The 56,659-nt window shown below is 54.2% G+C and carries 51 protein-coding genes, 1 tRNA gene, 1 other RNA gene and 1 pseudogene; 18 read left to right on the top strand and 36 right to left on the bottom strand.

Annotated features, from left to right (window positions below; translation table 11 throughout):
* Positions 1 to 59: 59 nt before the first annotated feature.
* Positions 60 to 668, bottom strand: a complete 609-nt coding sequence (locus J1782_RS06985) for a thymidine kinase (RefSeq protein WP_217152716.1) — start codon at positions 666 to 668, stop codon at positions 60 to 62.
* Between the two features lie 615 nt (positions 669 to 1,283).
* On the opposite strand from J1782_RS06985, the gene hns reads away from it, so the two are divergent.
* A complete protein-coding gene (gene hns / locus J1782_RS06980) occupies positions 1,284 to 1,691 on the top strand; it encodes a histone-like nucleoid-structuring protein H-NS (RefSeq protein WP_013575950.1) in 408 nt (135 codons plus the stop codon).
* Between the two features lie 207 nt (positions 1,692 to 1,898).
* Here the strand turns inward: hns and J1782_RS06975 are convergent, their stop codons facing one another.
* The 4 genes from J1782_RS06975 to rssA all read right to left on the bottom strand — a co-directional run bounded on the left by J1782_RS06975 (position 1,899) and on the right by rssA (position 6,495).
* Positions 1,899 to 2,906 carry an NAD-dependent epimerase gene (locus tag J1782_RS06975; RefSeq protein ID WP_165057115.1) on the bottom strand — a complete coding sequence of 336 codons (1,008 nt, stop codon included), beginning with the start codon at positions 2,904 to 2,906 and terminating at the stop codon, positions 1,899 to 1,901.
* A 9-nt stretch (positions 2,907 to 2,915) separates the two neighbouring features.
* Positions 2,916 to 4,259, bottom strand: coding sequence for a UDP-glucose/GDP-mannose dehydrogenase family protein (locus J1782_RS06970; RefSeq protein WP_152325909.1), 1,344 nt, complete (start codon positions 4,257 to 4,259; stop codon positions 2,916 to 2,918).
* Positions 4,260 to 4,473: 214 nt separating this feature from the next.
* Positions 4,474 to 5,487 carry a two-component system response regulator RssB gene (gene rssB / locus J1782_RS06965; RefSeq protein WP_152325908.1) on the bottom strand — a complete coding sequence of 338 codons (1,014 nt, stop codon included), beginning with the start codon at positions 5,485 to 5,487 and terminating at the stop codon, positions 4,474 to 4,476.
* 96 nt (positions 5,488 to 5,583) lie between these two features.
* Positions 5,584 to 6,495 carry a patatin-like phospholipase RssA gene (rssA, locus tag J1782_RS06960; RefSeq protein WP_152325907.1) on the bottom strand — a complete coding sequence of 304 codons (912 nt, stop codon included), beginning with the start codon at positions 6,493 to 6,495 and terminating at the stop codon, positions 5,584 to 5,586.
* A gap of 138 nt (positions 6,496 to 6,633) precedes the next feature.
* Between rssA and J1782_RS06955 the strand changes: the two genes are divergently transcribed.
* The 4 genes from J1782_RS06955 (at position 6,634) to J1782_RS06940 (ending at position 8,454) form a co-directional block, all read left to right on the top strand.
* On the top strand, positions 6,634 to 7,098 hold the full coding sequence (locus tag J1782_RS06955; protein ID WP_152325906.1) for a YchJ family protein: 465 nt from the start codon (positions 6,634 to 6,636) through the stop codon (positions 7,096 to 7,098).
* 46 nt (positions 7,099 to 7,144) lie between these two features.
* Positions 7,145 to 7,993 carry a formyltetrahydrofolate deformylase gene (gene purU / locus J1782_RS06950; protein ID WP_101076920.1) on the top strand — a complete coding sequence of 283 codons (849 nt, stop codon included), beginning with the start codon at positions 7,145 to 7,147 and terminating at the stop codon, positions 7,991 to 7,993.
* Between the two features lie 202 nt (positions 7,994 to 8,195).
* Positions 8,196 to 8,280 (top strand) — tRNA-Tyr (locus J1782_RS06945).
* 44 nt (positions 8,281 to 8,324) lie between these two features.
* Positions 8,325 to 8,454: non-coding RNA, RtT sRNA (locus J1782_RS06940), on the top strand.
* Between the two features lie 55 nt (positions 8,455 to 8,509).
* Here J1782_RS06940 and J1782_RS06935 read toward each other — a convergent pair.
* The 3 genes from J1782_RS06935 to J1782_RS06925 are packed head-to-tail and all read right to left on the bottom strand — an operon-like array spanning position 8,510 to position 12,917.
* Positions 8,510 to 10,330: an ABC transporter ATP-binding protein gene (locus J1782_RS06935; protein ID WP_217152715.1), complete on the bottom strand. Its 1,821-nt coding sequence runs from the start codon at positions 10,328 to 10,330 to the stop codon at positions 8,510 to 8,512.
* Between the two features lies 1 nt (position 10,331).
* On the bottom strand, positions 10,332 to 11,765 hold the full coding sequence (locus J1782_RS06930) for a M81 family metallopeptidase (RefSeq protein WP_152325904.1): 1,434 nt from the start codon (positions 11,763 to 11,765) through the stop codon (positions 10,332 to 10,334).
* A gap of 12 nt (positions 11,766 to 11,777) precedes the next feature.
* Entirely contained in the window at positions 11,778 to 12,917 is a 1,140-nt protein-coding gene (locus J1782_RS06925; protein ID WP_217152714.1) for an ROK family transcriptional regulator, read from the bottom strand.
* Positions 12,918 to 13,141: 224 nt separating this feature from the next.
* On the opposite strand from J1782_RS06925, the gene J1782_RS06920 reads away from it, so the two are divergent.
* Genes J1782_RS06920 through J1782_RS06905 form a run of 4 tightly spaced genes read left to right on the top strand, consistent with a single transcriptional unit; the run spans position 13,142 to position 17,426 of the window.
* A complete protein-coding gene (locus tag J1782_RS06920; protein WP_217152713.1) occupies positions 13,142 to 14,686 on the top strand; it encodes an ABC transporter substrate-binding protein in 1,545 nt (514 codons plus the stop codon).
* Between the two features lie 27 nt (positions 14,687 to 14,713).
* Positions 14,714 to 15,634, top strand: coding sequence for an ABC transporter permease (locus J1782_RS06915; RefSeq protein WP_152325901.1), 921 nt, complete (start codon positions 14,714 to 14,716; stop codon positions 15,632 to 15,634).
* Positions 15,634 to 16,500 (top strand): ABC transporter permease, encoded by an 867-nt coding sequence (locus tag J1782_RS06910; RefSeq protein WP_101076926.1) that lies wholly within the window; start codon positions 15,634 to 15,636, stop codon positions 16,498 to 16,500. Before J1782_RS06915 ends, J1782_RS06910 begins: the two co-directional genes overlap by 1 nt.
* Complete coding sequence (locus tag J1782_RS06905) at positions 16,497 to 17,426, top strand: ROK family protein (protein WP_217152712.1); 930 nt, start codon at positions 16,497 to 16,499, stop codon at positions 17,424 to 17,426. The genes J1782_RS06910 and J1782_RS06905 overlap by 4 nt, the downstream gene beginning before the upstream one ends.
* Positions 17,427 to 17,684: 258 nt before the next feature.
* On the opposite strand, the gene J1782_RS06900 is transcribed toward J1782_RS06905, so the two are convergent.
* Entirely contained in the window at positions 17,685 to 18,575 is an 891-nt protein-coding gene (locus J1782_RS06900; RefSeq protein WP_217152711.1) for a dihydrodipicolinate synthase family protein, read from the bottom strand.
* Between the two features lie 44 nt (positions 18,576 to 18,619).
* On the bottom strand, positions 18,620 to 19,336 hold the full coding sequence (locus tag J1782_RS06895; RefSeq protein ID WP_254302956.1) for an N-acetylmannosamine-6-phosphate 2-epimerase: 717 nt from the start codon (positions 19,334 to 19,336) through the stop codon (positions 18,620 to 18,622).
* A 142-nt stretch (positions 19,337 to 19,478) separates the two neighbouring features.
* Here J1782_RS06895 and J1782_RS06890 point away from each other — a divergent pair, with 142 nt between their 5' ends.
* From J1782_RS06890 to J1782_RS06880, 3 genes are all read left to right on the top strand, one after another.
* Positions 19,479 to 20,351, top strand: coding sequence for an N-acetylmannosamine kinase (locus J1782_RS06890; protein WP_217152710.1), 873 nt, complete (start codon positions 19,479 to 19,481; stop codon positions 20,349 to 20,351).
* A 102-nt stretch (positions 20,352 to 20,453) separates the two neighbouring features.
* Entirely contained in the window at positions 20,454 to 21,338 is an 885-nt protein-coding gene (locus J1782_RS06885) for a MurR/RpiR family transcriptional regulator (RefSeq protein WP_165057103.1), read from the top strand.
* 300 nt (positions 21,339 to 21,638) lie between these two features.
* The gene (locus J1782_RS06880; protein ID WP_165057102.1) at positions 21,639 to 23,168 is read left to right on the top strand and encodes an MFS transporter; all 1,530 of its coding nucleotides are present in this window, start codon (positions 21,639 to 21,641) and stop codon (positions 23,166 to 23,168) included.
* Between the two features lie 39 nt (positions 23,169 to 23,207).
* On the opposite strand, the gene J1782_RS06875 is transcribed toward J1782_RS06880, so the two are convergent.
* Entirely contained in the window at positions 23,208 to 23,786 is a 579-nt protein-coding gene (locus J1782_RS06875; RefSeq protein ID WP_217152709.1) for a GNAT family N-acetyltransferase, read from the bottom strand.
* 192 nt (positions 23,787 to 23,978) lie between these two features.
* On the opposite strand from J1782_RS06875, the gene dapF reads away from it, so the two are divergent.
* The 5 genes from dapF to aroQ all read left to right on the top strand — a co-directional run bounded on the left by dapF (position 23,979) and on the right by aroQ (position 29,164).
* Entirely contained in the window at positions 23,979 to 24,818 is an 840-nt protein-coding gene (dapF, locus tag J1782_RS06870; protein WP_254302954.1) for a diaminopimelate epimerase, read from the top strand.
* Positions 24,819 to 25,143: 325 nt separating this feature from the next.
* Positions 25,144 to 26,523 (top strand): aromatic acid/H+ symport family MFS transporter, encoded by a 1,380-nt coding sequence (locus J1782_RS06865; RefSeq protein WP_165057100.1) that lies wholly within the window; start codon positions 25,144 to 25,146, stop codon positions 26,521 to 26,523.
* A gap of 92 nt (positions 26,524 to 26,615) precedes the next feature.
* Complete coding sequence (locus J1782_RS06860) at positions 26,616 to 27,878, top strand: gallate dioxygenase (RefSeq protein WP_195812600.1); 1,263 nt, start codon at positions 26,616 to 26,618, stop codon at positions 27,876 to 27,878.
* Complete coding sequence (locus J1782_RS06855; protein WP_165057098.1) at positions 27,875 to 28,708, top strand: amidohydrolase; 834 nt, start codon at positions 27,875 to 27,877, stop codon at positions 28,706 to 28,708. The genes J1782_RS06860 and J1782_RS06855 overlap by 4 nt, the downstream gene beginning before the upstream one ends.
* Positions 28,709 to 28,723: 15 nt before the next feature.
* A complete protein-coding gene (aroQ, locus tag J1782_RS06850) occupies positions 28,724 to 29,164 on the top strand; it encodes a type II 3-dehydroquinate dehydratase (RefSeq protein WP_152325890.1) in 441 nt (146 codons plus the stop codon).
* Positions 29,165 to 29,574: 410 nt separating this feature from the next.
* On the opposite strand, the gene J1782_RS06845 is transcribed toward aroQ, so the two are convergent.
* The 3 genes from J1782_RS06845 to flhB are packed head-to-tail and all read right to left on the bottom strand — an operon-like array spanning position 29,575 to position 33,221.
* Positions 29,575 to 29,991, bottom strand: coding sequence for a flagellar protein FlhE (locus J1782_RS06845; RefSeq protein ID WP_152325889.1), 417 nt, complete (start codon positions 29,989 to 29,991; stop codon positions 29,575 to 29,577).
* Position 29,992: 1 nt separating this feature from the next.
* Positions 29,993 to 32,077 carry a flagellar biosynthesis protein FlhA gene (flhA, locus tag J1782_RS06840; protein WP_152325888.1) on the bottom strand — a complete coding sequence of 695 codons (2,085 nt, stop codon included), beginning with the start codon at positions 32,075 to 32,077 and terminating at the stop codon, positions 29,993 to 29,995.
* Positions 32,070 to 33,221 (bottom strand): flagellar biosynthesis protein FlhB, encoded by a 1,152-nt coding sequence (flhB, locus tag J1782_RS06835; protein WP_152325887.1) that lies wholly within the window; start codon positions 33,219 to 33,221, stop codon positions 32,070 to 32,072. Before flhB ends, flhA begins: the two co-directional genes overlap by 8 nt.
* A gap of 552 nt (positions 33,222 to 33,773) precedes the next feature.
* On the opposite strand from flhB, the gene J1782_RS06830 reads away from it, so the two are divergent.
* Entirely contained in the window at positions 33,774 to 34,343 is a 570-nt protein-coding gene (locus J1782_RS06830; RefSeq protein WP_371819747.1) for a tyrosine-type DNA invertase, read from the top strand.
* A gap of 85 nt (positions 34,344 to 34,428) precedes the next feature.
* Here the strand turns inward: J1782_RS06830 and J1782_RS06825 are convergent, their stop codons facing one another.
* The 22 genes and pseudogenes from J1782_RS06825 to J1782_RS06725 all read right to left on the bottom strand — a co-directional run bounded on the left by J1782_RS06825 (position 34,429) and on the right by J1782_RS06725 (position 56,417).
* Entirely contained in the window at positions 34,429 to 35,079 is a 651-nt protein-coding gene (locus J1782_RS06825; protein ID WP_217152707.1) for a response regulator transcription factor, read from the bottom strand.
* 59 nt (positions 35,080 to 35,138) lie between these two features.
* Positions 35,139 to 35,849 carry a response regulator transcription factor gene (locus J1782_RS06820; RefSeq protein ID WP_235937302.1) on the bottom strand — a complete coding sequence of 237 codons (711 nt, stop codon included), beginning with the start codon at positions 35,847 to 35,849 and terminating at the stop codon, positions 35,139 to 35,141.
* Positions 35,850 to 35,996: 147 nt separating this feature from the next.
* The gene (locus J1782_RS06815; RefSeq protein ID WP_152325884.1) at positions 35,997 to 36,515 is read right to left on the bottom strand and encodes a fimbrial protein; all 519 of its coding nucleotides are present in this window, start codon (positions 36,513 to 36,515) and stop codon (positions 35,997 to 35,999) included.
* A 36-nt stretch (positions 36,516 to 36,551) separates the two neighbouring features.
* Positions 36,552 to 37,070, bottom strand: a complete 519-nt coding sequence (locus J1782_RS06810) for a fimbrial protein (protein ID WP_165057092.1) — start codon at positions 37,068 to 37,070, stop codon at positions 36,552 to 36,554.
* A gap of 69 nt (positions 37,071 to 37,139) precedes the next feature.
* Positions 37,140 to 37,673 carry a fimbrial protein gene (locus J1782_RS06805; protein ID WP_217152706.1) on the bottom strand — a complete coding sequence of 178 codons (534 nt, stop codon included), beginning with the start codon at positions 37,671 to 37,673 and terminating at the stop codon, positions 37,140 to 37,142.
* A gap of 56 nt (positions 37,674 to 37,729) precedes the next feature.
* On the bottom strand, positions 37,730 to 38,836 hold the full coding sequence (locus J1782_RS06800) for a fimbrial protein (protein WP_152325881.1): 1,107 nt from the start codon (positions 38,834 to 38,836) through the stop codon (positions 37,730 to 37,732).
* An 8-nt stretch (positions 38,837 to 38,844) separates the two neighbouring features.
* A complete protein-coding gene (locus J1782_RS06795; protein ID WP_152325880.1) occupies positions 38,845 to 41,403 on the bottom strand; it encodes a fimbria/pilus outer membrane usher protein in 2,559 nt (852 codons plus the stop codon).
* 97 nt (positions 41,404 to 41,500) lie between these two features.
* Entirely contained in the window at positions 41,501 to 42,184 is a 684-nt protein-coding gene (locus J1782_RS06790; protein ID WP_165057086.1) for a molecular chaperone, read from the bottom strand.
* A 107-nt stretch (positions 42,185 to 42,291) separates the two neighbouring features.
* Complete coding sequence (locus J1782_RS06785) at positions 42,292 to 42,813, bottom strand: fimbrial protein (RefSeq protein WP_152325878.1); 522 nt, start codon at positions 42,811 to 42,813, stop codon at positions 42,292 to 42,294.
* Between the two features lie 495 nt (positions 42,814 to 43,308).
* On the bottom strand, positions 43,309 to 43,857 hold the full coding sequence (locus J1782_RS06780) for a tyrosine-type DNA invertase (RefSeq protein ID WP_152325877.1): 549 nt from the start codon (positions 43,855 to 43,857) through the stop codon (positions 43,309 to 43,311).
* 703 nt (positions 43,858 to 44,560) lie between these two features.
* Positions 44,561 to 45,295: an SDR family NAD(P)-dependent oxidoreductase gene (locus J1782_RS06775; protein ID WP_217152705.1), complete on the bottom strand. Its 735-nt coding sequence runs from the start codon at positions 45,293 to 45,295 to the stop codon at positions 44,561 to 44,563.
* Between the two features lie 3 nt (positions 45,296 to 45,298).
* Positions 45,299 to 45,547, bottom strand: a complete 249-nt coding sequence (locus J1782_RS06770; RefSeq protein ID WP_152325875.1) for an acyl carrier protein — start codon at positions 45,545 to 45,547, stop codon at positions 45,299 to 45,301.
* A 69-nt stretch (positions 45,548 to 45,616) separates the two neighbouring features.
* Entirely contained in the window at positions 45,617 to 46,429 is an 813-nt protein-coding gene (locus J1782_RS06765; protein ID WP_217152704.1) for a MaoC/PaaZ C-terminal domain-containing protein, read from the bottom strand.
* Positions 46,429 to 47,700, bottom strand: a complete 1,272-nt coding sequence (locus J1782_RS06760; RefSeq protein ID WP_217152703.1) for a beta-ketoacyl synthase — start codon at positions 47,698 to 47,700, stop codon at positions 46,429 to 46,431. Before J1782_RS06760 ends, J1782_RS06765 begins: the two co-directional genes overlap by 1 nt.
* A 3-nt stretch (positions 47,701 to 47,703) precedes the next feature.
* Positions 47,704 to 49,089: an efflux transporter outer membrane subunit gene (locus J1782_RS06755; protein WP_217152702.1), complete on the bottom strand. Its 1,386-nt coding sequence runs from the start codon at positions 49,087 to 49,089 to the stop codon at positions 47,704 to 47,706.
* The gene (locus J1782_RS26540; protein ID WP_371819746.1) at positions 49,086 to 49,403 is read right to left on the bottom strand and encodes an FtsX-like permease family protein; all 318 of its coding nucleotides are present in this window, start codon (positions 49,401 to 49,403) and stop codon (positions 49,086 to 49,088) included. Before J1782_RS26540 ends, J1782_RS06755 begins: the two co-directional genes overlap by 4 nt.
* Before the next feature lie 168 nt (positions 49,404 to 49,571).
* Positions 49,572 to 51,032, bottom strand: a pseudogene (locus tag J1782_RS06750) (ABC transporter permease); the annotation flags it as partial.
* Complete coding sequence (locus J1782_RS06745; RefSeq protein WP_217152700.1) at positions 51,025 to 52,215, bottom strand: efflux RND transporter periplasmic adaptor subunit; 1,191 nt, start codon at positions 52,213 to 52,215, stop codon at positions 51,025 to 51,027. The pseudogene J1782_RS06750 and the gene J1782_RS06745, both read right to left, overlap by 8 nt.
* Positions 52,215 to 54,362 carry a peptidase domain-containing ABC transporter gene (locus tag J1782_RS06740; protein ID WP_217152699.1) on the bottom strand — a complete coding sequence of 716 codons (2,148 nt, stop codon included), beginning with the start codon at positions 54,360 to 54,362 and terminating at the stop codon, positions 52,215 to 52,217. The genes J1782_RS06745 and J1782_RS06740 overlap by 1 nt, the downstream gene beginning before the upstream one ends.
* A gap of 57 nt (positions 54,363 to 54,419) precedes the next feature.
* Positions 54,420 to 55,367 (bottom strand): ABC transporter, encoded by a 948-nt coding sequence (locus tag J1782_RS06735; protein ID WP_152325868.1) that lies wholly within the window; start codon positions 55,365 to 55,367, stop codon positions 54,420 to 54,422.
* On the bottom strand, positions 55,367 to 56,047 hold the full coding sequence (locus tag J1782_RS06730) for a DsbA family protein (RefSeq protein ID WP_217152698.1): 681 nt from the start codon (positions 56,045 to 56,047) through the stop codon (positions 55,367 to 55,369). The genes J1782_RS06735 and J1782_RS06730 overlap by 1 nt, the downstream gene beginning before the upstream one ends.
* 178 nt (positions 56,048 to 56,225) lie before the next feature.
* Entirely contained in the window at positions 56,226 to 56,417 is a 192-nt protein-coding gene (locus J1782_RS06725) for a DUF4762 family protein (protein WP_104922336.1), read from the bottom strand.
* Positions 56,418 to 56,659: the final 242 nt, after the last annotated feature.

Raw genomic sequence — 56,659 nt, 5'->3', positions numbered from 1 at the left:
GTTGGCTAAACGGTTTACCCTGAGTCATCATCCTTACCAGACGCACTACTGCCATGGCCTCAGACGGACGTTGGGTCAACCTTCGTGTCAATAGCTGCCATCGCCTCTTTATAATGCTTACGGCACACTGAAACGTAACTTTCATCCCCGCCAATAACAACCTGCGCGCCATCGTGCAGCGCGTTGCCATTTTCATCTAAACGCAGATTACGGTTTGCCTTACGGCCACAATGGCAAATCGTTTTGAGCTCAACCAGCTTGTCCGCCCAGGCCAGTAAATATTCACTGCCCTCAAAAAGCTCGCCACGGAAATCCGTCCGCAGCCCATAACAAAGCACAGGAACATCCAGATCATCTACAACGTCTGTGAGCTGCGATACCTGCGACTTGGTAAGGAACTGGCACTCATCTATCAAAACGCAGCTCAGACGCTGTGAGCGGTTCTCCTGCGCTATCAGATTAAAGAGCTCAGTGTCTTTATTATAAAGCTCTGCATCGGACGACAGCCCGATACGGGAGCTGACTTTCCCGACGCCAAAACGATGATCTAATTCAGCAGTCAGTACCAGCGTACGCATACCACGTTCTTGATAATTATATGAAGATTGCAACAACGAGGTAGACTTACCGGCATTCATTGCCGAGTAATAAAAATAAAGCTGAGCCATGAAACAGTGACCCCATATTGTATTGGATGGCATAAAATTTCGGCGGCTATTGTACCACACGCCAGCCAGCCTATAACAATAAGTAGAAAGGGATTCTCCCCTTCCGGTCGATGTGACATTGCATTTGAAAAAAACACAGAAACTTACAAACAGAGATTATAAAAGCATTAGATGATAATTAGTTAACGTTACTCATTACCGGCGGATGTACTCCTTATATGTTACAGGATCGGCATAATTCAATTGTCTATACATTAATGGGTGATCCCATGGAGATCCAATGTATTGATCATTCACCGCGCAGGATCTTCGCGCTCTCTTTTGCCATATCTTTACATTGAATGTCTTCACTTATCCTTTAATTTTGTGAACAATCGCATGCTTATAAAACTCCTTATGAAAAGCAACAATAACCCCTGGCAAAGTATTGAAACGCGGGTTATGACCCCCAGATAAATAGCCGGTCTGGCCCCAACTATATTTTGATACGATAAACATTGTTTGCTTTAAATGCGTAAATTAAGGTCAGGCAAACAAATTGGCTATTGCAGAATAGCAAAGAGCATTCTATTATTAACCAAACGCCCCCCACCAATATAATTCGAGACTAGTATAATGAGCGAAGCATTAAAGATTCTGAACAACATCCGTACTCTGCGTGCGCAAGCAAGAGAATGCACTCTGGAAACTCTGGAAGAGATGCTGGAAAAATTAGAAGTTGTTGTGAACGAGCGTCGCGAAGAAGATTCTCAGGCAGCTGCTGAGATTGAAGAGCGCACACGTAAACTGCAACAATATCGCGAAATGCTGATTGCTGACGGTATTGATCCTAACGAATTGCTGCAAACTATGGCTGCTACTAAAGCAACCGGTAAAGCAAAACGTGCAGCACGTCCTGCTAAATACAAATACGTTGATGAGAACGGCGAAAACAAAACCTGGACCGGCCAGGGCCGTACTCCTGCTGTAATCAAGAAAGCAATCGAAGAGCAAGGTAAATCACTGGACGATTTCCTGCTGTAATTGTCCTTATTAACAGCAATGTTAATACAAAAAGCCCGTCATCACTGACGGGCTTTTTTTTACTTTTAAAATCGCGCGTTTTCTCATTCGCAATTCACGCTTTTAAAACTATGCTAAGCAGTAAATTAGGATGATTAAATAACCATCAGAATAAGCTGAATTCATAAAAAAGGCCGCCCGCGGGCAGCCTTCAGTGAAAAAACATACTCAGACCTGATAGAACCCGCGATACCAGTCAACAAAGTTCTGCACGCCCTGCTCTACCGGTGTTTCAGGCTTAAAGTTAATAGCCTTATACAACGGCGCTGTATCAGCGCTGGTGTCTTTTACATCACCTGGCTGCATTGGCAGCAGGTTTTTATCCGCCGCCGTGCCCAGAGCCTTCTCCAGCGCGCTGATATACGTCATCAGCTTAACCGGATTGTTATTACCGATATTATAAACAGCGTATGGCGCAGAGCTGCTTGCCGGAGAACCGTCTTCTACCGTCCACTCTGCATCAGGCTGCGGGATAACATCCTGCAAGCGCACAATCGATTCGGCGATATCATCGATATAAGTGAAGTCACGGTACATTTCGCCGCGGTTATAAACATCAATACTCTGCCCGGCTATCATGGCTTTGGTAAATTTAAACAATGCCATATCCGGGCGGCCCCATGGACCGTATACGGTAAAGAATCGTAATCCGGTCGTAGGAATGCCATAAAGATGTGAATAAGTATGAGCCATTAATTCGTTGGCTTTTTTGGTCGCGGCATATAATGAAACCGGATGATCTACAGAATCTTCCGTTGAGAAAGGCTGTTTTTTGTTCAGGCCATAAACCGAGCTGGAAGAGGCATACAACAAATGCCCGACGTTATTATGACGACAACCTTCAAGAACGTTAACAAAACCGATGAGGTTAGAATCGGCATACGCTAAAGGGTTTTCGATGGAATATCGGACACCAGCCTGCGCAGCCAAATGAATAACGCGCTCAAAACGCTGTTCTGCAAACAATGCCGCCATACCTTCACGGTCAGCCAAATCCAGCTTAATAAAGGTAAAGCCGTCTTTATTCTCAAGCTGAGCGAGCCGGGCAAGTTTGAGATTGACGTCATAATAGTCATTCAGATTATCAAGACCGACAACTGAATGGCCTGCCGCCAGCAAACGTTGTGACACAAAGAACCCAATAAAGCCCGCTGCGCCGGTTACCAGATATTTCATGAAGTCTCCTTACAAAACGGGATTGATTGATGCACCACGGCCAATGCCATAGTAAGTAAATCCGCGTTTTTCCAAACGTTCCGGATCGTATAAATTACGACCGTCAAAAATGACCGGCTCTTTCAATGCCTTTTTAATGGCATCAAAGTCTGGCGCGCGGAAATTCTGCCACTCGGTACAAATAATCAACGCATCGGCATTTTGTAATGCGGACTCTTTTGTCCCCATCAATTCCAGATCGTCACGCTGACCGTAAATACGCTGAGTTTCATTCATCGCTTCCGGGTCATACGCTTTGATTTTTGCACCGGCAGCCCAGAGCTGTTCCATTAATACACGGCTGGATGCTTCACGCATGTCGTCGGTATTTGGTTTGAATGACAGGCCCCAAAGCGCAAATGTTTTGCCTTTCAGATCATCACCAAAGTGGCGCTGAATGAACGTTGGCAATTTATATTTTTGCTGATAATTGACCTGCTCAACGGCCTGAAGCAGTTTTGGCTGGTAGCCAATGTGTTCAGCTGTACGGATCAGCGCCTGAACGTCTTTCGGGAAACAGGAACCGCCGTAACCGCAGCCAGGATAAATAAAGTGGTAACCAATGCGGGAATCAGAACCAATGCCCTGACGCACTTTTTCGATATCTGCACCCAACATTTCGGCCAGATTGGACATCTCATTCATAAAGCTGATTTTGGTTGCCAGCATACAGTTTGCAGCGTATTTGGTCAGCTCTGCGCTGCGGATATCCATCAGGATCATACGATCGTGATTGCGGTTGAACGGCTCGTACAGCTCGCGGATAGGGTCAATGGCATCCGGATTATCCGTGCCAATAACGATACGCTCAGGTCGCATACAGTCAGCCACTGCCGCGCCTTCTTTGAGGAATTCAGGGTTGGACACCACGTTAAAATCGATATCAACACCGCGTTCTTTCAGTTTCTCCGTCATCACGGCGCGAACTTTATCGGCGGTGCCAACAGGAACGGTGGATTTATCAATGACCACTTTAGGTTCCGTCATGTGCTCGGCAATGGTGCGCGCCACAGCCGTCACATATTTCAAGTCTGCGGAGCCATCTTCATCCGGAGGTGTACCGACAGCAATAAACTGAACCGTTGCGTGCGCCACGCCTTCAGCCGCATTGGTGCTGAACAACAAACGCCCCGCTTCATAGTTCTGCTGAACCAGCGGCGTTAAACCTGGTTCGAAAATTGGGATCTGCCCATTTTTCAGGTTTTCTACCTTTTTAGCATCAACATCGATGCACAATACTTCATGCCCGACTTCAGCAAGAACCGCCGCCTGAACAAGTCCGACGTAACCGATACCAAAAACTGTTACTTTCATCAGCGAATTCCTATTTGTTATTTATAATCAACGCAAAATAGACAGCCAAAATTCCGAACAGGATTATACCAGTTTCAGCCGCGCGTGCCGCTGGAAAGGCATATTTTGCATAAGATAGGTCTTAGAAGAAGGGGATAAAATAGAAAGGCAAAATAACCTGCGGAAAAAATACTCAATATTATGAAGACATTGTTATTAATACGTCAGAATTTGCTCACTCAACTGAGAGCATTAATCTCAGACGTCCACCCGATCCCCACACCTGACACTGCCACGCCTCACAACGCTGACTGATCTGATTGGAATACGTTGCGCCGGTGGTGCCCAGCGGAACGCCATTACTGAGCTGTATCATATTTGTCCCGGTATTTACGTTAGCGTGTAATCCTGCAGACACCAGAATGAGGTTTTTTTGTTCAGCGTGATAATAACCCAGCAATAACGGAAATTGTCCGTCGAGATTGGCTTGTTTGAATACATGATTCACTTGTTTGAGTAACGTCGACATTTGCGGTAAACGCTGATGCTGATTACTCAAATGTTCCCGCAACAAACTGTTGAAAATAGCACGCAGTAATAATGCCGCGAGAACGCCATTTTCATTTGCACGCGTCACATCCAGGCAATAAAAACCCAAATCTTTCGAAGACAGCGCCGCAATATCGAGCACCAGACCCGGTTTATCCGCCGTGGTCAGTTGCCGGTAATTAATCCGGCAATGCGCCAGCGTTTGCTGAACCGGTGGCTGCAGCTCCTGCAATAAACGCTGTGCCTCGTTGGGATTACGGCACAGCGCTTCCCAGTCCTGGACCAGCGAACTCTCCTCCATCGCCTGCGAAGAAAACAGTTTGGGATATAAAGAAGAGAGCAGCGCCTCGCGTAAACGCTGAAGATCGTTAATCGGTTTGAGCAGAACATCTTCGACGCCAAGCCGCAGCATCGACGCCACGTCGGTCATTTTATCGGTCGCGGAGATCACCAGAACGGGGATTTTATTGCCCTGCAATCTTAAGTTTTCGACAAACTCCATGCCACCCATTTCGGGCATCGCTAAATCGCAGAGGATGAGATCAGGGGGATAATCTTCGACCAGAGACAACGCCTCCAGCCCATTTTGCGCTTCTGTAAAGGTGGCACCCAGGGAACTTACATAACCAGCAAGGATAGATCGAAAAACCGCTTCGTCTTCAACGATGAGAATATGCTTGCTTGTAAGTGGCTTGTCCATCAGGGTCCCCCAGAATTTCTTATTCTAATAGTGGCTCATAAAGCCTGTTTCTGCTTGGCAGAATTGTCAGATTCCGGCAATCACATTTTAAACCATTCAGAACTGTCTATTTTTTATCAGGGGCAGCAAATGCTCTCTTTGCTTTTCAACGGCGAGGCGTCCGGCCTCAATCGCTTCTTCAGCGCGGTGAAAATCCAGCGTCGAGATTTGCGGACAATAAGGCTGGATCAGCACATCCGGCGGATCCCCTGCCATACGGTTACGTTTGAGCCGGTTTTCCAGCACCTGAATGGAGGTGGACATAATCTCCATCGCCGACGGGCTGACATTCGGTTTTCGCGCGTTTGGCCGGGTCAGGCGCTGACGAATTCTGTCACGCCAGCTCAGATCTTTCTCAGTATCCAGTGCTTCGCCCGTAGGTTGTACGGTCAGTAAATCTTGCTGCATCAGATGGGCGTCATGCTGCAAATCGACGGCAATCACAATATCCGCCCCCAAAGCGCGGGTCAGCGAGATTGGCACCGGATTCACCACCGCGCCATCGACCAGCCAGTAACCGTTGTGCCATACCGGTGCCAGCAGGCCTGGCATGCTACAGGACGCGCGAACTGCCTCCGGCAAATCCCCTTTGGTCAGCCACAGTTCGCGCCCGGTGCTTAGATTTGTCGCCACCGCTCCGAATTTCTTCGAACACTTTTCAAAATCCGTGATGCGGATAATCTGCCCGACGGCGTTAAACACACGTTCGCCGCGCAACAGGCCACCGCGTTTCCAGGAGAAATCCATCAGCCGCAGTACGTCCCAGTAACTGAACGAACGCACCCAGCTTTCCATCGACGGTAACCGGCCACTGACATACGCCGCGCCCACCAGCGCACCGACGGAACATCCGGCCACCACATCGACTTCGATATCCATGTCTTTAAGGGCATTGATCACACCGATATGTGCCCATCCTTTTGCTGCGCCGGAGCCTAACGCGAGGCCAATGGTGACTTTTCTGCTCATCTGATGACCTTAATATTGCGCAATAGTGAAGAATCGGCCGGGAAGCGCGTTGTCACCCGGCAAGTTTGTTAGGTAACATATCACTTTGGTGCATTCAATAGCGCAACCTGCGCACCGGCAGCCGATTCAGGAGTTCCCGTGTCACAACTTTGCCCTTGTTGCAGCAACCTTTCCTATGAAGAATGCTGCCAGCCATACCTTTCCGAGACAAAAGTGGCGCCCACTCCGTCTGCCTTGATGCGTTCACGGTACACTGCGTATGCAATGCAAAATGCGAGTTATCTGATCGCCACCTGGCATCCGGACTGTCAGCCCGAACAATGGCGCAGCAGTTTACAGGAAGGCTTCGCCAATACGCACTGGCAAGGATTGCAGGTTATTGCGTCGCAGGACGGACGTGATGAAAACGAAGGCTTTGTCGAGTTTGCGGCGCGTTTCACCGAGCCCGATGATGAAAAAGTTCATCTCATCCATGAACGCTCGCGATTTCTTCGTTTGAAAGATCGCTGGTACTATATCGACGGAATCAAACCGCAGACAGGTCGCAATGACGCCTGCCCGTGCGGATCGGGTAAAAAATATAAGAAGTGCTGCGGTAAATAAACCGGCTGCTTAATTAATACGAGAATTCGACAGGATCCACACCCTCATGCCGCAACAGAACGTACAAACTAAGGTGTTACGCACCATTTGCCCTGACGCAAAAGGTCTGATCGCCAAAATCACCAACATTTGCTACAAACACGAACTCAACATCGTGCAAAACAACGAATTTGTGGATCACCGCACAGGACGCTTCTTCATGCGTACCGAGCTGGAAGGGATCTTCAACGACAACACGTTGCTCGCCGATCTGGACAGCGCGCTGCCTGCCGGTTCAGTGCGTGAACTCAACAGCACCGGGCGTCGCCGCATCGTGATTCTGGTCACCAAAGAAGCGCATTGTCTGGGTGACCTGCTGATGAAAGCGGCTTACGGCGGTCTGGATGTGGAAATTGCCGCGGTTATCGGTAACCACGATACGCTGCAAACACTGGTTGAGCGTTTTGATATTCCGTTCCATCTGGTCAGCCACGATGGCCTGACCCGCGAACAACATGACAGCGCCATGATTGCGCAAATCGATCAATACCAGCCTGATTATGTGGTTCTGGCGAAATACATGCGCGTCCTCACGCCAGGTTTCGTCCAGCATTACCCGCATCAGGTGATCAACATTCACCATTCGTTCCTGCCGGCTTTTATCGGTGCACGTCCGTATCATCAGGCTTACGAGCGTGGCGTGAAACTGATTGGTGCCACGGCGCACTACGTTAATGACAATCTGGACGAAGGTCCGATCATCATGCAGGACGTTATCAACGTCGATCACACCTATACCGCTGAAGATATGATGCGTGCTGGCCGGGACGTTGAGAAAAATGTGCTCAGCCGCGCGTTATACCGCGTGCTGGCGCAGCGCGTATTTGTTTACGGTAACCGCACCGTTATTCTGTAATCCGCGCGCCTGACGGTGCTTTTCGCTCAGAGAAGCACCGTTAAGGGCAAAAAAACCGCAAACGAACTTTTTTATCGCTTTCAGCGCTTTACACATCCGTTTCATTTGGTATTATGCGCCCCGTTCGCAGCTAACCGCTGTAACGAGAAATCATCCATGTAGCGCATGATGATTTTAAAAGAGTAAAGACCACGAAAATTGTGGTGGGGTTCCCGAGCGGCCAAAGGGAGCAGACTGTAAATCTGCCGTCATCGACTTCGAAGGTTCGAATCCTTCCCCCACCACCATCTCAAGTAGTTCGCTTTGCCTTCCGGTAAAACCCAAAAATCAAATAAAGCACAAGCCGGGAAGGATAGAGAATCTTCGACCCGAAGGTTCGAGCCGGGCGAAGCGAGACAACGTTGCGCAGCAACGGCCCGAAGGGCGAGGCCGCAGGCCGAGTCATCCTTCCCCCACCACCATCTCAAGACTCATCCCTGAGTCTCTTCTCCCAAAAGCACCTTTCCAGATTCCAATTCAAACCTGAACAAAATGTCCTGCTGATACTTCCTGATACTGCCTTTGCGGCGGAATAAAACCATTATCGCGCACCGGGCTTTTCAGCTCATCGACCTGCATCTGCCGTTTCAACATTCTGCGCGACGGATCCGGCACCGGCACTGACGCCATCAGTTTGCGCGTATACGGATGCTGCGGATTATCGAATATCGCCGCACGCGGGCCGATCTCAACAATTTCCCCCAGATACATGACCGCCACGCGATGACTGACCCGTTCCACCACCGCCATATCGTGCGAAATAAACAGATACGACAGATTCATGCTTTCCTGCAAATCGAGCAGCAGATTAACCACCTGCGCTTTCACCGACACATCCAGCGCGGAAACCGACTCGTCGGCCACAATCACTTTGGGATCCAACGTCAGCGCACGGGCGATACAAATTCGCTGACGCTGACCGCCTGAAAATTCATGCGGAAAGCGACGCAACATATCCGGCGACAACCCGACTTTTTGCATCAGCGACGCCGCTTTTTCCCGCGCATCGCTGCGGTTATGCAGTTTGTGTTGCAGCATTGGTTCGATCAGCGCGTCGCCAATGCGCATACGCGGATTCAGGCTGGCAAACGGATCCTGAAAAATCATCTGGATGCGCTGACGCATTTGCAAAATATCGCGTTTACCCAGATTCATCACATCAAAACCGTCGAAATTAATCGCGCCGCTGTGCGGCTTCAGCAAACGCGTCACGGCGCGGCCGGTCGTCGATTTTCCGCAGCCGGATTCCCCGACCAGTGAAAGCGTTTCGCCCTGGAATAATTCGAAGCTGACGTTTTCAACCGCGTGAACCGCGCCGACCTGACGGCTGAATACGCCCCCATATACGGGAAAACGCGCGCTCAGATTCTTCACCGATAGCAGCGGCGTCAGCCCGGCATCGACCGTTCCGGCCACTTCTTGAGGCGTATTCGCCTCACCGGTTTGCAGATTGATTTGCGGGAAACGCAGCGGCCAGTCGCGGCCGCGCATCGATCCGAGTTTGGGCACGGCGGCCAGCAGCGCACGGGTATAAGGATGTTGCGGGCGATGGAAAATATCCTCCGTCGCCCCGCTTTCCACCGCTTCTCCGCGGTACATCACCAGCGTCCGGTCGGCGATTTCCGCCACCACGCCCATATCGTGCGTGATAAACAAAACGGCCATGCCCTCTTCTTCCTGCAACGTTTTGATCAAGTCCAGAATCTGTCCCTGAATCGTCACGTCCAGCGCCGTTGTCGGTTCATCGGCAATCAGCAGTTTGGGTTTCAGCGCAAGCGCCATGGCAATCATCACGCGCTGACGCATCCCGCCGGAAAACTGATGCGGATACTCATCAAACCGTTTTGCCGCATTGGGAATGCGCACCTTCTCCAGCAGTTTCAGCGTTTCCGCCCGTGCCTGAGAAGAGGACATTCCCCGGTGACGTTTCAGGCTTTCGGCAATTTGCCGCCCGATGCTGAACGTCGGATTGAGCGACGTCATTGGTTCCTGAAAAATCATCGCCATCTCATTGCCGCGAATATCACGCATCTCCTTATCCGATAACGCCAGCAAACTGCGCTGATTCAGCCGTACTTCTCCTTCAATCTGGCTGCTTTGCGCCTTGAGCAAACGCATCACCGACAGCGATGTAACGCTTTTTCCCGAGCCGGATTCGCCGACAATCGCCAGCGTTTCGCCGGGATAGACGTCAAACGACAAATCGCGCACCACCGGCAGCCAGTCGTCTTCCCCGCGAAAGGACGTGGTCAGATGCTTAACGCTCAGCACGGGCTGACGGTTTTGCGGCTCGTTCATCTTATTTGCTCCTTGCCGACAGCTGAACCTGCGGCACATAGCTGAAATCGCGGTCGAACGGGAAAGTTTTACGCGCCTTGCGGTTACGCGGAAGACGTTCGACGAACTGATCGACCACGCCGTTTGACAGCGCCATCAGATTCGGGCTGGCAATCGGCGCCAGCTCCGGCGACAGATAACCGGATTTCACCACCACGATATCCGCGGTATGCGGATCCAGCTCCAGGACTGTGAAATCGCTGATGTTGTGATACGGACGACGGCGCGCCGACACGACCACGTCAATGCCGCCAGTTCGCAATACCGCCTGACGGTCAGCCGGTGCCAGCGCATCGAGCAGGAAAATCACCTCAAACTCGCCTTTCACCTGCGGGCTGGAGTGATCCAGCGAAGCGCCCAGCGTCAGCGTTAATACCGATCCCACACCGGCGTTGAACGCCGCGTCGGTCGCAGGCGCGTCAGCAATCCCGGCTACCACCACATTTTGCGCATACTGTTTGATCAATTCCTGCAACACGTCCGCACGATCACCGACGCCGCCGCCGGTCGGGTTATCGCCGGAATCTGCCAGCACCACCGGACGGGTTTCACAGGCAATCGCTTTGCGCACGCAGGCTTCCACCGTATCGGTTTCACAACCGAACACGAAATCTTCACGCGCATCCCAGTAAGCCTGCGCCAGAGTTGTTGCCTGAACTTCGAGCGCCGCACGGTCAGTACCGGTCATGATCACCGCCGCCGTCGCACGCGGTTCATCGGCCCAGACGTAACCGACCATCAGCGAACTGTCCCACACGCCGTCCACTTCATCCATTTCCGGCAGACGGGCATACAAACTTTTCGCCGGTTCATCTTCTGTGCTGGTACGTTCGCCCGGCAGCACAACCGGCACCGGCACCCACAGCAGCGTCGGTTTTTCGCCGGTTTGCAGATGTTTCACTAACATGGCAACCGAGCGGCGCATGGTTTCTTCCACGTCGATGTGTGGCGCGGTGCGGTACGTCGAAAACATATCAATCGCATCGATAATTCGCTGCGAAACATTGCCGTGCAAATCGTAACTGACGCTGATCGGGCAGTCCGGCCCGACGGCTTTGCGCGCAGCGGCAATCCAGTCGCCTTCCGCATCTTCCAGCCCCTCGACATACATCGCGCCGTGCATCGCCAGATAGAGGCCATCAAACGGTTTTTGCGCTTCCAGCCCGGCCAGCATTTCCGCTTTGAATTTGTCGTAAGTCGCCCGCGCGACCGGCCCGCCGGCAATGGCGCGGGCGTGGATTGTCGGCAAAAACGTCGCCGGATAATCTTGCAGGAAACGAAAACGCGGCGACGCCAGCAGCTGCGCGTCACGAACAACAGTGAAATCCTTTTCCTCGTTGAGAACCGGGTTGTAAGTGCTGCATTCAATATGAATACCGCTGACAGCTATACGCATGTTGATGATTCCTCAGACTGGCTTCAGGCCGACAAGAAAGCGGTGCGCAGCAATGCTTGCCGCCGCGCGCGCCCAGGTGTCGTCGTTTAGGGTGAAAGTGCGAACCGGCGTTTTCCCGGCGTTACCCGGCAACACGTTGGCTTCGATAGATTGCTGAACCACGGTGCCAAACAGGCCGGAAAAATCCGCGTCCTGATGGGCAATCAGGATCATGTCCGGGTCGTTAATCTGAATAAGATGGGATATCGCCAGGCCGAGCGCAGAACCGGCGCGATGCAAAATGCGGATCGCCGCGCTGACGCCCTGCATCGCCTGTTGTTCCAGCCCGCCGATGGTGGTGGCATCCAGCCCTTCGGATCTGGCCATTTCAGCAATCGCATTGAGTGAAGCCAGCGTGTCCAGACAACCGCGCTTTCCACAGCGGCACGGCGAACCGTTGAGCTCCAGCGTGCAGTGGGCAATTTCCCCGGCACCGCCGTGCAGCCCGCGGTGCAGTTTTCCGGCAATGAAATGCGCGCTGCCGATCCCCGCACCGTGGCTGACCAGCGTAAAACTGCTCAGATCACGCGCCTGACCGAAGTTTTTCTCACTCACCGCCAGCGCTTTGGCATCGTTCTCAATCGCCACATCCATGCCGGTGGCCTGCGCAATCAGCTTCGCCAGCGGCACATCGCGCCAGCCCAGCAGCGCCGACTGCACGCAGGTGGACTGATGTTCATCAATCAGGCCCGATAACGTCACCCCGAGCCCGACCATTTTTTTGGCCGCTTCAGGATGCGGTTCAAGCAAGTCCGGCAGCGCCTGTGCGATGTTTTCTGCCAGCCGCTGCGGGTCGGAATCAGCCGCAAATGACACCCGTGAGAGAATTTCGCCGTGCAGATTGATCAGCGCCATCTGCGCCGGATTTTGCAGCAAAGAAACCCCCGCAAACCACGCGCCGTCCGGGTGAACCACAAGGCGCACCGACGGCCTTCCCTGCCCGCTGCCGGGCACCGTTTCGGCTTCATGCAGAAAACCGGCGTCGATCATCTCGCGAACCACGCCGCCTATCGCCGCCTTGCTCATTCCCGAAAGCTGCGCCAGCTCTGTGCGGCTGATGCCGCCGGAGGCATTGACCGCCCCCAATATCTGACGTTGCAAAGTTGTTAGCATATTCGTTTCGCTGCTCTCAGTTTTGGCTCATCTGCATTGACATTAAACGGTAAAAATGGATATATCAATGCCAATTAGTTCACAAAATAAACTAAATGTTTCGATATAAGTATTTCATATGAACTATTTGTTAAAAAATGTCTTGTAATGAGATCTGTCGAATAACGCAATAAAACGACGTAGCCAGAGCCACTTAATCCGATTTTTCACGCAGAGGGCAGAACATGAAGATTACCCGTTACATCCGGCGTCCCGTGCAGTTATCACTGCTGAGCAGCGCCCTTCTCGCCGCGTTTTCGTTGCCGGTTGTCGCCGCCACGCTGAACGTGATGCAAAACGAAGCGCCGCGCAGCATGGACCCGGGCAACCAGACCGCCACGTTTACCGGCACGGTGCTGGATCCGATGTACGAAGGTCTGCTGCGCATGTCGCCTCAGCTGAAACCGGAAGCCGCGCTCGCCACCTCATGGAGCAGCGATGAAAGCGGTCTGGTCTGGACATTCAAACTGCGCAGCGGTGTAACATTCCACGACGGCACGCCGTTTAATGCCGACGCTGTGGTCGCCAACTTCGCCCGCCATCTCGACACCAAACGCGGGCTGGCCGCCAGCGGACGTCTGCGCACCTTCCTCGAGAGCGTGACCAAAACCGACGAATCCACTGTTGTCTTCAAACTCAAAAAACCGTATCCGGCCTTCCTGAATTTACTCACCACCGGCGCGTGTCTGATGGTCAGCCCGGCGGCGGATAAAACCGGCACGCTCGACAGCAAAGCCGTCGGCACCGGCCCGTACAAAATGGTGCAGTACAAAACCGGCGAATTCGTGCTGGAAGAAAAATATCCGGGCTACTGGGGTGATAAAGCCGCCGGGCCGGACGACATCAAATGGACGTGGAGCGCCGAGCCGTCAGTCATGAACATGGCGTTGCAGGCCGGTGAAACCGACGTCATCAACCCGGTGCCGCCGCAGTTCGCCCGCGTACTGAAAAACAATCCGAAATTCAGCCTGCACGAAAGTCCGGGTGCCGCCGTGTTCTGGGTCGCGCTCAACACCGATCTCAAACCGCTTAGCGACGTTCGCGTCCGTCAGGCGCTGAACTACGCCACCGACCGCGACGGGCTGGTGCGCGCCATCATGTCCGGCTTCGCGCAACCGGCGAATTCCCCGCTGGCACCGGTTACCGCCGGTTATGACAAAACGCTGAACCCGTATCCTCTGGATCTCGCCAAAGCCAAAGCGCTGTTAAAAGAAGCCGGTGTCGCTGACGGATTCAGCATGTCGATTGCGGTGCAAGGTCAGGACGCGCGGATCGGCCAGGTGCTGCAAAGCATGTGGGCGAAAATTGGCGTGAAACTGGACGTGCGCATTATGGAAAGCGGCGTGTGGACCAAAGCCGCATTTGCCGATCAGGCCGGAAAAAAAGCCGATAACACCGGCGCAATTCTGGCGTCATGGTCTTCCGGCGCGAACGGCGCAGATCTGCAACTTCGTCCGCTGTATTACAGCAAAAGCTTTGCACCGGGCGGCGCAAATCTCGGCTTCTTTAATGATCCGAAACTCGATGAAATGTTAGATAAAGCCGCGTCAACGCTGGATGAAAATACCCGCAATGCGATTTACGTGGAGGCGCAGAAAGAAATCAACCAGCAGGCGCCGCAGGTCTTGCTGTATTACCAGAATGATTTGTACGCCACCGGCACCGGGATTTCCGGCGTGACGATGATTCCGGGCGGTCAGATCGTGGTCAAAGACGCAGAGAAAAAATAACCGCGTCATTTACGGTGGAAATGAGTGATGAAAGCCTATCTTGCCAAAAAACTTATCGCTTTCCCGATCATTCTGATCGGGGTGTCGATGCTGATTTTTGTGTCCATCCGTGCGCTGCCGGGCGATCCGGCACGCCTGATGGCCGGGCCTGAAGCCACACAGGAAGCGGTGGACGCCATGCGCGTGCGCCTCGGACTGGATCAGCCGCTGGTCGCGCAATATCTGCATTTTGCCGGTAACGTGCTGCACGGCAATCTCGGCGTCTCGTTGCAGTCGCAACAACCGGTGACGCAGGAAATCGGCGAGCGTATGCCGTACACCCTGATGCTCGCCGTGCTGTCATATTTTCTGGCGGTAGCGATTGGCGTTCCGGCGGGCATGATAGGCGCGGTTTACCGCAACCGCTGGCCGGATTTTGGCGTGATGCTGCTGGCGATTGCCGGTGCGTCTGTCGCCAACTTCTGGCTCGGTCTGATGGCAATGAATACCTTTTCGGTGAATCTCGGCTGGCTGCCGCTGCTCGGCGCCACGTCGTGGAAAAGCTATATTTTGCCCTCGGTCACGCTGGCGGTTTTACCAATGGCCGTGATGGCACGCATGACACGTTCGAGCATGCTCGACGTATTGTCGGAAGATTACATCCGCACCGCGCGCGCCAAAGGGTTATCCGCCACCACGGTTTATTGCAGCCACGCCTTTCGCAACGCACTGATCCCGATTGTCACCATTGTGGCGCTCAATTTCGGCAGTCTGATTGGTGGCGCGGTGGTCACGGAATCCGTCTTCAACTGGCCGGGCATAGGCCGTTTGCTGGTCGATTCCGTGCGCTATCGTGATTATCCGGTGATCCAGGGCGTCGCGCTGGTGGCCGTTTGCGGCGTGGTGGTGATGAACCTGCTCGGTGAATTACTGATAGCCTTCCTGAATCCAAAAATAAGGTTCGACTAATGTCTGCCATTATCACGCAATTACCCCGTCGCAAACCGCGCACGCTGCGGTTGTTTCGCTGGTGCTGGCGTCATCCTGCGGTGACGCTCGGCGGCCTGATTGTCGGCCTGATCGTCCTGATGGGGTTATTCGCGCCGCTGATCGCCCGCCACGATCCTTATGCACAGGATCTGATTGATACCCTGCTTGCGCCGAACGCCGATCACTGGTTTGGCACCGACGATTATGGCCGCGATATCTTTGCCCGCGTCATTTACGGCGCGCGGATTTCCATTGTCGAAGTGGTGCTGAGCGTCGGGCTGGCAATGATTATCGGCATTCCGTTAGGGATTATTGCCGGTATGGCCGGTCGTTATACCGACATGATCATCATGTGGTTTATGGACATGCTGTTTGCGTTTCCGGGCATCGTGCTGGCGATTCTGGTGGTCAGCATTCTCGGCGGCGGGCTGGTCAATCTACTGATCGCCATTTCGCTGTTCGCCATTCCGGTCTATGCGCGTCTGAGCCGTAACCTCACGCTCGGTTTAAAGCAGATGGAATACGTCGAAGCTGCGCAGGCGCTGGGGTTGTCGAATTACCGGATTATTGTCCATTACATTCTGCGCAACGCCATCGGCCCGATCATTGTGCAATCGACGCTGACCGCGGGCACCGTCATTCTCGCCGCCGCCAGCCTCTCATTTCTGGGTCTGGGCGTGCAGCCGCCGATGCCGGAATGGGGTACCATGATGAGCGATGGCCGTAACTTCCTCGGCATAAATATTTACCTTTCGCTGTTCCCGGGTCTGGCCATTATGCTGACCGTGCTTGGTTTTAACGTACTGGGCGACGGGCTGCGCGACTTACTGGACACACGCTCATGAGTTCTGCAGTTTTCTGCGCCGATATCGGCGGTTCATTTATTAAGTTTGGCGTTTCACGCACTTCCGGCGAAGTGGAAGAATGCGGCAAAGTGCCGACACCCGTTTCGTCGTGGGATGATTTCGTGACGGCGATGCAAAACTTCATTACGCAGTTTGGCGGTGATTTACCCGCATCAACCCCGCTGGCGATCTCCACTGCCGGGCTGGTTTCTCCGCAAACCGGCGAATTGCTGGCGACCAATATTCCGGCCTTCACCGGACGCTCGCTGGCGAAAGATTTGAGCGCGGCGCTGAACCGCCCGGTCACCGCCGCTAACGACGCCGACTGTTTTGCACTGGCCGAAGCCCACGCCGGAAACGCGCAAAATCATGCGGTGGTTGTGGCCATTATTCTGGGTACCGGCGTCGGCGGCGGCGTGGTGATTAACGGCCATCTGGTTCGCGGCCACGGTGGCGTCACCGGCGAATGGGGACACGGCGCTATCACGCGCACCGAAGTCATGATTGACGGAGAAACCTACGCCGTTCCGCGTCTCAAATGCGGCTGCGGTCAGACCGGTTGCCTCGACATGCTGGGTGCCGCGCGCGGCCTTGAGCGCCTGCATAAGCATTTCCATCAGCAGGATAAAACCAGTCTGGAGATCGTCAGCGGCTGGCAAACCGGTAATGCGTCCTGCGGGCTGACGGTAAACGCCTGGCTGCAAATCGTATCCGAACCGCTGGCGCTGCTGGTGAATATTCTCGGCCCTTCACGGATTGTCGCGGGCGGCGGCCTGGCGTCTGCGACGGCGCTGATTGCGGCGCTGGATCAGGCTGTGCGTAAAGGTGTTTTACATCATTATGCGGAGACACTGCTGGTACCGGGGAAATTTCTGACAGCTGGCGGGCTGGTGGGGGCATCGGTGATGGGGAGGATCGGGTCTTAAGTCAAGACCCCGGGTTGCCACCCAAACTGGCCTAAAGAGGCGCCAGTCGCCGCGCCTCTTTAGAATCTCCGGCTCTTAAACTACGTGCTATCGCCGGGACGACGGACATGTTCTGGCAAATTTGCAGGTGGCGCAAATCCTGGTACTGCGTGCTTCCTTCGCCCGGTCTTCAAGCCACAGGTCTCGAAGCCGCTCGGCTCAGCAGGATTTTGAGCGCGCCATTTTTAGATCGCTGGTGGGTCATGCCTTCCTTATTTTTTATAAACTCAATGCATCACGCATGCGGTTTTCGACGGTTTGTTTTTGTTCCCGGGTCAGTGCGCGCAGCGGAAGGCGCGGGTTGCCGGCGTCGATGCCGTGCAGTTTCATCGCGGCTTTGCCTGCGGCGACACCGCCGAATTCCACCAGTACGCGGATCAGGGCTACAACGCGATCCATGCCCTGACGGACGGCGGTCTGATTTCCGGCGTTAAAGTCATCAATGATTTTATGGAACAGCGGCGCGGCGTAGTTATAGGTGCTGCCGACTGCGCCGATGGCACCGACAGCCAGACCGCCGGGGAGGTGTTCGTCGACGCCAAACGGGATATCGAATTTACCGCCACTCACACGCTGGCAGCGCTGGAATTCATACAAATCTGCGCTGTTGAATTTAATGCCGGACAGGTTCGGGATTTTGGATCCGCCTTTGATCAGGAACTGTTCCATATCCAGATTCACGCCAGACATGCCGGAATGGTAATAATAGAAACCTTTCGACGGTGCCGCCGATGCTATCGCCTGACAGTAATCAATCAGGTCATCCACGTTTGCCGGTTTAAAGAAGCACGGCCCGATAACCGACGTGGCAAAAATGTCCAGCGATTCGGCGTGATGCGATAATTCCACTGCGTCTTTAATACTGAGTGCGCCGGTGTGCAGCGTAATGCTTAATTTTCCCTGCGCCGCTTTTACCCAGCGTTCGGCGATTTTTTTGCGTTCTTCAACTGAACAGTGAATACCTTCACCGGTGGTTCCGCAGACGTAAACGCCCTTCACGCCATCGTTCACCAGATGTTCCGCTATCTGATCGATGACCGGAAAATTCACCTCACCCTGCGCATCAAATGGCGTGTGTGGAGCAGCAATCAGACCTGTTAATTTTTTCATGTGCTTTCTCATCAATGGGAAGTTAAGGGAATCAGTCCGTTTTCTCAGAAACCGGTCAGTTTGTTCTGTTCATTTTGCGCAATGGCTTTACAAAACCAGCCGCAAATATGTTCGATACGCGTCACGGCAGAACCGACGGTAACGGCGTAAGCGCCCGCTGCCATTACTTCAGCGGCCAGCGCGGGGGAGTTATAACGACCTTCGGCAATCACCCGGCATCCGGCCTGCGCCAGTGCGCGGACCAGCGCAATATCCGGTGCTTCGGGCACCGGCGTTTGGGTATAGCCCGAGAGCGTGGTGCCGATAAAATCACAGCCCAGTTTTTGCGCCAGAAGACCATCTTCGAGACATGATGCGTCGGCCATCGTCAGGCATCCGGCTTCGCGGGCGCGCTGATACAACGCCTCAACCGGCACGGGGCGAAAACGCTGTGTGACGTCAAAAGCAATAATGTCGGCTCCGGCGGCGCTCAGTGCGTCAACATCTCCCAGCCACGGCGTGATCCGCACGTCAGAATCCGGCAGGTCACGTTTGATGATGCCGATAACCGGCGCATCCGTGGCCCGGCGCACCGCTTCAATGTTGCGGATGCCTTCAATGCGCAGCGCCACCGCCCCGCCGTCGAGCGCCGCACACGCCATCGCGGCGACGATTTCCGGTTTGTCCATGGCACTGCCGGGCACCGGCTGGCAGGAAACGATCAGCCCTTTGTCCAGCAGGATCAGGAGATCATTCATGTTGCGCACGTTTGTCTTTACCATGAACCTAAAACTCCAATATTAAATTTTAAATGAAGTATAACTCCAATCATGGTAGATCTTTTGTTCTCAGGGCGCAATGACGCAAATCGCCGTTACCGCTTCATGTTAGTGACCGGCATTCAGTTTTATGAGGAAAACGCAGATGGGAAACGTGTTAGCACTGGATATTGGCGGGACAAAAATTGCGGCGGCCATAGTGGCGCAAGACGGCACGCTGTCGGAACGTCAGCAGATCGCCACGCCACACGGTGATGCCGCCGGGTTAGCCGGCGCGCTGGAAAAGCTGATTACCCCGTGGCGTAACCGGGTGGATCTGATTGCCGTCGCCTCGACCGGCATCATCAGTCAGGGGCGGCTGACTGCGCTGAACCCGAGGAATCTCGGCGGGCTGTCAGGGTTTCCTTTACAAGACTGCCTCCGCGCCGTAGCGGATTTACCGAATGTGGTACTCAATGACGGACAGGCTGCGGCGTGGGCGGAATATCAGGCCGTGCAGGAAACCTGCGATAACGCACTGTTTGTCACCGTCTCAACCGGCGTGGGCGGCGGAATTATCTGGAACAGAAAATTATTAACCGGCCGCAACGGGCTGGCCGGGCACATCGGCCATACCGCGTTTGATCCACAAGGCGGGCTGTGCGGCTGCGGGCGTCGCGGTTGTGTCGAAAGCGTCGCATCGGGTACCGCCATCGGCCATGCGATGATGGAGAATGCGAGACCGCTGGGCGCGGAACAGGTTTTCGAACGCGCCCGCGCGGGAAATGGCGACGCGCAACGGGTGATCAGCCGTTCAGCGGCTGCCGTTGCGTCAATGCTGGCTGATATGCATATTTCGCTGGATCTGGACGTCGTCATGATGGGCGGCAGCGTCGGGCTGGCAGAGGGGTATCGGGAAAAAGTGGCGCATGCGCTTAACCAGTTACCGGCGATTTACCGGGTTGCGCTGCGCTCTGCGCATCACCGGCAGGACAGCGGTTTAATCGGTGCAGCGTTATGGGCCAGAGCCACATTGTAGCCCCGTACGGCGGTAATCAGGCTTCACGGAGTCAGCCAACTATGTAATGATGTGCACCGGTTAAATTATTGTTTCTGTCACTCTTTCCCCCGAGGTGTCCACGTGAAAACGGGTGCTCAACATTTCAAACCAGGTAAAATTCTTGATGCTCTGGGGGCGATGCAAAACAGCCTGACCCGCTCCGCGCAGCGCATTGCGGTTTATATTCAGGCCGAACCGTCCAAAGTCACGCAACTTTCCCTCGCTGAACTTTCCACCCTCACGCAGGCCGGTGAAGCCACGATTATCCGTTTCTGCCGCACGCTGGGTTACAAAGGGTTTCAGGATTTCAAAATGGATCTGGCGATCGAAGTGGCGACGCGTCCGGATCCCGAAGAAAGCCTGCTGGACGCCGATGTTCAGGACGCCGACAGCCCGCAGGCGATTGCCGGAAGATTGCAGTCAGCGATCAATAACGTGCTGACCGAAACCATCAATCTGCTGTCGCTGGAAAACGTTGAACAGGTGGTGAAGCTGATGCGCCCCGCCGACCGGATTTGTATTTTCGGGCTGGGCTCTTCAGGCATTACCGCTGAAGACGCGAAAAGCAAGCTGATGCGTATCGGACTGCGTGTTGACGCAGCGACCAACAATCACTTTATGTACATGCAGGCTTCTCTGATGAAGCCCGGCGATGTCGCCATCGGCATCAGCCATTCCGGCACCTCCGCCGAAACGGTACATGCGCTGAAACTGGCGAAAGAAGCCGGTGCGGCCACCGTCGCGCTGACTCATAATGTCGGTTCTCCCATCACCGACATGGCCGATTACGTGCTGATCAACGGCAACAAGCAGGGTCAATTGCAGGGCGACTCCATCGGCACCAAAATCGCGCAACTGTTCGTTCTCGACCTGATTTACGCGCTGCTGGTGAAAGCCGATCCTGTGCAGGCGGAGCAAACCAAACGTAAAACCACGCAGGCCATCAGCCAGCACGGCGCCCGCTAAAACCATTTCCTGCCGCATTTTCAGGCTTTCATCGCGCTGATCCTTTTTCAGCGCGCCTTGTGACCTCTCCATCCTGCTGCTTATCTTTCCCTGTTCAGCATTTCACCTTCTTTATCACACTTTTCTCAGTCAGTGATTGAAATGCCGGAGCGATCTAATACACTCAAATGGAGTTTTACTCCTAATTAAGATTTAACTTGGAGCAAAACGCGATAAAAGCTGAAAACGAAAACAGAGACGATGAGCGACCCCCGACAACAATTTTGCCCGTGACCGACGGGATGTGGAGAGAGCGACGATATGAGCAATTCATTACGGCCTCGTGCTGACAGGCCAGAGACTAAAGCGCCCCGCTGGTACAAACAATTGTCACCTGCGCAATGGAAAGCCTTCGCCGCCGCCTGGGTCGGTTACGCCCTGGACGGGTTTGATTTTGTGATTATCACGCTGGTGCTGACGGACATTAAACAGGAGTTCGGCCTGACGCTTCTACAGGCCAGCAGTCTGATTTCCGCTGCCTTTATCTCCCGCTGGTTTGGCGGATTAGTGCTCGGCGCGATGGGCGACCGGTATGGCCGCAAACTGGCGATGATCACCAGTATCGTCCTCTTTTCCTGCGGCACGCTGGCCTGCGGGCTGGCACCGGGTTACACCACATTATTTATCGCGCGCCTGGTTATCGGCATCGGCATGGCAGGCGAATACGGCTCCAGCTCAACGTACGTGATGGAAAGCTGGCCGAAAAACATGCGTAACAAAGCCAGCGGATTTCTGATCTCCGGTTTCTCAATCGGTGCCGTGCTGGCAGCGCAGGCGTACAGTTATATCGTTCCGGCTTTCGGCTGGCGGATGCTGTTTTACATCGGATTGCTGCCGATCATTTTCGCGCTGTGGCTGCGTAAAAACCTGCCCGAAGCCGAAGACTGGAAAGAATCTCAGCGCAAAAACCAGCAAAGCAAACAGCACAGCGACCGCAACATGGTCGATATTCTCTATCGCAGCCGCCTCAGTTATCTCAACATCGGGCTGACTCTTTTTGCCGCCGCGGCGCTGTACGCCTGTTTCACCGGCATGGTGTCTGCGCCTTTCGTCGCCGTGCTCGGGATTTCCTGCGCTGCCATTTTCATCTGCTTCATGGTGCAAACCAGCGGCGAACGCTGGCCGACCGGTGTGATGCTGATGCTGGTGGTGTTCTGCGCCTTCCTGTATTCGTGGCCGATTCAGGCATTGTTACCGACATACCTGAAAATAGATCTGGGTTATGACCCGCATACCGTTGGCAACGTCCTGTTTTTCAGCGGGTTCGGCGCGGCAGTCGGCTGTTGCGTCGGCGGCTTCCTCGGCGACTGGCTGGGCACGCGTAAAGCCTACGTCACCAGCCTGCTGATCTCTCAGTTGCTGATTATTCCGCTGTTCGCCATCAAAGGTTCGGACATGCTTTTCCTCGGCGGACTGCTGTTCTTACAACAAATGCTCGGTCAGGGCATCGCGGGATTACTGCCTAAAATGCTCGGCGGATATTTTGATACCGAACAGCGCGCGGCCGGTCTGGGTTTCACCTATAACGTCGGGGCGCTGGGCGGCGCACTGGCACCGATACTCGGCGCGTCGATTTCCCAGCATCTCAGCCTCGGCACTGCGCTGGGTTCGCTGTCATTCAGCCTGACGTTTGTCGTTATTCTGCTGATTGGTTTTGATATGCCTTCCCGCGTACAGCGTTGGATCCGCCCTTCCGGCCTGAGAATGCACGACGCCATCGACGGTCAGCCCTTCAGCGGCGCAGCGGGGGTAAAACCGGCGTTTCAGAAACCGGGATGCGCGCGCAGTTAAACCGGCACACAGCAAAAAGGGCCACTCTGGCCCTTTTCTTTAAGTGAGATCTCCCCGTCTGAGCCGGTACAGGCAATGCTCCTCAAGCCAGTTACCCTTCTCCACGGCCGGATGGTTGAAGTTTTCACTGATATCACACGTCATCCCCATTTTCTTCATCACCGCCTGCGAGCGCGCATTCGGCAAGGCTGTAAAGGCCACGATTTCATCCAGCCCGAGCTGTTCAAATCCGGCATTCAGTGCTGCACGCGCCGCCTCGCTGCAATAGCCCTTTCCCCATACGTCCGCACGTAGCCGCCAGCCGATTTCCACACACGGCGTAAACGGCAAATCATAGCCAGGCGTATGCAGACCCACAAAACCGATAAACTCACCGGTGTCACGCAGCTCCACCGCCCAGATCCCCCAGCCGCGAACTGCAATCAAATCCCGGCAACGGGCGAGCATCTCGTCGCTTTTTTCCCGGGTCATTGTTGACGGAAAAAACTCCATCACCCGCGGGTCAGCATTCATTTCAGCAAACGGACCGGCATCGCTGTCGCGCCACTGCCGCAGCGTCAGGCGGGGCGTCACGATTTTCAGTGGTGGAAAGGCCACCGGAACGGTAAAGGTTTCCATGAATAACTCCTTGTTGTGGCTCGCGCAATAACCGGCGAAAGTGTTTATTACCACACGCGGCGCGAATTTTACATTCGTGAACTCATCAGCCTGGAAATCTGCGGAGTTAATCCCGTCAAAATAAAGCTGACAAACCGCCGCTTTCCCATTACATGTATTCATATCATTGATGAATATATTGGGATCACAAACATGCTTTTTCACCGCTATCACGGGCTGGGTAACGATTATCTGGTCTGCCACCACAGCGTCGCAAGCCTGCTGACAAATCAGCAAATTCAGCGCATCTGCGACCGCCATTACGGCATCGGTTCTGACGGATTACTGATCGACTTCGATGACGCAGAAATCCCGACATTACGCATCATCAATCCTGACGGCTCCGAGGCGGAGAAAAGCGGCAACGGCCTGCGTATCTACGCCCGTTATCTGTTTGATATTGGCCGCGTCGGGCATACGCCGTTTCTGGTGAATACGCTGGGTGGTCAGGTGCGTTGCGAAGTCACAGAAGGCGCGCATCAGGTGATTGTGGATATGGGGCAGGCAAAATTTGCGCCGTTGGCATTACCGGCGAGTGTCGAAGGCGACGAAGCGCTGGCGTTGCCGCTGGTCGTCGGTGGCCATCAGCTCAGCGCCACACTGGTGTCGATGGGCAATCCGCATTGCGTGATTTTGGTGAAGAAGCTCGACCTGGATTTAGTCAGACAACTGGGCGCAGAAATCGAAACGCTGGCAATTTTCCCGAAACGCACCAACGTTCAGTTTGTTGAAGTGCTGGACCGCAACAACATCAGCGTCGGGATCTGGGAACGCGGCGCAGGTTACACGCTGGCGTCCGGCAGCAGCAGTTGCGCTGCCGCCAGCGCCATGCGCAAACTTGGATGCGTGGACGACAACGTTACGGTGCATATGCCGGGCGGCACACTGGCGATCAGCTTCAGCGGTGATTTTCAGGTCAACATGCGCGGACCGGTGCAAAAAATCGCCTCCGTCGTGCTCGATGACGACTGCTTTTGGGACATGCCGGAATAAATTTCCTCGCGCTTTTCTCCCCGCCCTCTTTTCATTTTCGCCTTAACGTTCCCCCGACGGCAGCCTGTCTGCCGTTCTTCGCCTACCCATCGTGATAAACAAAACTCATACCTGCATAATGATTTTATGGCAGACAGCGCGCTTTCCAGCCCCTAAGTTGGTTATCAGGAAGCACCACAATGAATAACCAACTCATTGTTTAATAAATAAAATAATTTTAATAAAACCCCATCACGGCACGCCGGTGTGCTCCGGAAGTCAGTGAGTATTTTTTCAAAGTTTTAATCCGATCACATATTAATAAAAAAAACAGAGAGCGTACCCTATGAGCAACAACACCATCGTGGATGTTAAAACGTGGATAGACGAACGCCCGATATCAAAATATCAATGGGTGGTTCTGGGGCTGTGTTTCATCATCATTATGTTCGACGGCTACGACGCGGCGGTGATGGGTTTTATCGCCCCGGCGCTGATTGAAGACTGGGGCATCAGCCGTGCGGAAATGGGGCCGATCCTGGGTGCAGCCATGTTCGGCGTCGCTATCGGCGCGCTGATTGCCGGGCCAAACGCCGACCGTTTCGGGCGAAAACGCGTCCTGATGTGGTCCATTCTCTGCTTCGCCCTGTTCAGCCTGCTGAGTACCTTCGCCCGCACACCGGTGGAAATGGCCATTTTACGTTTTCTCACCGGCCTCGGTTTAGGCGCGGTCATGCCCAACACCGTCACACTGGTTTCGGAATACATGCCGGAGCGCCGCCGCAGCCTGATGATCACCGTGATGTACAGCGGCTTTAACGTCGGCTCCGGTGCCGGAGGCTTTGTCGCCGCCGGTTTGTTACCGCATTTTGGCTGGAAAGCGGTGATCTTCGCAGGCGGCATTGTGCCGCTGCTGATGCTGCCATTGCTGATGTGGATCCTGCCGGAATCGGCGATGTACATGGTGGTGCGCAACGTTGCGAAAGAGAAGATTGCCAAAGTGCTGACCCGCGCCGGTGGCCTGTTCAGCGCGGAAACCAAATTCGTCCTGAAGGCGCCGGTGATTCAGAAAAAAGCCAAAGTCTTCCAGCTGTTCACCAACGGTTATGCCAAAGGCACGATTGTTCTGTGGGTCACGTATTTCATGGGGCTGTTCGTGATTTACCTGCTCAACGGCTGGCTGCCAACCATTATGCGTAACGGCGGTTTCTCGCTGGAACGTGCCGCTATCGTCGCCGGTTTATTTCAGCTCGGCGGCACCTTCGGCGGCCTGATGGTCGGCGGTCTGATGGATAAATTCACCGCGAAACGCGTCATCGCCGGTTTCTACATCATGGGCATGATAAGCCTGCTGTCGCAGGGTATCGGCAACTTCGGCCCGGACGTGCTGGCGCTTCTGGTCTTCATCAGCGGCGTGTGTATTAACGGCGCACAGACCGGGCTTCAGGCGTTCTCCCCGGCCTTCTACCCGACCGAAATGCGCGCCACCGGTGTCTGCTGGATGCACGGTATTGGCCGCAGCGGCGCGATTATCAGCTCGTCGATGGGCGGCGTCCTGCTGGGCATTTTCTCCGGCCAAAACATGATCTTTATTATTCTGGCGTTGCCTGCCCTGCTGGCCGGCCTGAGTATTCTTTTGCACCGCGCGGCACACCCGGCCGAGATGATCAAAGGCGTTGATATTACTGACATCCCGGAGTTGTCGCGCACCATGAACATCCGCTAACCTTACGTTAGCCTCCTTATAATTAGAAACATAAATATACTGACGCAGCGGCTGCGCTGCGATTACCCTACAAAAAGTTCAGAGGATTTAAGATGGCTAAGATCATAGGCGGTTTAGCGGTTTCACATACCCCGACTATCGGTTTCGCAGTGGATCACAACAAACAGGACGAAAGCGCCTGGGCACCGATTTTCGAGAGTTTTGCACCGATGCAAAAATGGCTCGAAGAAAAGAAACCCGACGCGCTGGTGTACATCTTCAACGACCACGTCACCTCCTTTTTCTTTGATCACTATTCGGCATTTACGTTAGGCATTGATGACCACTATGAGGTCGCGGATGAAGGTGGTGGCCCGCGCGACTTGCCGCCAGTGAAAGGCCATGCGGCGCTGTCTCAGCACATCGGAGCCAGCCTGATGGCAGACGAATTTGATATGTCGTTCTTCCAGGACAAACCGCTGGATCACGGCCTGTTTTCACCGCTTTCCGCGCTGATGCCGCATGAAGGCGGCTGGCCGACGCAAATCGTTCCGCTGCAAATTGGCGTGTTGCAGTTCCCGATCCCGACGGCGCGCCGTTGCTACAAACTCGGTCAGGCGCTGCGTCGCGCCATCGAAAGTTTCCCGGAAGATCTGAACGTGGCGATTGTCGCCACCGGCGGCGTTTCCCATCAGGTTCACGGCGAACGTTGCGGCTTTAACAACCCGCAGTGGGACGAACAGTTTGTCGATATGATTGTGAACGATCCGGAACGTCTGACCGAAATGACGCTGGCGGAATTCGCCACTCTCGGCGGGCTTGAAGGTTCGGAAGTCATCATGTGGCTGGTGATGCGCGGCGCGCTGTCTGCCAACGTGAAGAAACTGCATCAGGCCTATTATCTGCCGTCGATGACCGGTATCGCCACGCTGATCCTCGAAAACCAGTCCCGCGAAGCGCCGGTGGACGTGCAGCAGCGTCAGCGCGATAAAATAGCACAACAGCTGGCGGGCGTGGAAAAACTGCCAGGTACCTATCCGTTTACACAGGCGCGCAGCCTGAAAGCATTCCGGATGAACCGGTTCCTGCATCGTCTGATCCAGCCCGCATGGCGCGAGCGTTTCCTCACTGACCAGAATGCGATGTTTGCCGAAAACAAACTGACCGCTGATGAACAAAAACTCCTGCGCGAACTCGACTGGCGCGGGATGATTCATTACGGCGTGAGCTTCTTCCTGCTGGAAAAACTCGGTGCCGTGGTGGGTGTGTCTAACTTACATATTTATTCCGCGATGCGCGGTGAAACGCTGGAAGAATTCCAGAAGACCCGCAATCAGCAAGTTCTCTACTCAGTAGCAGGTAAAGCGAAAGCATGACGATATTTGAGCAACCCAAGATCGACACCCATCATCACGTGTTTGATCCGGCGCGCTTCCCGTACCTTCCGGACACGCCGTACCGTCCGGAAGGGCACGAGATTGGCACCGCCGATTATTACCGTGCGGTGATGCAAGCCTACAACATCCGCCACTCCCTGATTGTCGGCCCGACGTCAGGGTATAACACCGACAGCTCATGCCTGCTCGATGCGCTGGAAAAAGGTAACGGCCGCTTCAAGGGCATCGCCGTGGTGCCTTTTGATATTTCGCTGGAAAGACTCGCCGCGCTCAAACTGGCCGGCGTGGTCGGTATCGCGATGAATGTGGCGATGCTCGGCACCGCACCTTTTTTACACCTCGACGCCCTGATGGGACGCCTGACCGAACTGGACATGTTCGCCGCCATTCAGGTACAGGACGACCAGCTGCTGGCACTTTTGCCGCTGATCAACCGCACGAAAACCCGCCTGCTCATCGATCACTCCGGCCGCCCGGATGTGACGCAAGGTTTGCAGCAACCGGCGTTTCAGGCGCTGTTGCAGCTCGCGAGCCAGCAACGCGTCTGGGTGAAACTGTCCGGCTTATCGAAATTCAGCCGTCAGCCTTTTCCGTATCAGGACGGCCACGCTTATCAGCACGCGCTGCTTGAGGCATTCGGCGCAGAACATTGCATGTGGGGATCAGACTGGCCGTTCCTGCGCGCAGAACACCGGATGGATCTCGGCACATTACTGATGCTGGTGGAACAGTTATTCCCGGATGAGAAAACGCGGCACCAGATCCTGTGGCAGACGCCGAAAGACCTGTTTGGTTTTGCAGATTACTGAAGAAAGGAAGACCCTATGAACTACAAAATTGCCGTCTTTAACGGCCCGAACCTGAATCTGCTCGGCACCCGCGAACCGGAAACTTACGGTTATGACACGCTGGCAACCCTCGAAACCTTGTGTCATCAGACAGGGAAAAGCTGCGGTGCAGAAATCGAATTTTTCCAGACCAACCATGAAGGCGATTTAATTGACCGCATTCAGGCCTGCCGCGGCACCACCGACGCCATCGTGCTGAACGCCGCGGCCTGGACCCACACGTCTGTCGCCCTGCGCGACGCCGTCACCGCCGTCAGCCTGCCGCTGTACGAAGTCCATATCACCAACGTGCATAAACGCGACGCCTTCCGCCACCACTCTTTCCTCTCCGACGTTTCCGTCGGTGTGATCTGCGGTTTTGGCATCCAGGGATACGAATATGCCATCCGCCAGGCTGTGGTGAATTTGAGTAAGTAAACCGCCAGCCAGATAAAGTGTAAAAACCCTAACATGCCCCCGGTCCATTCCCTTTCCTGCGAGGAATAACATAGCCAGTGGACACTTTACTCTTCCGGATTACATAGTTATTGGCCGCTTTCAAAAATCACGCTGAAAGGAGAGGTGGAAAAACGTGTATCTTTTCTCGCGGTTTGTAATCCGACTGGAAGGAACCGCGCAGCGGCGGGATTTTGCGGCACGAGCAGAAGTTGCTGAAACAGTGCCAGCGAGCGGTAGCGCGTGTTGAAAAAGTGGGGAGAAATCCCAAAGAGGGAAAGTACTTCCCTCTTTGGGTCGGTTTTGGCGCAGGAAGCTAAGTGATCACAGTGATTGAAAAACCGAAGCTTTCCCGATAAGCAGTTGAAAAATCGTTCAAGCTATCCGGTGGCTCACCGGTAATTCACAATCACCTGATTGCCGATGACCCGTAGCGGCGTATTCATCGCCCCATTTCCCGTGACGAAATACACAAACCGCAGCGGGGAGCGGGCGGTCTGGCCGTAAAACGAACGCGTCGAACCGCTGTCCGCATCCAGCTCCACGCAGTGATTCAGGGTGTTGCAGAGTTTCACCTGTAATCCTGCCGGTCTTGCGCCGAGCACTTCATATTTCCAGCTGACCGTGGTGATCGTCGCCGAACTTTTTTGCCTGACCGGCGCGGAATCTGCGGCGGCCAGCGGCGGTGACGACATCATCACGCCCCGGTTTTGCAGCGTTACGCCGCGCTGAGTATCCGACCAGGAACCTGATGCGGCAACCGCCGGCAGGCTTATCAGGCTGAGGACGAGCAGCACGGTGCGAAGCATCTTATTCACCACCAATGGTGGCGGTCATGCGGATCTGGCGGCTGTCGGTCATTTCGAGATTCGACATCACCACAATCTGCGGCAGTGAGCGGCGCAGGAAGCGCGACAACAGCGGGCGCAGCGCGTGATTCACCAGCAGGACCGGTGGCGCGCTGAGCATATCCTGACGCTGTAACGCGGCTTCAGACTGCGTTAACAGACGATCGGCCAGCCCCGGTTCTAGTCCGCCGCCGCTTTGCAGCGCCTGTAACAGCAGACGTTCAAGCGCCGTATCCAGCCCGATAACCTGTACTTCGCCATTACCCGGGAACCATTGCTGAGTAATCGCCCTGCCCAGCGCGACGCGAACTACCGCCGTCAGTTCGTTTGGATCAGGCTGGTTTGGCGCGTATTCCGCCAGCGTTTCAACAATCGTGCGCATGTCGCGAATCGACACACGTTCGGACAACAGATTTTGCAGCACCTTGTGCATGTTGGTCAGGGAAATCACGCCCGGAATGAAATCTTCCGTCAGCTTCGGCATTTCCTTGGTGACGCGCTCCATCAGTTCCTGCGTTTCCTGACGGCCAAACAATTCTTTGGCGTGCAGGCTGATCAGGTGATTGAGGTGCGTCGCCACCACGGTACTGGCTTCGACCACGGTGAAGCCCTGAATTTGTGCCTGTTCGCGCATCGCCGGTTCAATCCATACCGCCGCCAGCCCGAACGCCGGATCGACCGTCGGTTCACCCGGCAGTTCGCCAATGGCGTTACCCGGGTTGATCGCCATCCAGCGCCCCGGATGTGCGGTCCCTGTACCGATTTCGACGCCTTTCATCAGGATGCGGTAACCGGCAGGCGGCAGTTCGAGGTTGTCGCGGATGTGGATCACCGGCGGCAGATACCCCATCTCCTGCGCGAATTTCTTACGGATACTGCGGATACGCCCCAGCAGTTCGCCGTTTTGCGCAAAGTCCACCATCGGAATCAGGCGGTAGCCCACTTCCATGCCCAGCGGATCTTCAAGCTGTACGTCTGACCAGCTGGCTTCCACCAGCTGTTTGCCGCTGTCGGCTGCCGACGGTGCCGCTTCTTTTGCCGCAGGAGCTTTCTGCTCCTGACCGCGCGTCCACCACGCCAGCGCCAGCAAAGCGCCGGTGAACAGCAGGAAAACCAGATTTGGCATGCCCGGCACCATGCCGAGCAGCCCGAGAACACCGGCACTCAGCATCATGACGCGCGGATTGCGGAACAGCTGGGTGACCATCTGCTCGCCGACGTCCTGATTGGTACCGACGCGGGTCACGATGACACCGGCAGCGGTGGAGATCACCAATGCAGGGATCTGCGCGACCAGACCGTCACCGATGGTCAGCAAGGTGTAACTTTCTGCGGCGTGGCCGAGATCCATACCGTGTTGCAGCACGCCCACCAGCAGGCCGCCGACCACGTTGATGATCATAATCATCAGACCGGCGACAGCGTCACCGCGCACGAACTTACTCGCACCGTCCATCGAACCGTAGAAGTCTGCTTCCTGCGTGACATCGCTGCGGCGTTTTTTCGCTTCGTCTTCGCCAATTAAACCGGCGTTGAGGTCGGCGTCGATCGCCATCTGTTTACCCGGCATCCCGTCGAGGACGAAACGCGCGCCAACTTCGGCGATACGCCCGGCACCTTTGGTGATAACCATAAAGTTAATCAGCACCAGGATGATAAACACCACGATACCGATGGCGAAGTTACCGCCGACCAGGAAGTGGCCGAATGCTTCAATAACCCGCCCCGCCGCCGCGCCGCCGGTGTGACCTTCCAGTAAGATCACGCGCGTGGAGGCGACGTTGAGCGACAGACGTAATAAGGTTGAGAACAGCAGGATGGTCGGGAAAGCCGCAAAATCGAGCGTCCGCTGGGTGAACATCGCCACCAGCAACACCATGATAGACAGCGCAATGTTGAACGTGAACAACAAGTCGAGAAGGAACGGCGGCAAAGGCAGCACCATCATCGACAGGATCATCAGGATGAGGATTGGGCCTGCCAGAACCTGCCATTGTCCGGACTTAAAGTTGGCGGGTAAACGCAGCATCGCGGCCAGATTAGCCATGGGTATCACTTTCTCCTGCAAAATCCAGACCGTCAGGCACTGGCAAATGTTGAGGTTTTTTCGGGATCAGTCCGCCTTCGCGCTTCCAGCGTTTAAGCTGATAAACCCAGGCCAGAACTTCGGCAACCGCGGCATACAGCGCGGTCGGGATTTGCTGACCAATTTCACTGTGCCGGTAAAGCGCACGCGCCAGCGGCGGCGCTTCCAGCATCGGAATTTTGTGTTCGGCACCCAGCTCTTTAATGCGCAGCGCCACATCACCTGCGCCTTTCGCCAGCACTCTCGGTGCGCTCATTTTGTTTTCGCTGTACTGCAATGCGACGGCGTAGTGCGTCGGGTTGGTCACAATGACGTCGGCTTTCGGCACATCGGCCATCATGCGGCGGCGTGCCATGGCGCGCTGTTGCTGGCGGATACGGCCTTTAACATGCGGGTCGCCTTCCTGACTTTTATGTTCGTCGCGGATATCCTGCTTACTCATGCGCAGTTTTTTCAGGTTGCTCCAGATTTGCCAGAACACGTCGAACGCCACCATCGGCGTTAACCCGAGAACCACCATCAGCCCGCAGAACGCCACCATGTTCAGCGCTTCGCCGAGTGCGGGGATCGTCGGTTGCGCCATCAGCCGCATCATGTCCGGCCATTTGTGCCACACATAAAAACCGGCGACAGAGCCGACCAGCAGCGCTTTCAGGATGGCCTTGAGCAATTCGGCCAGCACCTGACCGGAGAACAAACGCTTAAATCCGGCAATCGGATCCATACGACTGAATTTCGGTGCAAAAGATTTCCCGCTGAACATCAGCCCGCCGAGCAACAGCGGCGCAGCCAGCGCGATCAGGATCAGGCCGCCGATAACCGGCAATAATGCCCAGACAGCGCGGCCCAGCAGTGTCGCCATTTGCTGCAATACCTGGCGGTCATCGCTGACCATGCCGTGATCAAATTTCAGCCCCTGCGAGATCATCACCCCCAGCTGACGCGCCATCGATTCACCGGAAACCCACAGCAACGTCAAACCGCCCCCGAGCATCAGCATCGAGGTCAGTTCGCGCGAACGCGGGATTTGCCCTTCTTCACGGGCTTTTTCCAGCCTGTGGGATGTGGGGGCTTCTGTCTTTTCGAGATCGCTGTCTTCAGCCACCGGTGTTTCCTGTCAGCATTTACCCGGCGCAAAGAGCGGCGGGCACAATTTCATGCATAGCATGACAAAAGCGGCCAAGTCTTATGGATGGAAAAGAGGCAGGTTTTGAGGTCTGTTTACTAAATCAAATGAACAAATTTCTCGAAGATCCTTACGCTGCAGGACGCCACTTTAGGAATTCACTGACTTTTCGTGGGTTTATTCTTATGGAATGATCAAAAAATAGCATATGTGGCCTTCCTTTTTGAGAAGTTTAGACGTTAGAATTCCTCCGCCAAACTGATCAGTTTTTATTTTGTGGATAGCACTGCTGTGTAAAATTCATTGCCTGAAATCACCGTTAATCGCCCTGAAAAAATGAGTTTTCTTTCACGTTGACTTCAGGCGATATTATTACATTACCGTTTTTTCTGATATTTCCCTGAACATGCATGACTGACATTTGTGGAACTCTCTGCGAAAAAGCTCGCCGGTGATCAAAATAACATCCCTTAGCCTCTCTTTGTTCCGGGACTTAAACAGTCCCGTAAGAACATAAATCATCTGCAATTAATCAAGGAAAGAAAAAATATGAGCGGGAGAAAGTACTTAACTCAGGTTGAGATGGAGAGACTCGTCGGTACGGTTTCGACAGGAATTAACAAAACTCGCGATAAATGCATGTTATTAATGTGTTTTATTCACGGCCTCCGGGTCAGCGAGCTGGCTAATTTACGGGTTAAGGACGTTGAACTTTCGACACAAATAATTTATATCAACCGGCTTAAAAACGGGTTTTCCGTTCAACATCCCATTCAGGACAGGGAAATGATCGTTATTAAGGAGTGGCTTGAAATACGCTCACAATATCTTGACTCTGACTCGGAATGGTTATTTCTTTCACGTCACGGCGGGCAACTGTCCCGGCAACAACTCTATCGTTTGTTCCGTAAATACGGCGAGGAGGCGGGAATTAACGTGGCAGTTCATCCGCATATGCTCAGGCACGCCTGTGGTTATGCGCTGGCAGATACCGGCTGCGACACCCGGCTGATTCAGGATTATCTCGGCCACAGAAATATTCAGAACACGGTTATTTATACCGCCAGTAATGCCGGACGATTCAGGTCAATCACCATATAACGGGCACGTGCCCGCCCGTCAGGTGCCGCTGTGTGCGGCTCACCGGGCTTATCCATTTAGCGGGGATTGCAAAATCCCCCACAGTTCACAGGCCATTTTTGAGCAGCAGGAACAATTCCGCATCGGTGGTGATGTGCAGCTTGCGCATGACATTACACTTATGCGCACTGACGGTTTTGATGCTGAGATTTTTCAATTCTGCAATCTGGCTGAGGCTCATGCCGTTGAGGAGGTATTTAATAATCTCATTTTCACTTTGCGTCAGCCGGAACCCGGTGCGCTGACTGGCCGCATCCTGCTCTGCTAACGTGCAGCAAATCAGCGGGCTTAACACTTTTTTTTTCGCCAGCGCGTGGCGGAATAAGTCGTCGGTAATCACCGGCGACTCTCCGCGCGCAATCAGGCTGATATTGCTGAATTTGAGCAATTTTTTCAGTTTTTCGGCGTCGTGACAAAGCGTATAAACCACTATGATCAGCTGCGGAAATTGCAGGCTCAGGCGCTGAAGAATTTCCTGCCCTTCCTGAATACTTTCCTGATAACCATGAAGATCAGTGATGAGAATGTCCACCGACTGGTACATGAGGCCTTCTGCAATGCGGCCCAGACTGGTCTCTTCCATCCGGATATCACAGGTCTCGTCGATGGAGTTAACCAGATAGGACAGCCCGGAAAGCGTCAGCGGATGGCTGTCCATCAGGGCGATTGTCCGGGGTTTGATGTGGGCGTGAATCATGGTGTAGCTCCCTGACTTGCCGGGAATAAATTCCCGGCTCGTGGCTCAGTCATCTGAAATTACATGATCGCGGACGGGCCGATTTTGGCCATCCACGTCCCCTGGGCAAAGAGCTCGCTGTCATTGTGAAACCCCAGTTTCATCATTGCATTGCGCTTATGCGTGCTGACGGTGCGGATATCCCGGTGGAGTCTTTGCGCGACCCGCGAAACGCTCAGGCCGGAGAACAGATACGCGAGCACGTCCAGCTCACGCGCGGTGAGCGGTGTCGTGGTTTGTCGGGTACCGGAGAGGATTTGCCGCGCACGCGGGCTTAACCACTGTGTTGCACCAGCCAGCACTTCTGTAACGCATTGCTCCAGCGCCAGTACCGGCTCATTTTTGAGCAACAGGCCGTGAGCCCCGGAAGACGCTAAAAGTTCGAGGATCCGGTGGTCACTGTAGTCAGTACAAATCACAATTTTCATGGCCGGACTGGACGTCACGATCTGGGAAAGCAGGCGTAACCCGTCGAGCACGGATTCCTTTTCACCGCAAATATCCATAATCAGCAACGCGGGCGGCGCGTCGGCAATTTTCTCCGGGATAGCGGCAAGTGACTGAACATAGGTAAAAGGTCCGGTGATCCCGGCGGATTCGACCAGCATTTTTTTCACACCCAGCGCGGTAACCGGGCAGGCATCCATAATAAACGCCCCTTGCGGATAGGCGGCCGCGGCCGCAGAAATGAAGGCATGCTGATGAAATCTGACGCTGTTTAAACTGTTCATAATGTCTTCCTTGTATTTTCAGTGATCCTTCCCGTGCCCGATGGCACGAAACGAATTCCCTTCTGGTGAACAACATCCATTGTTCACCGCTTTATGAATGCCCTTTCCCGCCAGCCCCTCCGGTAGCAGACAGGAAAGAAGGCGATGCTACTGATAGGTAAAGTTAATTTGTGTCAGGCTCACCAGTGAGCCGGGAGTCACCTCGCCGCTCGTGGTGTAAGGCCGCGCGGCCAGCTCGTACACCGCGCTTCTCTGCGCATCGACATCAGCGCTTAACTGACTTCCGGGTGCCAGTACTACCGTTTTATCGACATCGGTGACCAGTTGTACGCCAACGTGAGTGGCCGTTCCGCTGTTGCTGTAAAGCGTCGCGTCTTCCTGCGCCGGTGTGCCGGTGAAATTAGCGATGACGCTGGAAACCGTCGCAGGGCAATTGTTCAGCCTGACCTCAAAGGATTTCCAGTCCCCGCCTGCCCCCGCCGTCGCCAGATCCTTTTTGATAATGAGCTGACCAAAATCCACATCGCGGCTGACTGACGCGGTATCCACAATGCACGGGCTGCTGACGACCTTCCCGTTGATATTCAGATCTGTAGCGCTAGCAGCAGACGCGCTGACCCCCGCTGCCAGCAGCAGAACGCCCTGAATACTTTTTATTGGCTTCATTGAATGTCTCCCATGACGGCCCGTGCCCGCCCGCCGTTACTGGTAGGTGAAGGTGGCTTGTACAGAACCGATGATCGTTCCTGGCATGACAGAACCGGCGGTCGTGAACGCGCGGGCCTGCAACGGGTAGACCACTTCATGGGTGCTGGCATCAACATCTACCGCGTACGTCGCGCCGTTACCCAGCTGCTTACCTGCCGTGTTTTGCAGTTCCACTTCTACGTTGGTCGCAGTACCGGTATTGGTGTACAGGTTGGCGTTCGCCGTGGCAGGCGTACCGGCAAAAGTCGCGGTGCTGACGGTAGTGGTTGCCGGGCAGTTAATCAGCTTCAGATCAAACGTTTTCCATCCACCTGATTCGCCCGCGGTCGCCAGCGCCGTGGCTTCCAGCGTATCGAGCGTCACCTGCACCGGAGCACCGGCATTATCAACGGTACAGGCAGAGGCCACGACCGTGCCGTTAATGTTGATTTGTGTCGGATCCGCAAAGCTGCTCTGGCTCAGGCCAGCAAAAATGACCAGCGCCAGCGATGAAGTTTTCATAAGTCCTTTCATGTCATTTCCTGTTTTCACGTTAATAAAAGTCATGTTGGAAATTGTGTTTAGTGAACGTGCCATGCGACGTTATTCGTAGATAAACGTCGCCAGCAGCACACCGTTTATCGTTCCCGGCGTCACATTGCCGTTAACGGTATACGCGCGGGCTTGCAGGTCGAATTCAGCGCCACGGCTGGCCGCATCAATATTTTTTGTATACTGAACGGCGTTACCCAGACGCGTTCCCTCGCTGTTTTGTACTTCGATTTGCGCGTTTCCCGCCGTACCGGCATTGGCATACAACGTGTTGTCAGCGTCATCCTGCGTACCGTTCATCGTCAGGGTCACCGTCGCTGTTGACGTCGGGCAGGCGGTCAGCGCGATGGAAAATGATTTCCAGTCCGACGCTGCGCCCGGTGCCACCAGACTGGCCGCCTGGATGTTTTGCCCCAGATCGACATTCAGCCCGCCGGCTGGCACGTTGATCGTGCACGGCGACGCCTTGATGTTGCCGGTAATATTCATGATGGTGTCGGCTTTCGCGACCTGTGAGGCCAGGACAAAAGCCGCACCCAGCACCAGCGCCGTCACAATCTGCTGTTTATTCCGTTGAGAGTTCATCGTACTCATCTCCTTATCTTTACTCTGTCAGTCACGCTGCGCTTCGGGCGCAGGCATTACTGAATTTCAGCGCGGATCGTGGCCGTTGCCGTGAAGTTCCCGGTATCTGGCATATTCCCCGTGGTGTTAAAGGGATATAAGTTGATTTCCGATGTTCCCACCTGAGACGTGTAATCCATGTTCAGCGGCAGGAAACCACTCACTGGCGCAACGGTTTTGCCCGCCGCATCCTGAAGTCGCACCGCCACATCACTGTTCGTTGTCGCCAGCGCAGTCGGATCGTTTCCATCCGGTGTGCCCTGGAAGGAAAGGCTGACCTGAACCCCGTCTGAGATGTTGGTACAGGCGACGTTGAAAGCGACATTCTTCGGCGTGAAGTTTTTCGCCATCTCGCCTTTGGTTGAAATATCACCGGACATGATGTCGCCGAAAGGCACGGTGATCACACCGCCGCCGTTGATCACACAGGACTGGGGGACGGTGACCGTTCCGCTCATCCAGACCGTGGATACCGGCGTCGGGGACTGCGTCGTGGCATCGGTCGCGATATACACATCAACAATTTTCGTCAGAGGGATGTTTTGAACACCGACAAAAGGACGACGGAAGTAAAGTGACACCGAGCCTCTGGACCCTGTCGCATACGGGTATTTATCGCAACTGGTCGCCGTATTGAGATTGCTGCGCCCGTCAAAAGGCGTCGCGATAAAGTCGTTCACCTGCCCGGCGATGTACACCTTACTGGCCACCGCGAGGTAGTCGTTGATCGCATAATAGTTCAGCGTACCGTCGCTGTAGACCATGCCGGTATCCGGCACTTTGGCGGTCGCATATGCGCCGGTGTAGCTGCCGGTACAGGAACAGGTGACGTTATAGTTTCCGCTCAGGTTCCAGGTAAACGCGTCCGGCTTCACCATCCCGGCGGTGTTTTGCGCCGGGTCACTCAGCAGATAATCCATGCCGAAGTTATAGGTTTTGGTGCCGTCCGTTGGCTGACAGCTCGCCGCCTGCGCAGTGCTGCTCATCGCCCAGACCGACAGGCTAAAACAGACCAGCGCGCAGGTTTTTCCCCAGAGAGAGATGCGGGGATGAATGATTTCAGACGCCATATGTACGTTTTCCCTTTCCACTGACTGTTCAGGATGTTGATTATTCATTTCCATATCTGCCCTCACCGGCAGGCTCCGTTAATCATCTGAATCCCCGAACCGGCAGGCTGCTCAGACAGGGTGTAATTCACCTGACACGCTTGTGACGCGCCGCTGCCCCATTTCACGTCCAGCTTGCCCGCGTCGGCCAGACCGGACAGATACACTTGTCCGCTATCGCCCACGATGCTGCTGTTGCCGTTTTTACCGGTGCTGTTGGTCGCCATTGCACCAAACGGAACCGGCTGGCCATCGGCACGGGTCAGGGTCATCAGGACACGCTGGCCGACGTTAGGATCGAAGTCCGCACGCACCACCGCGCCGCGGGTCGGGATAACGGCCGTACTGGTCAGCGTCATGTCGACGTCGTCCGGTAACGTTGCGGTATCGAGTGAAATCTGGTTGCGACGGTACGCCGTGGCATACGGCACCACCGCATAACCGCGCCAGTCTGTTTTTACACCGGTGTTGCTGGCAATGCTGACGCCATCCGCACCCGGCGCTTTCACCAGAACAATGGTTTCGCTCAGCGGTTGCGATAGCGTCACGCCGTTTTCATGCACCAGAATGCCGCCCTGCAGGCCGTAATCCATGCGCCGCTGGCTGTTGTCGTAACCGTAACCGGCGTTAACTTCGCCATAACCGCCTTTGTAGTCCGCACTCGCGTACCCGTTGGAACCCTGCCCCTGACTGCCATACCCCTGATTGATGCTGTAGTTCAGGTTGTTATCCGCCAGCGTGGTTCCGCTCAGACCGACGTTTTGCGTGGTGTTGCCGTTCTTGCTGGTGTTGAGGTTGTACGTGGCATAACTGCCTGCCAGCCACTGACCCAGCGGGACGCTGATATTGACCGCGACAATCTGGTCGGTGTAATACGTGCGGTTGCCGTTACTGTCAGTGCCGTTGCGGTTGTAGGTGTAGTTGAGGCCATAAGAAACGCCTTTCCAGGTGTTGTTGTAACCCACGCTGGCAGACTCGGCAGAACGGTTGTTATTCCAGTATTCCTCTTTCACCAGGCTCAGGGACATCGCACCGGCTTTTTCCCATAAGTTCTGGCTCAGCGTCAGTTCTGCGCGGCTCTTCTTATGGTCGGAGTAATAGCCGTTGCCGCCGGAATAGCTTTCCAGCGCCTCTTTCAGGGTATAGAAGCCCTGCGTGGAATAACGGTAACTGGCCAGGCTGAAGTTCGTGCCCGATTCAACGAAGCTTTTACCGTAGCGCACACGGTATGACTGACCGCTGTCTTTCGGGTTATCTTCCTGCCTGGTCCAGGCCTGCGTCACGTCCGCCGACAAGGCACCGATGGCCCCGAGGTTTTGCCCGAGCCCCATCGCCAGCGACTGATATTTACTCGCTGCCTGCAAACCGCCGTACACCGTTGCGCCGTGGGGTAAACCATAAATGGCCGTGCCCTGCGTGAACGGCGTTTTCTCAACATCGCTGCTGTAAGAACGGTACTGACCGCTGGTGAAGCTGTATTTCAGATGGCCTTCACGCTGAAGCACCGGCACCGAGGCGAACGGCACAACCAGATTCTGCTCACTGCCGTCGGCTTCTTTAATAGTCACGTTCAGGTCACCACTGCCCGCCGTCGGATACAGGTCGGAAATCGCAAACGCACCCGCGGGCACGTAGCTCTGGTAAATGACGTATCCGTTCTGGCGGATCGTGACCTGTGCGTTACTGCGCGCAATCCCGCGCACGACCGGCGAATAGCCTTTCATGCTGTCGGGTAACATGTCGTCATCCGTTGCCAGCTGAACCCCACGGAATGGCACGGTATCGAAAACTTCCGTCGGTGAGTTGCTGTCACCGAGCGTCAGCTGGCTTTTAAGCACCTGAATATCGCGCTGTAAATACGTATTAATGGAATCCCAGTGATCGGTCCCTTTGCTGTCGCGGTTCCAGGTCGAATAGTTACGCAAACGCCAGGCACCCAGATTCGCGCCGGAACGCAGATTCAGGTAATACGTATCGGAATTACGGGTGTCGCTATTACGCGCTTCGGTATTCGCCCCGCTGAAACTGTAATTCATCAGGAACGCCGGAATGCCCGAATCCCATTTGTCAGGAGACACGTAACCGCGCGCCTGAGAATTGAGTGAGGCCTGAGGAATGCTGAGATCCAGCCGCTGCTGATCAAAACGCAGTGCCGCAGAAGACTGAGGGATTTCGCCGGTAAAGTTGGCGCACTCATCCGTGGCTGCAATGCCCGGATACATCCCTGTTCTGACGCCCATCTCTTTGAGCATTTCGGTGCTCAGACAAGGCTGAAGGCTCTTTTTACCCGAACTGTTTGTGACGAGTGAAAATACGACGTCTTTGGTATCGACCATCGAACCATTGAGATAAATATCAACGCGGTACGTACCCGGTGGCTGCAAGTCCCCTTCTTCAAAAACAGAAAGATCGGCTTTCCCCTGTGCGGGATTATCAATTTCCAGTAATGCCGGGTTGAAATATTCCGCCGCACTGGCCATTCCTGCACCGCCCATTAACATTGCGAACTGACAGGAAACCAGCCAGGCAATCCGGGAGCGTTTAAAGCCGGTCGAAGTCTTATTCTTCGGTTTTTTGTTCATTCGTATAATTCCATTTTTCAACGCAACCAGACTGACTGGTGCACCCTCCATCCCTTGTCCTGCCCGCACAGCAAAGCTTATCCGGCGACGGCGCAGATCAGAGTGTTGCCACTAACGGCTTGCTGGTACCGCCGTAGTCGTTAATGAACTGCCAGCTCAGTGCGCCGCCGTTCAATGCAGGAACGGCAAAGGTGGCGCTTGATTGCGGTGCAACCATCGTGGCTTCTTTCACGGCAGTGCCGTTAATCTTCACATTGAAGAAAGTGATGTAATGTGCAGAAGGGTTGGTCACCTGCAGGCTGTTACCGACGCGTTTCCAGGTCAGCGTTTTAGCGGCGTCTTCCAGCGAATCCTTCACGGCCGCCGGGCGGTAAATCAGTTTGATGCGTGTTTTCACCGCAATTTGCAGGGTGTTTTCTTTTTTCTCCGCTGAAGGAATCGATTTAATGTTAAGCCAGTAGAGCGATTCTTTGTTTTCCGGCAAATTGCCGCCCGCGCGAACGACTCGCAGGATATTTTGCTGGTTGCCATCAAGACGGAACAAAGGTGGCGTGACGATAAAAGGCGCCTTTTCACCCTGCGCACCCGTTTCGGTCAGGGCGCCATCGACCCAGGACTGAATGAGATACGGCGTGTGATCCGGGTTACTGATATTGATCGACGCTTCTTTCTTTCCGCCGTCATAAATCAGACGTGTTCCGCCCACGACGATGCCTGCCTGCGCCGCAGACGCAAAAGTCATTAATAGTGCTGCCACCGCTGTGACGCGCCATTTATTCATGGTGATTCAACCTGTCTTTGGGATTCATGTAGACCAAGGGTTCAAACAGACCAGAGGCTCTGGAGCCCCTGGTCTGACTTATCTGATCGCCAGGCGATCAGTAAGACTTATTGATAAACAACGGTGAACTGAGTCACGCCGTTTGCATCACCGACAGTTACAGCGTCAGTCAGGGAGATGTAACGTGCAGAGAAGTCCAGGTTGTTAGCGCCGGTGCTGACCAGCGGGTATACAGAGGAGTCTTCGTACAGGGGAACCACTTTGTTCTGGTTGTCAGAAATCTGGATACCTACGCCAGTAGCGGTAGTGTCGCCAGCGGTCAGTGCCAGAATGCTGTTATCACCAGAAACCTGGTTGCCGTCGAAACGTACGGTTGCACCAGTTACAGTGTCCGGGCAGTCAGTCAGAACCAGAGTGAACTTCTTAGGTGCAGCCAGGGTGCCTGCAACCGGGAAAGCTGTACGTGCGATATTGCCCAGGAAGACGTTCTGGTCTTTAGAAGCTGTATCAACAGTACAAGCTGCATCAGTGATGGTGCCGGTAAAGTTTACTGCGCCATCAGCGGCGAAAGCTGAAGAAGCAAAAGCGGAAGCAGCCATCAGGGCAACAACAAGAAGATTCTTTTTCACGATATTTTTCCTATTAACATATTGCTGTCGATACACCTTCAGGGTGTAATCGAATTGTTTTTGACAAAACCATCTGCCATTCCTTTATTTAGTTCATGGAGTTCCACTCCATTTAATAAAGCGTTTGGTCAGGTTAACGTCCTAAACCAAACGATTCATTTTGAACTAAAGTGACTCCTTTGGTGGTAACCACCAAAAATCACACGATTCAAAGTCATTAAAACCATATAATTTAATTTTTATAGTGTTTTAATCTGGTTAAATTGAGAGGTGTCGCAGACAAGGAATAGCCACAGCAACGGGATATAAGAAAAAACCGAGAGATAAAAATGGGGAGAAAATAGTTTTTACGGCAGTAACTTATTGAAAAAACGTTAATTAATGTGAATTTTGGCGGGGAGGGATTTACAGTATTGACAGAGATTTACGCTCTCACTAGGATAGGCTCCAATTTAGTTCAAAATGACTCCATTGTAATAATTAATTACATGTTATTTACCACACTTCTTTAAACCGCTGAGCATTGCTGGCGGTATATAAAACGGTGTTCTGAATATTCCGGTGACCTAAATAATCCTGGATTAACCGGGTATCTATTCCGCGATCGGCAAGCGCAAATCCGCAGCCATGTCTTAACATATGAGGATGGGCATTAATAGTGAGATTAGCGGCCTCACTATAATTACGAATTAACCAGTAAATTCTCTGCCGTGATAATTTCGCGCCACGGTTTGATAAAAACAACCAGTCTGAATCCGCGCCCCGATATTGCTTCCTTTTATTGAGCCAAAGCCGGAGAGATTTCCTTTCTCTCATATAAAGAGGATGAACCGTAGAAAAACCATTTTTTAAACGGTGGATATAAATATTATTGCCCTCCATATCGATGTCGGACAGCCGCCAGTTGCTGATCTCACTGACCCGGCAGCCGTGGATAAAGCACATCCAGATCAGGCAATAATCACGCTCCGCGTGCCTGCCATGCAGCGTGGCCTCGAGCAGTTTCTCCACTTCGGACGGGGTCAAATATTTACGATTTTTCATAGTGCCTGTTCCTCTGTATGTTATCTGAGATAAGGTTATCGTTCACCCAACCCGACAAATAAAGTCTGTTAACATTTATTTGTTTTCAGGCTAATCCTTGCAAGTGAAAGGTTAACTTCTGCTCCTTGTTTAAATACCCAATGTCACTAATAAGACGCTCGCACCTCCTGCAAAAAAATTAATAATGTTCAAAAAAACATCTAAACCTGTTGCCCTGTATATATGCGACTCGCTCACCTCACGAAATGAAACCAATAATAAAAACCCCCTGAATCTGAGTATAGGTGAGGTTGGTTATATAATCATAAGGAAAATAACACAGGCAGAGTAAGTAAATAATAAACCGCACGGGAATATAAGGAATTTACCGGTCTTACCGATAGCTTTGAATGATTAATCGCTAAAAAACATCCTAAAAACTTACATATTTGTCTGTTTTTTATCAGGTTTTATTGGCGAAAAAAACGCTGTAAGCGGTAAGGAATTTTCTTAGCCTTATTCGGGGGTTTTTCATTGTGTGAACATTTATTTTTCATTGTGCAAACAAACAGGCTAACAAATGGAGGTCGCTGATCACGCAATGGACAGAATGTGGCAAGGCAGAGGGAAATCTGACAGAGAGCGGCAAGACGTGGACGGGAAATCAAACAAAATCAGGACGCAGAGCGTCCTGATTACACAGCGGAAACAGGCGGAGAAAAACTCAGGCGGAAAGACCGCCGTCCAGAACCAGCGTCTGGCCGGTCATATAGGCACTGTCATCACTGACCAGCCAGGATACCGCGCCAGCCACTTCTTCCGGCTGACCAAAACGTTTGAGCGGAATCGTTTTACGGATCCCCGACAACACGTCTTTCGGCACGGTATCGAGAATTTCCGTGCGGATATAACCCGGCAACAGGCAGTTAACCCGAATGCCGAAACGCCCCAGCTCGATGGACAGCGTCCGGCTGACGCCGATCATCGCGGCTTTGGTGGCGGCATACGCCGTCTGGCCGCTGTTGCCTTTAATGCCGGTGACGGATGACATCATCACCACCGATCCGCCTCCCTGCAACATCATCGGTTCCAGTAACTGCTGGTTCCAGTAGAAGATGGCATTCAGGTTGGTATCCATCACTTTGTGCCAGTTTTCGCGGGTCTGATGAATATGCAACGCATCAAGCGTAATCCCGGCATTGTGAACTACCGCATGCGGTGCGCCCAGACGCGCCAGCAGCTCAGCGGACAACGCCGCCACCGCCTGTTCATCGCGGCCATCGCACTGATGCCCTTCTACCGAAACCGGCAATCCGGCACATGCCTGCTCCAGCTCATCGCTTTCCTTTTGGCTGTTCTGCCAGGTGAAAACGACATTCCAGTCTTTTGCCAGCCGCATCACCGTGGCACGACCGATGCCACGGCTTCCGCCGGTCACGAGGATCCATTTATCCTTCATGGCTTATTTACTGTTATCGCTGAGGTACTGGCACAATTCGCGCAGCGAAATTTGCGGATTATTGACGAACAATTCGGCTTCCACCGACACGCCAAATTCCTTTTTCGCCAGCACCATCAGCTCAACATAATCCAGACTGTCCAGCTTGAGCTGGTGAAGCGGCGAGTCAGGCGCTAAGGCATCAGGTTCCAGATCTTTCGCATCGCACAGCATCTCGCTGACTTTTTCATAAACTTCATCGTATTGAGCCATTTTTAGTCCTTTAATATCATTATGTTATTGTGTGTGTTCAAAGATTGAATAATGAATCAGTGTTTTTATTCAGGCCGTCAGCGGCCCGGTTTTGAGAGTTACGGTCACCGTCATGCGCGGTTCCTCGCCGCGCCATGCCTGGAGGCTGGCGAGCAAAATCAGCCCCGAATGCTTATCGCCGGTCACCAGCGTCGGCAGCACGGCGTAATCGAAGGCTTCGCAGCACGCCGTTTCTGTGCCCGCCGCCAGCAGCGAACGTGAAAAACGGGTCTCATGATGCGTTTGCACCACCTGAACCTGGCTGAAAACTTCGCTCAGGCAGGTTGCCCTGACTTCCGGCAAAATACTGCGCACGGTGTCGAGCGTGCCGGACGACTGAACCATCTGGCGAAACAGCACCGCGTCCATAAAATTCCAGACCGCCACCGGTTTTCCCCCGTGCGGGAAATCCTGATAAAACGACCTCAGGGTTTGCGCAGAAAGTGAAAACGTCTGCGTCACCGGCGCTAAATTTACGCCACCGGTGCCGGTCAGTTTGCTGCTGATACTGGCCTGCGCGGAGGCCTCTTTGCCCAGCAGCTTGCCGCTTATCTGCATACGTCCCCGGCGCACCGTTTCACTCAGCGCCAGCTGATACGGCTCATCGCAAAGCACCGGTTCGCGCAGGCGGCTGACGAAACTGAAACCGTCCGCGCCGGACGCATCGTTTTCCATCCGGGCGCTCAGCGCCGTTTTGATATCGAGCATCGCGCGCATGCCGTGAACGCATAAACCGTCCAGCCCCAGCCGTTTAGCTTCGGCGTGATCAAAATGAATCGGGTTGTAATCACCGGAAAACTTCGCCCACGTTTTGGCATCGCGCAGGCTGTAAATAAACGACATTATTGCCCCCGGCTGATTACCAGCGCCGCGTTCGCCCCGCCAAAACCAAAGCTCAGGTTCAGGGTGGTTTTCATCTGCGCCGGACGATGCTGGTTCGGGATGTAATCCAGATCGCACGCCGGATCCGGGTTATTCAGATTGCAGGTCGCCGGCATAATCTGGTGCGCCAGCGCCTGGAGACAGACGATGGTTTCAAAACTGCCCGCCGCGCCAATAAGATGACCGGTATAGGATTTGGTGCTCGAACACGGCGTGGCGTAAGCCACTTCATCGCCCAGCGCCATTTTGATCGCTTCGGTTTCGTTGAGATCGTTAAGCGGCGTGGACGTGCCGTGCGCGTTGATGTAATCGAGCTGGCTGGCCGCGATGCCCGCCTGATCCAGCGCATGCCGGATGGTCTGCACCCGCGCAATTTTGTCGGCTGCCGGTGCGGTAAAGTCAAAGGCGTCCGAGAAATTTCCGTATCCGCAAATCTCGCCGAGGATAGTCGCGCCCCGCGCCAGCGCGGTTTCGCGATCTTCCAGACACAGCACCGCCGCGCCTTCGCTGAGCACAAACCCGTTGCGGTCGAGGCTGAACGGGCAGCAGGCGCGGGTGATTTCTTCCTGTTCGCTGGCCAGCGCGCCAAGTACGTCGATATTCCAGACCGCCGAATCCGAGCGGAGCGATTCCCCCGCCCCGGCGAGCATCATTTTTGCCCGCCCGTTGCGGATCAGTTCAAACGCATCGCCGACCGCCATGGTGCCAGTGGCACAGGCCGCGATTGTCGTATTCTGATAGCCACGCAGCCCCCACAGCAGGCTGACCGCCGCCGTGGCAGAACTTGGCATCGAGAAGAAACAGCCAAACGGCGAACCCATACCGGTACGCAGAAAATCGTCGTAATGCACCTGCGTTTCATCCTGCCCCGCCCAGCCGGTGCCCATAATTGCGCCGCAGTCCAGCAGGTCATAATGCTGTTCCGGATGTTCATCACCGAAGGCCATTTTCATGGCTTCTTGCGCCGACGCGAGTGTCAGACGTGCATAACGCGGCAGGCGGCGGCGGATGGCCGCCGGTACATTTTTTAATACCGGCTCGTTTTCAATCAGCCCGTAGAAGCGCGATTTAATTCCGGCCGCCGATTTGTCGCAGTACTGATAACCCGGTTTGTACGCCATGATCGCCGCCCAGCTTTCTGCGGCATTCATGCCCAGCGGCGTGACGGCGCCGTAACCGGTCACCACGACCCGACGCGGGGCGTTAGCGCGTTCAGACAGTTCCTTTTCCATTACTTATCCTTTCTGATTCATTGTGTTGTCTTCCCCGCCGCCCAGCGCCAGCCAGAGTTTCATGGTGGAGTAGAGATAATTGTATTGGGTGGTGATCAGCGTATTTTCGCTGTCCAGCAGCGAATCCTGCGCATCGAGTAATGTCTGAAAGGTCACCGACCCGTTGCGGTACTGGCTGTCTACCAGCGTCAGCCGCTGACGACTCAGTTCCAGATTCTGCAACTGACTCTGTTTTTGCTGCTGATACGTCTGGCGTTGCGACTGGGCGTTATCCACATCCTGCAACGCGCTGTAAACAGTGCTGCGGAACTGGATTGCGGCGGTCTGCACATCCAGCCCGGACTGTTCCACCGTCATCTGCACTTTGTTCCACTGGATAAACGGCAAATCGAGCGCCGTGCCCAGCGTACGTGCCGGATTGCTGAACCACTGCCGGAACACCGCCGCGCCTGCATTCAGCGATCCGTTCAGCGAGAGCGACGGATAAAAACTCAGCCGCGAAACATCAGACCCCGCCAGCGCGGCGCGTAAACTCATTTCGGATGACTGCACATCCGGCCTTCTGGCGATCACCTCAACCGGCAAGCGGCTGGCGACCGGTACGGTCTGGTGGAAATCCAGCGAACGGCGTTCAGCGGCAAACTGTCCGGCGGGCCGGTTAAGCAAAATCGCCAGCGCATTGCGCGATTCTTCGCGCTGCTGGATCAGATCCCGCAGGCTGTTTTCCCGCGTCAGTACCGTTTGCTGCGCCTGCAAATAATCCAGCTGACCGAGATCACCCGCACTGAAACGGGAGGTGACCATCTTCAGCGTCTCCTGCGCGATCCTCACGCTTTGCTGCAATGTCGTGATCTGCTGATTCAGGCTGGCAATCTGCCAGTAAAGCTGAGCCGTGTTGCCAATCAGCGTGAGCGCGGTCGCCTGCAAATCTTCGGCAGACGCTTTCGCCAGCCAGTCCGACTGCTCACGGGTTCGCGCCAGTTTTCCCCACAAATCCAGCTCATACGACGCCGACAGCCCGTTGGCATAACTTTCCACCGGCGTGGTGGACTTGCGCATATTTTTGGTATTGCTGGCCGACGCGTTCGCCGTGAAATCTGGCGTCAGATTGGTATCCGACAATCCGGCAGTCAGCCGCGCCTGTTTAAGTTTGATCCCGGCAAGCGCCAGATCGTTATTACTTTGCAGCGCGGCATTGATCACCCGCGACAACTGCGGATCGTCAAAGTTATCCCACCAGTGCGGTGTGAATTTCGCGTAGGCGGATCCCGTTTCCTGAAAGCGCCAGGCGTCAGGCACAGAGAGCATGGGCCTCTGGTAATCGCTTTTAAGCAGTTGCCCGCAGCCGCTCAACATCAGCGTGACGGCGATAAGAGTCAGTTTGTTCATTCGCGTGCCAGCGCCTCCGTCGGGTGCAGACGGGCGGCATTCCGTGCCGGGAAAAAGCCGAACCCCAGCCCGATAAGCGCGGAGAATCCGCAAGCCAGCAAAATAGGCGGCCAGGTGAAAATCATGGTGAATTCCTGCGTAACCTGAGAAAAAATCAGCCCGGCAAGGCCGGAGCCCGCAATACCAATCAGCCCGCCGAGCGTACAAATCACCATCGCCTCAATCAGGAATTGCCGCATGATGTCCGCCGGGCGTGCGCCCACGGAAAGGCGGATACCAATTTCATGCGTACGCTCTGTGACCGACACCAGCATGATATTCATCACCCCGACGCCGCCGACCAGCAGGGAAATCCCGGCAATGGCAGTGATCAGCAGCGTCATAGATTCCGACGTTTTGCGGATCGTTTTGGTCATCTGATCATTGGTCATCGTGAAGAAATCGCGTTTCCCGTGCGCAGAATCCAGCAACCGCTCAACGTCTTTCTGCGCATCCTCAATCGGGAAATTGTCGGCAATACGTAGCGTGATCGATTGCAGGGGCGTATCCCCGGACATGCGTTCCATCAGCGACGTATAAGGGATCCAGGAACTCAGCTGCTCGCCGATGTATTTCGGGCCTTTTCTGTCCGCCACGCCAATCACGCGGTAAGGCACGCCGGAAAGCTGAACAATCTCGCCCATCGGATCTTCGCCGCCGGGAAACAGCGTGCTGCGCACACTCTGATCGATGATGACGACCGGCTCGCGGTCGTCGAGGTCACGGCGGGTAAAATGATTTCCCGACGCAAAATTCAGCCCCTGCACGCGGAAAAAACCGTTGCTGACGCCGGACAACGAAACCAGCACCTGCCGACCGCCGCGTATCGCGATGACCGTTTTACTGACCACCGGCGACAGGCTGTCGATAAAAGGCTGACGGCCGAGCAACTCAACGTCGTCCAGCGTCAGCGAACGTTCAAAATCCGGACGCGGTTTATCCCAGCCCAGACCGGGCTGAATTTCGATGGTGCTGGTGCCGAGCTGGCTGATCTGACTCAAAATGCTCTGCCGGGCGCCCTCGCCGACCGCCATGGAAGAGACAACCGACGAGATGCCGATAATGATGCCCAGCATGGACAAGAACGCGCGGACGCGGTGTCCGAGCAGCGATCGCCACGCCATACGCACGGCTTCTTTGATGCCCTGCCAGGCCGGTGAACGGCCCGTTGCGGTGGTCGCCGGTAAGCCCTGCGGTTGCCCCTGTTCAGCCACCGGATTATCGCTGTCGGCAATAATCGCCCCGTCGTGGATCTCCACAATGCGCTGGCACTGGCGGGCGATATTGCGGTCGTGCGTCACGATGATGAGGGTATGCCCGGCCTGATGCAGACCGTGCAAAATCGCCATCAGCTCCTGCCCGCTGCTGCTGTCCAGAGCGCCCGTCGGCTCATCCGCGAGAATAATCTGCGCGCCGTTCATCAGTGCACGGGCAATACTCACGCGCTGCTGCTGGCCACCGGAAAGTTGCGCCGGACGATAATCCAGACGACTGCCCAGCCCGAGGCGCGTCAGCAAATGTGTCGCGCGGCTCTCACGTTCAGCCGCAGGCATATCGGTGTAAAGCGCCGGTATGGCGACGTTTTCCGTTGCCGTCAGATACGGCATCAGGTGATAACGCTGGAAAATAAAACCGATGTACTGGCTGCGCAGCTGCGCCAGCTGTTCGTTGCTGGCCACGCCCGTGGGCACATCCATAATGCGCATGCTGCCTTCTGACGGTTTATCCAGGCAGCCCAGAATGTTCATCAGCGTGGATTTACCGGAACCCGATGCGCCGATGATGGCCAGCATTTCCCCGGCATGCACGCGCAGGGAAATATCTTTAAGCACGGTAACGGCCGCATTTCCTGTGCCAAAATGCCGGTAAATATGCTCAAGCTCGATTAACGGAGAATCAGCCATTGACGGCTCCTGAACTGCCCTGCAACGCCACGACGCGTTCGCCTTCCTTCAGCCCTTCTTTAACTTCCGCAAACTGGCGGTCATTAATCCCGACGCGGATCAGGCGTTGTTCAACGTTTTTCCCGTTCACGACCTGCACCTGATACTGGTCTTTCCCCTGCGGTTCGCCGAGCGCGACAACCGGCAGACGCAGCACGTTTTTGGCCTGCTCAGTGACAATAAACACCTGAGCCGTCATCGATGTGCGCAGCACATGGTCGTGATTGGGCACGCTGAAAACGCCGTTGTAATAGACGGCAGACGGTTGTTGTGATGACGTTGTGCTGGCGGTATCGTCTTGCAAAGCGTCATTCGGTGCGTCCTGCAAGGTACCCATCACACTTTCATAACGATGTTTCGGATCTGCCACCACGTAGAACCACAGCGGTTGTCCGGCGTGAACTTTCAGAATGTCCGTTTCTGAAATACGGGTCTGTACGGTCATGGTATCGACATTCGCCAGCACCAGAATGGTCGGTGCAGTTTGTGAGGACACTACGGTTTGCCCTTCCTTGGTGACAATGCCCAGAACCTGACCGTCAACCGGCGCGAGGATACGCGTATAGCCGAGATTGGCTTTCGCCGTTTCCAGCGACATCTGTGCCTGCACAATCTGCGCTTCATTCACTTTGACCTGCGCCACCTGCGTATCGACTTTAGCCTGCGCCTGCTCCAGCGTGCTGCGTATCCCGGAACCTTCACTGTCCATCTTCTGCTGGCGTTTCAGCTCCAGCTGGTATTGTTTGAGGGTAAAAAGTGACGCCTGTTTCTGCGCCACGGCGCTGTCCAGTTCGGCTTCGGATTTACGCAGTTCGCTTTGCTGTAAGGTCGGGTCGATTTCGGCCAGCAGCTGGCCTTTCGTCACCTTGTCACCCGCACGGACGTACAGTTTCTTAAGCTGACCGTTAACCTGCGCGCCCACGTTGACCTGCACGGACGGCTTGAGGATGCCGGTGGCCAGCACCGTTTTTTCGATGTCGCCGCGGCTGACTTCTTCCGTCACCAGCGGAACTTCGGTGCGGTTCAGCGCCTGCCAGAGCAAGAAACCGGCGACGACCAGAACAATCACCAGCGCGCCGGCCAGCGCAAAAACCGCCCTGCGCTTTCTGACCGGCAGCGCATTTATTTTTTTTAATCCGGACATCACGCTTCTTCTCCCTGAGGGATCCGGCGGCTGCCAGCCGCGGTACCGTAAGATTCCACGCGACGCTGGTCCATCCGGCAAATGCGGTCAAACATCGTCAGGGTGGTTTCGCTGTGCGTGACGGTGATGAGCGTTTTCTGATACTGGCGGCAATGTTCGATCAGGGTGTGCATGACCTGCAACGCGGTGACTTCATCCAGATTCGCCGTCGGTTCGTCCAGTACCAGCACCGGACAATTGCTGTACATCGCACGCGCCAGCATCAGGCGCTGCCGCTGGCCGAGGGATAACGCCGGATGACTTTCGCGGATCAGCGCATTTTGTTTCCCCGGCAGACGGTCTATGACGTCTTTCAGGTTCAGCCCCTGAAAAGCCTGATCAACGCGCAGCTGTTTTTGTGCATCGAAATGCGGATCAAACAGCGTGATGTTTTGAAGAACTGAGGCATTGAACAGGATGTCCTCCTGGCTTTGCAGGAAGAACAGTTTCTGCGCCTGACGGCTGCTCACCCGCTGACCGTCTGCCAGAATTTCGCCTGACTGCGGTTCAATCAGCCCGGTGATCACTTTCAGCAACGTGCTTTTGCCCGCGCCGCTTTGTCCGACGATCGCCAGCGCTTCGCCGCGACGCAGTACCACCGACAGGTTTTCCAGCACCGGTTTGCCGGGTTCATAGGCAAAGCAGATATCGCGGTAAGTCAGTTGCTCATTGAAATGCGCCACCGGCGGCAGCGTCTCGCTGTGCCCTTCTTCACTGACCGGCGCGGACGGAAACAAATCCTTCGCGCGGGTATCGATGACGTGCAGCTGATTTTTCTGCAAAACGGAGAAGAAAATCTGCGTGATGTACGCGGTAAAAATCTGGCGAACAAAGCTGTAGGCGAAAAACTCACCGAGAGAAATCAGGTTATCTTTCAGCAGCGGCAGCGCCAGCAGCATGAAAAACACCATCTCGAGGCTGCCGATCAGCTGATACAGACTGCTTTTGACCTGTTCGTAAACGTTCTGCTTCTGGCGGCAGTCAAACAGCGACAGCGCGTATCCGGCAAAAACGCCCTGACGCTGGCTGCTCAGCCCTGCCGATTTTATCGTGGCAAAACCCTGGATGGTTTCGAGCAGGAAATCACTCTGCTCGGCGCTTTTTACCTGAATTTGCTGGGTGTAAAAACGATCGCGGAAAATCGCCCAGACGCTGACCAGCCCCATCAGGGTGACGCCCACGGCAGAAATGGCGGCCAGCATCGGGCTGATGTAACACATCACGCCGAGCGCGATTGCGCCGACAATCCAGTTCACACGCAGGCCATTGTCCAGCTCGATTTTTCGGGCGGCGGCCAGTTGCCAGTTAGAGAAACGGCTGTAGATTTCGCCGGGGCTGCGTTTCTCAAAATAGGCCAGGGAATTCATCATCAGCCGCGAAAAACCGCTGACACTTTGCATCACTACGAAGCGCTTGATGAACCGCTCGGTCACGCTGCGCACGGCAAAAGCCAGCAGCGTGGAAATCACGAAGGCCAGCAGATAGTAGAAGTAAGGGAAATCGGTTTTCCCGCCGGACGTGAACACATTATTGATGGCGCTGCTGACCATCACCGGCATGATAAACAGCGTCAGGGACACCAGAAATGCCAGCATCATCAGGCTGTAAATGCCCGGAATACCCGCGGTTTCTTTCAGGCTCATGCATTCGAGCGCACGGAAACGGCGGGTTTTCTTCACCTTTTCAGGGACGGTTTTTGCCGTTGCTCCGTCTTTATCGAGCACCAGCGCATAGCCGCTGATTTCAGATTTCAGCGCTGCTACCGGCAAAAGCTGTTCGCCAATCGCCGGGTTCATAACGCAGACGTAACTGCCCTGCCGGTAAGCCAGCAGGACATAGTGACTCGCGCCGTAGTGCAAAATCGCCGGCAGCGGCAGTTCGGACAACTCTTCCAGATCGAAGGCGACAGGATACGCAGGGATCGACAGTTCATTTAAAATGTCGCAAAGCGTGGACAGCGCAGTGCCATGCGCTGATGCGGGGAAACGTTCACGCAGCACATCGAGCGGCGCGTCGATGCCCTGCGTTTCGGCCAGCATGGAAATACAGGCCAGCGCACATTCATTGGTTTCAGCCTGATAAACCAGTCTGGGAATAATATTATCCATAAACAAACGACCTCAACATCCTATTCTTATCAGTAATATCCCTGCACGCACTTTGGTTTATTCATTAATAAAAAAGAGTGAGTGTGAATGCCACAGCATCCAGTCAGTGGAATGTTCGCTTATACTTCGTTCAATAATTCCCGGCATTTCGGTTTTTAGCTTTTTGGCCGGCACCGGGTCATGCACCGCTATTTTCAATCCTTTATCGTAATAAAGGTGATAAAAAACGACCTGTGCCGACATCATTCTTGCCAGACGAATAATTCCGCTGTGCAGATGGGCCGGACGTCCAAATATCCGGCACGGAAACTTTTCGCTTTTATCCTTGCTCGCAAAGTTGGTGAAATCAGGTGTAATGTCAGGAAAGAGAATAATATTTCGCTTATTCTCAGCCGCTTCCATTACCGACGTCATCATGTTGCCCGCCAGGGTTTTGTTATTGTCATGAATTGAACAGTAGGTCAGATCGACACCGCCCAGCTGCCGTTCAGCTTCATCATGCGCATTGGCGCTTCTTGATGTGATGACCGTTGCTTTTCCCGGATACGCCGCCGCGCCCACCATGGTGGAAAGCACGTCTGACACCATGTGCAGCGGCGCCAGAATGACCGGCTGCCCGGCGCGCTGCAACGGCTCAACCACCGCATTCAGCGCCGCCGAACAGGCTGCCAGTTCGCGCAACGCACGGCGGCTTTGCCCGTACGTCACCGCCTGAATCAGCAGCTCGCGACGCCGGGTTTGCCAGATATAATTAAACGTCTTTTTATCATCAAGCAGGCACTTCCTGTTTGAATGGGCGACCGCAGCACGCAGTTTAACCGGGCGTGGCGTCAGCCCCAGAAAGCGCCCGAACCGTGACAAACCAAAAATAATACGGTAATCAATGTGACGAAATAATAAACAATGCGCCCTGTAACCGATAAGCCGGAGTTTATAGAAAAACCACATCAGCCTGACCGACAGGTTTTTCCAAAACAGAGCGCACCACAGGGCGAAGAATTTCATTATTTCTCCAGCGCCTTGTCATGCTCTAATAATGACAGCAAATTATCAGAGAACGCCGGGAACTCGCGATCCTGAATAGCAACCCATTTTTTATTCACAATAAAGATCGGCGTGGCATTAATATCGTAGTACTGAGTGACTTTCGTCATGTAATCCAGCAGTTCTTTCACTTCAGGTGTCTGGCTGACTTTATTATATTCATCAACGCTGATCTTGTTTTCCTGAAGCCATGCAGTGCGTTTCTCTGCATCACCTAAATCAATTTTGTTTTTGAGCACGGCCTCATAAGCACTCTCGCGGTGCGACTCTTCAATGCCCATGACCTTAAGTGTCGCAAATACCGGCGCAAAGCGTGCCAGCCCGCCCTGGTTGTCGAGGCTGAAATGCAGGCGCACCAGCTTTTTACCTTCCGGCATTCGCTTTTCCAGCGCTTCTACGTTCTTTTCATTCAGCGCGCAGAAATGACAGCCGTAAGAGAAAATTTCGATAATATCCTGCCCGTCTTGGATCGGACTTTTTGATAATTTGCCGGCGCTCAGGGAAGTCAGAACCTGCTGTTCTTCCGGACTGTCGCTATTCTGGTTTAAGACGAAATAATGGAACCAGGCGGTAGTAATAAGCGCTGAAATAACCGCAACAAAAACGGTATAAGCCAGAATGGGGAGTATTCTTTTTTTCATGGGAGGCTTTCATCCTGAAAATTAACGCAATGCTTTGACGGCTCCCTGTTAATAAATACCTTCAGTTGTGATTATTTCACAGGAGCCAGGTGGGCGTTGTATTACTGCAATACAACGCCCGGTCAGAATAAATATGACTACCTGGATTTATTCCAACTTACAGAGAGAATATTTACTCTCAGCCTACGCTACCGCAGTTGATGATTGCAGCAGCAGTAAAGGTTTTAGTCACAACGCCGTTTTTGTCAGTACACGTTTTAACAGCGTTACAAACTGTGGCATTACCCACCAGGTTCAGTTCGAAGCTGTTAACGCAAGTCGTGGTGCCGCCAACGATTGTGCTTGCTTCAGTCATGTTGATCTTTTTCATGTGATATCCTTATTTAAGTACCTGTTAAGAGTTAATTGAGCGTGACTCACTTTATAAACATAATGTTTATAAAAAACAGTTTTTGCCCGGCATAGAAAATACATTTATATATTTCCATAATTCACAACCGCCTGATGGAATTATTATTTCCCGTCAGTTCAGTGGCGAATGCGGCGTATTGTAGCGACGGTTTTTTAATTGGGCAATACACCACAAAGGCAACTTTCTGCCCAATATTTACC

Origin of the sequence: Rahnella sp. BCC 1045, assembly GCF_019049615.1 — a bacterium.
Classification (GTDB): Bacteria; Pseudomonadota; Gammaproteobacteria; order Enterobacterales; family Enterobacteriaceae; genus Rahnella; species Rahnella contaminans.
Note: the sequence above shows the minus strand (reverse complement) of the source record. Positions and strands in the feature narration are given on the sequence as shown.

What these genes read in the sequence shown, in the direction of transcription:
- J1782_RS06985 (WP_217152716.1), bottom strand. Translation starts at nt 668, where the DNA reads ATGGCTCAGCTTTATTTTTATTACTCGGCAATGAATGCCGGTAAGTCT.
- hns (WP_013575950.1), top strand. Translation starts at nt 1,284, where the DNA reads ATGAGCGAAGCATTAAAGATTCTGAACAACATCCGTACTCTGCGTGCG.
- J1782_RS06975 (WP_165057115.1), bottom strand. Translation starts at nt 2,906, where the DNA reads ATGAAATATCTGGTAACCGGCGCAGCGGGCTTTATTGGGTTCTTTGTG.
- J1782_RS06970 (WP_152325909.1), bottom strand. Translation starts at nt 4,259, where the DNA reads ATGAAAGTAACAGTTTTTGGTATCGGTTACGTCGGACTTGTTCAGGCG.
- rssB (WP_152325908.1), bottom strand. Translation starts at nt 5,487, where the DNA reads ATGGACAAGCCACTTACAAGCAAGCATATTCTCATCGTTGAAGACGAA.
- rssA (WP_152325907.1), bottom strand. Translation starts at nt 6,495, where the DNA reads ATGAGCAGAAAAGTCACCATTGGCCTCGCGTTAGGCTCCGGCGCAGCA.
- purU (WP_101076920.1), top strand. Translation starts at nt 7,145, where the DNA reads ATGCCGCAACAGAACGTACAAACTAAGGTGTTACGCACCATTTGCCCT.
- J1782_RS06935 (WP_217152715.1), bottom strand. Translation starts at nt 10,330, where the DNA reads ATGAACGAGCCGCAAAACCGTCAGCCCGTGCTGAGCGTTAAGCATCTG.
- J1782_RS06930 (WP_152325904.1), bottom strand. Translation starts at nt 11,765, where the DNA reads ATGCGTATAGCTGTCAGCGGTATTCATATTGAATGCAGCACTTACAAC.
- J1782_RS06925 (WP_217152714.1), bottom strand. Translation starts at nt 12,917, where the DNA reads ATGCTAACAACTTTGCAACGTCAGATATTGGGGGCGGTCAATGCCTCC.
- J1782_RS06920 (WP_217152713.1), top strand. Translation starts at nt 13,142, where the DNA reads ATGAAGATTACCCGTTACATCCGGCGTCCCGTGCAGTTATCACTGCTG.
- J1782_RS06915 (WP_152325901.1), top strand. Translation starts at nt 14,714, where the DNA reads ATGAAAGCCTATCTTGCCAAAAAACTTATCGCTTTCCCGATCATTCTG.
- J1782_RS06910 (WP_101076926.1), top strand. Translation starts at nt 15,634, where the DNA reads ATGTCTGCCATTATCACGCAATTACCCCGTCGCAAACCGCGCACGCTG.
- J1782_RS06905 (WP_217152712.1), top strand. Translation starts at nt 16,497, where the DNA reads ATGAGTTCTGCAGTTTTCTGCGCCGATATCGGCGGTTCATTTATTAAG.
- J1782_RS06900 (WP_217152711.1), bottom strand. Translation starts at nt 18,575, where the DNA reads ATGAAAAAATTAACAGGTCTGATTGCTGCTCCACACACGCCATTTGAT.
- J1782_RS06895 (WP_254302956.1), bottom strand. Translation starts at nt 19,336, where the DNA reads ATGGTAAAGACAAACGTGCGCAACATGAATGATCTCCTGATCCTGCTG.
- J1782_RS06890 (WP_217152710.1), top strand. Translation starts at nt 19,479, where the DNA reads ATGGGAAACGTGTTAGCACTGGATATTGGCGGGACAAAAATTGCGGCG.
- J1782_RS06880 (WP_165057102.1), top strand. Translation starts at nt 21,639, where the DNA reads ATGAGCAATTCATTACGGCCTCGTGCTGACAGGCCAGAGACTAAAGCG.
- J1782_RS06875 (WP_217152709.1), bottom strand. Translation starts at nt 23,786, where the DNA reads ATGGAAACCTTTACCGTTCCGGTGGCCTTTCCACCACTGAAAATCGTG.
- dapF (WP_254302954.1), top strand. Translation starts at nt 23,979, where the DNA reads ATGCTTTTTCACCGCTATCACGGGCTGGGTAACGATTATCTGGTCTGC.
- J1782_RS06865 (WP_165057100.1), top strand. Translation starts at nt 25,144, where the DNA reads ATGAGCAACAACACCATCGTGGATGTTAAAACGTGGATAGACGAACGC.
- J1782_RS06860 (WP_195812600.1), top strand. Translation starts at nt 26,616, where the DNA reads ATGGCTAAGATCATAGGCGGTTTAGCGGTTTCACATACCCCGACTATC.
- J1782_RS06855 (WP_165057098.1), top strand. Translation starts at nt 27,875, where the DNA reads ATGACGATATTTGAGCAACCCAAGATCGACACCCATCATCACGTGTTT.
- aroQ (WP_152325890.1), top strand. Translation starts at nt 28,724, where the DNA reads ATGAACTACAAAATTGCCGTCTTTAACGGCCCGAACCTGAATCTGCTC.
- J1782_RS06845 (WP_152325889.1), bottom strand. Translation starts at nt 29,991, where the DNA reads ATGCTTCGCACCGTGCTGCTCGTCCTCAGCCTGATAAGCCTGCCGGCG.
- flhA (WP_152325888.1), bottom strand. Translation starts at nt 32,077, where the DNA reads ATGGCTAATCTGGCCGCGATGCTGCGTTTACCCGCCAACTTTAAGTCC.
- J1782_RS06825 (WP_217152707.1), bottom strand. Translation starts at nt 35,079, where the DNA reads ATGATTCACGCCCACATCAAACCCCGGACAATCGCCCTGATGGACAGC.
- J1782_RS06820 (WP_235937302.1), bottom strand. Translation starts at nt 35,849, where the DNA reads ATGAACAGTTTAAACAGCGTCAGATTTCATCAGCATGCCTTCATTTCT.
- J1782_RS06815 (WP_152325884.1), bottom strand. Translation starts at nt 36,515, where the DNA reads ATGAAGCCAATAAAAAGTATTCAGGGCGTTCTGCTGCTGGCAGCGGGG.
- J1782_RS06810 (WP_165057092.1), bottom strand. Translation starts at nt 37,070, where the DNA reads ATGAAAGGACTTATGAAAACTTCATCGCTGGCGCTGGTCATTTTTGCT.
- J1782_RS06805 (WP_217152706.1), bottom strand. Translation starts at nt 37,673, where the DNA reads ATGAACTCTCAACGGAATAAACAGCAGATTGTGACGGCGCTGGTGCTG.
- J1782_RS06800 (WP_152325881.1), bottom strand. Translation starts at nt 38,836, where the DNA reads ATGGAAATGAATAATCAACATCCTGAACAGTCAGTGGAAAGGGAAAAC.
- J1782_RS06795 (WP_152325880.1), bottom strand. Translation starts at nt 41,403, where the DNA reads ATGAACAAAAAACCGAAGAATAAGACTTCGACCGGCTTTAAACGCTCC.
- J1782_RS06790 (WP_165057086.1), bottom strand. Translation starts at nt 42,184, where the DNA reads ATGAATAAATGGCGCGTCACAGCGGTGGCAGCACTATTAATGACTTTT.
- J1782_RS06780 (WP_152325877.1), bottom strand. Translation starts at nt 43,857, where the DNA reads ATGAAAAATCGTAAATATTTGACCCCGTCCGAAGTGGAGAAACTGCTC.
- J1782_RS06775 (WP_217152705.1), bottom strand. Translation starts at nt 45,295, where the DNA reads ATGAAGGATAAATGGATCCTCGTGACCGGCGGAAGCCGTGGCATCGGT.
- J1782_RS06770 (WP_152325875.1), bottom strand. Translation starts at nt 45,547, where the DNA reads ATGGCTCAATACGATGAAGTTTATGAAAAAGTCAGCGAGATGCTGTGC.
- J1782_RS06765 (WP_217152704.1), bottom strand. Translation starts at nt 46,429, where the DNA reads ATGTCGTTTATTTACAGCCTGCGCGATGCCAAAACGTGGGCGAAGTTT.
- J1782_RS06760 (WP_217152703.1), bottom strand. Translation starts at nt 47,700, where the DNA reads ATGGAAAAGGAACTGTCTGAACGCGCTAACGCCCCGCGTCGGGTCGTG.
- J1782_RS06755 (WP_217152702.1), bottom strand. Translation starts at nt 49,089, where the DNA reads ATGAACAAACTGACTCTTATCGCCGTCACGCTGATGTTGAGCGGCTGC.
- J1782_RS26540 (WP_371819746.1), bottom strand. Translation starts at nt 49,403, where the DNA reads ATGCTGGTGTCGGTCACAGAGCGTACGCATGAAATTGGTATCCGCCTT.
- J1782_RS06745 (WP_217152700.1), bottom strand. Translation starts at nt 52,215, where the DNA reads ATGTCCGGATTAAAAAAAATAAATGCGCTGCCGGTCAGAAAGCGCAGG.
- J1782_RS06740 (WP_217152699.1), bottom strand. Translation starts at nt 54,362, where the DNA reads ATGGATAATATTATTCCCAGACTGGTTTATCAGGCTGAAACCAATGAA.
- J1782_RS06735 (WP_152325868.1), bottom strand. Translation starts at nt 55,367, where the DNA reads ATGAAATTCTTCGCCCTGTGGTGCGCTCTGTTTTGGAAAAACCTGTCG.
- J1782_RS06730 (WP_217152698.1), bottom strand. Translation starts at nt 56,047, where the DNA reads ATGAAAAAAAGAATACTCCCCATTCTGGCTTATACCGTTTTTGTTGCG.
- J1782_RS06725 (WP_104922336.1), bottom strand. Translation starts at nt 56,417, where the DNA reads ATGAAAAAGATCAACATGACTGAAGCAAGCACAATCGTTGGCGGCACC.